The sequence below is a fragment of the Chroococcidiopsis cubana SAG 39.79 genome (assembly GCF_003991895.1).
Classification (GTDB): Bacteria; Cyanobacteriota; Cyanobacteriia; order Cyanobacteriales; family Chroococcidiopsidaceae; genus Chroococcidiopsis; species Chroococcidiopsis thermalis.
On sequence record NZ_RSCK01000024.1, the window covers coordinates 1 to 57,327 of the forward strand.

57 protein-coding genes (1 of these 57 only partly in view) are annotated in these 57,327 nt (G+C 45.8%); 25 read left to right on the forward strand and 32 right to left on the reverse strand.

Annotated features, from left to right (window positions below; all coding sequences use genetic code 11):
- Nucleotides 1–422 precede the first annotated feature (422 nt).
- From psbQ to DSM107010_RS16140, 4 genes are all read left to right on the forward strand, one after another.
- Complete coding sequence (psbQ, locus tag DSM107010_RS16125; protein ID WP_015156927.1) at nt 423–878, forward strand: photosystem II protein PsbQ; 456 nt, start codon at nt 423–425, stop codon at nt 876–878.
- Between the two features lie 112 nt (nt 879–990).
- Nucleotides 991–2,142 carry an NAD(P)/FAD-dependent oxidoreductase gene (locus DSM107010_RS16130; protein WP_106168877.1) on the forward strand — a complete coding sequence of 384 codons (1,152 nt, stop codon included), beginning with the start codon at nt 991–993 and terminating at the stop codon, nt 2,140–2,142.
- Nucleotides 2,143–2,216: 74 nt separating this feature from the next.
- The gene (locus tag DSM107010_RS16135) at nt 2,217–3,062 is read left to right on the forward strand and encodes an alpha/beta fold hydrolase (RefSeq protein WP_106168878.1); all 846 of its coding nucleotides are present in this window, start codon (nt 2,217–2,219) and stop codon (nt 3,060–3,062) included.
- Between the two features lie 62 nt (nt 3,063–3,124).
- A complete protein-coding gene (locus DSM107010_RS16140) occupies nt 3,125–3,607 on the forward strand; it encodes a hypothetical protein (protein WP_015156930.1) in 483 nt (160 codons plus the stop codon).
- An 88-nt stretch (nt 3,608–3,695) separates the two neighbouring features.
- Here the strand turns inward: DSM107010_RS16140 and DSM107010_RS16145 are convergent, their stop codons facing one another.
- The 4 genes from DSM107010_RS16145 to DSM107010_RS16160 all read right to left on the reverse strand — a co-directional run bounded on the left by DSM107010_RS16145 (nt 3,696) and on the right by DSM107010_RS16160 (nt 9,356).
- Nucleotides 3,696–4,028 (reverse strand): DUF3140 domain-containing protein, encoded by a 333-nt coding sequence (locus DSM107010_RS16145; protein ID WP_106168879.1) that lies wholly within the window; start codon nt 4,026–4,028, stop codon nt 3,696–3,698.
- Between the two features lie 9 nt (nt 4,029–4,037).
- Nucleotides 4,038–4,253, reverse strand: coding sequence for a hypervirulence associated TUDOR domain-containing protein (locus DSM107010_RS16150; RefSeq protein WP_015156932.1), 216 nt, complete (start codon nt 4,251–4,253; stop codon nt 4,038–4,040).
- 285 nt (nt 4,254–4,538) lie between these two features.
- A complete protein-coding gene (locus tag DSM107010_RS16155) occupies nt 4,539–8,405 on the reverse strand; it encodes a hydantoinase B/oxoprolinase family protein (RefSeq protein WP_127023364.1) in 3,867 nt (1,288 codons plus the stop codon).
- A gap of 72 nt (nt 8,406–8,477) precedes the next feature.
- Entirely contained in the window at nt 8,478–9,356 is an 879-nt protein-coding gene (locus tag DSM107010_RS16160) for a M28 family peptidase (RefSeq protein WP_106169522.1), read from the reverse strand.
- A 161-nt stretch (nt 9,357–9,517) separates the two neighbouring features.
- Here DSM107010_RS16160 and DSM107010_RS16165 point away from each other — a divergent pair, with 161 nt between their 5' ends.
- Complete coding sequence (locus DSM107010_RS16165; protein ID WP_015156935.1) at nt 9,518–9,790, forward strand: GlsB/YeaQ/YmgE family stress response membrane protein; 273 nt, start codon at nt 9,518–9,520, stop codon at nt 9,788–9,790.
- Nucleotides 9,791–9,981: 191 nt separating this feature from the next.
- Here DSM107010_RS16165 and DSM107010_RS16170 read toward each other — a convergent pair whose 3' ends face one another.
- Nucleotides 9,982–10,224 (reverse strand): RNA recognition motif domain-containing protein, encoded by a 243-nt coding sequence (locus DSM107010_RS16170; RefSeq protein WP_015156936.1) that lies wholly within the window; start codon nt 10,222–10,224, stop codon nt 9,982–9,984.
- A gap of 488 nt (nt 10,225–10,712) precedes the next feature.
- Between DSM107010_RS16170 and DSM107010_RS16175 the strand changes: the two genes are divergently transcribed.
- Complete coding sequence (locus DSM107010_RS16175) at nt 10,713–11,675, forward strand: lysylphosphatidylglycerol synthase domain-containing protein (protein WP_015156937.1); 963 nt, start codon at nt 10,713–10,715, stop codon at nt 11,673–11,675.
- Between the two features lie 137 nt (nt 11,676–11,812).
- Complete coding sequence (locus DSM107010_RS16180) at nt 11,813–12,400, forward strand: rhomboid family intramembrane serine protease (protein WP_015156938.1); 588 nt, start codon at nt 11,813–11,815, stop codon at nt 12,398–12,400.
- Here the strand turns inward: DSM107010_RS16180 and DSM107010_RS16185 are convergent.
- Nucleotides 12,378–12,677 carry a GNAT family N-acetyltransferase gene (locus tag DSM107010_RS16185; RefSeq protein ID WP_106169523.1) on the reverse strand — a complete coding sequence of 100 codons (300 nt, stop codon included), beginning with the start codon at nt 12,675–12,677 and terminating at the stop codon, nt 12,378–12,380. The genes DSM107010_RS16180 and DSM107010_RS16185 overlap by 23 nt on opposite strands.
- A 7-nt stretch (nt 12,678–12,684) precedes the next feature.
- On the reverse strand, nt 12,685–14,631 hold the full coding sequence (locus DSM107010_RS16190; protein WP_241994233.1) for a hypothetical protein: 1,947 nt from the start codon (nt 14,629–14,631) through the stop codon (nt 12,685–12,687).
- Nucleotides 14,632–15,309: 678 nt separating this feature from the next.
- On the opposite strand from DSM107010_RS16190, the gene psaA reads away from it, so the two are divergent.
- The 3 genes from psaA to DSM107010_RS16205 all read left to right on the forward strand — a co-directional run bounded on the left by psaA (nt 15,310) and on the right by DSM107010_RS16205 (nt 20,584).
- On the forward strand, nt 15,310–17,568 hold the full coding sequence (gene psaA, locus DSM107010_RS16195) for a photosystem I core protein PsaA (RefSeq protein WP_015156941.1): 2,259 nt from the start codon (nt 15,310–15,312) through the stop codon (nt 17,566–17,568).
- A gap of 64 nt (nt 17,569–17,632) precedes the next feature.
- Complete coding sequence (psaB, locus tag DSM107010_RS16200) at nt 17,633–19,846, forward strand: photosystem I core protein PsaB (protein ID WP_015156942.1); 2,214 nt, start codon at nt 17,633–17,635, stop codon at nt 19,844–19,846.
- Nucleotides 19,847–20,191: 345 nt separating this feature from the next.
- A complete protein-coding gene (locus tag DSM107010_RS16205; RefSeq protein ID WP_015156943.1) occupies nt 20,192–20,584 on the forward strand; it encodes a hypothetical protein in 393 nt (130 codons plus the stop codon).
- Nucleotides 20,585–20,852: 268 nt separating this feature from the next.
- Here DSM107010_RS16205 and DSM107010_RS16210 read toward each other — a convergent pair whose 3' ends face one another.
- Nucleotides 20,853–21,269: a DUF1499 domain-containing protein gene (locus DSM107010_RS16210; RefSeq protein WP_106168665.1), complete on the reverse strand. Its 417-nt coding sequence runs from the start codon at nt 21,267–21,269 to the stop codon at nt 20,853–20,855.
- A gap of 463 nt (nt 21,270–21,732) precedes the next feature.
- Between DSM107010_RS16210 and DSM107010_RS16215 the strand changes: the two genes are divergently transcribed.
- Complete coding sequence (locus DSM107010_RS16215) at nt 21,733–22,341, forward strand: hypothetical protein (protein WP_127023370.1); 609 nt, start codon at nt 21,733–21,735, stop codon at nt 22,339–22,341.
- A gap of 20 nt (nt 22,342–22,361) precedes the next feature.
- On the opposite strand, the gene DSM107010_RS16220 is transcribed toward DSM107010_RS16215, so the two are convergent.
- Nucleotides 22,362–23,660, reverse strand: a complete 1,299-nt coding sequence (locus DSM107010_RS16220) for a recombinase family protein (RefSeq protein ID WP_127023373.1) — start codon at nt 23,658–23,660, stop codon at nt 22,362–22,364.
- Nucleotides 23,661–23,913: 253 nt separating this feature from the next.
- The gene (locus DSM107010_RS16230) at nt 23,914–24,282 is read right to left on the reverse strand and encodes a VOC family protein (protein ID WP_015156947.1); all 369 of its coding nucleotides are present in this window, start codon (nt 24,280–24,282) and stop codon (nt 23,914–23,916) included.
- Nucleotides 24,283–24,461: 179 nt separating this feature from the next.
- On the opposite strand from DSM107010_RS16230, the gene DSM107010_RS16235 reads away from it, so the two are divergent.
- Complete coding sequence (locus DSM107010_RS16235) at nt 24,462–24,845, forward strand: pentapeptide repeat-containing protein (protein ID WP_041462623.1); 384 nt, start codon at nt 24,462–24,464, stop codon at nt 24,843–24,845.
- An 89-nt stretch (nt 24,846–24,934) separates the two neighbouring features.
- Here DSM107010_RS16235 and DSM107010_RS16240 read toward each other — a convergent pair whose 3' ends face one another.
- On the reverse strand, nt 24,935–26,416 hold the full coding sequence (locus DSM107010_RS16240) for an ankyrin repeat domain-containing protein (protein ID WP_106169939.1): 1,482 nt from the start codon (nt 26,414–26,416) through the stop codon (nt 24,935–24,937).
- 191 nt (nt 26,417–26,607) lie between these two features.
- On the opposite strand from DSM107010_RS16240, the gene DSM107010_RS16245 reads away from it, so the two are divergent.
- Nucleotides 26,608–27,078 (forward strand): DUF4079 domain-containing protein, encoded by a 471-nt coding sequence (locus DSM107010_RS16245; protein WP_015156950.1) that lies wholly within the window; start codon nt 26,608–26,610, stop codon nt 27,076–27,078.
- A 36-nt stretch (nt 27,079–27,114) separates the two neighbouring features.
- Here the strand turns inward: DSM107010_RS16245 and DSM107010_RS16250 are convergent, their stop codons facing one another.
- Nucleotides 27,115–27,777, reverse strand: a complete 663-nt coding sequence (locus DSM107010_RS16250) for a DUF1997 domain-containing protein (RefSeq protein WP_015156951.1) — start codon at nt 27,775–27,777, stop codon at nt 27,115–27,117.
- Between the two features lie 184 nt (nt 27,778–27,961).
- On the opposite strand from DSM107010_RS16250, the gene DSM107010_RS16255 reads away from it, so the two are divergent.
- Nucleotides 27,962–28,624: an NAD(P)H-binding protein gene (locus DSM107010_RS16255; RefSeq protein ID WP_015156952.1), complete on the forward strand. Its 663-nt coding sequence runs from the start codon at nt 27,962–27,964 to the stop codon at nt 28,622–28,624.
- A gap of 57 nt (nt 28,625–28,681) precedes the next feature.
- Nucleotides 28,682–29,425 carry a glycoside hydrolase family 24 protein gene (locus tag DSM107010_RS16260; protein ID WP_181246353.1) on the forward strand — a complete coding sequence of 248 codons (744 nt, stop codon included), beginning with the start codon at nt 28,682–28,684 and terminating at the stop codon, nt 29,423–29,425.
- A gap of 17 nt (nt 29,426–29,442) precedes the next feature.
- Here DSM107010_RS16260 and gloB read toward each other — a convergent pair whose 3' ends face one another.
- Nucleotides 29,443–30,216, reverse strand: a complete 774-nt coding sequence (gene gloB, locus DSM107010_RS16265; protein WP_106167579.1) for a hydroxyacylglutathione hydrolase — start codon at nt 30,214–30,216, stop codon at nt 29,443–29,445.
- Nucleotides 30,217–30,286: 70 nt separating this feature from the next.
- Here gloB and DSM107010_RS16270 point away from each other — a divergent pair, with 70 nt between their 5' ends.
- On the forward strand, nt 30,287–31,159 hold the full coding sequence (locus tag DSM107010_RS16270; RefSeq protein ID WP_106167578.1) for a DUF429 domain-containing protein: 873 nt from the start codon (nt 30,287–30,289) through the stop codon (nt 31,157–31,159).
- Here the strand turns inward: DSM107010_RS16270 and glgP are convergent.
- The 11 genes from glgP to DSM107010_RS16325 form a co-directional block, all read right to left on the reverse strand.
- Nucleotides 31,061–33,751 (reverse strand): alpha-glucan family phosphorylase, encoded by a 2,691-nt coding sequence (gene glgP, locus DSM107010_RS16275; protein ID WP_106167577.1) that lies wholly within the window; start codon nt 33,749–33,751, stop codon nt 31,061–31,063. The genes DSM107010_RS16270 and glgP overlap by 99 nt on opposite strands.
- Nucleotides 33,752–33,893: 142 nt before the next feature.
- A complete protein-coding gene (locus DSM107010_RS16280) occupies nt 33,894–34,364 on the reverse strand; it encodes an ABA4-like family protein (protein WP_106167576.1) in 471 nt (156 codons plus the stop codon).
- A gap of 172 nt (nt 34,365–34,536) precedes the next feature.
- Nucleotides 34,537–35,895: a serine/threonine-protein kinase gene (locus DSM107010_RS16285; RefSeq protein WP_199755572.1), complete on the reverse strand. Its 1,359-nt coding sequence runs from the start codon at nt 35,893–35,895 to the stop codon at nt 34,537–34,539.
- Nucleotides 35,896–36,077: 182 nt separating this feature from the next.
- A complete protein-coding gene (locus DSM107010_RS16290) occupies nt 36,078–36,719 on the reverse strand; it encodes a hypothetical protein (protein ID WP_127023376.1) in 642 nt (213 codons plus the stop codon).
- 289 nt (nt 36,720–37,008) lie between these two features.
- Nucleotides 37,009–37,395, reverse strand: coding sequence for a hypothetical protein (locus DSM107010_RS16295; RefSeq protein ID WP_051033303.1), 387 nt, complete (start codon nt 37,393–37,395; stop codon nt 37,009–37,011).
- Between the two features lie 43 nt (nt 37,396–37,438).
- Nucleotides 37,439–37,657 (reverse strand): hypothetical protein, encoded by a 219-nt coding sequence (locus DSM107010_RS16300; RefSeq protein ID WP_041462624.1) that lies wholly within the window; start codon nt 37,655–37,657, stop codon nt 37,439–37,441.
- Between the two features lie 23 nt (nt 37,658–37,680).
- Nucleotides 37,681–38,067 (reverse strand): hypothetical protein, encoded by a 387-nt coding sequence (locus tag DSM107010_RS16305; RefSeq protein ID WP_127023379.1) that lies wholly within the window; start codon nt 38,065–38,067, stop codon nt 37,681–37,683.
- A gap of 85 nt (nt 38,068–38,152) precedes the next feature.
- Nucleotides 38,153–38,500: a hypothetical protein gene (locus DSM107010_RS16310; protein WP_015156961.1), complete on the reverse strand. Its 348-nt coding sequence runs from the start codon at nt 38,498–38,500 to the stop codon at nt 38,153–38,155.
- 80 nt (nt 38,501–38,580) lie between these two features.
- Nucleotides 38,581–39,009 carry a hypothetical protein gene (locus tag DSM107010_RS16315; RefSeq protein ID WP_015156962.1) on the reverse strand — a complete coding sequence of 143 codons (429 nt, stop codon included), beginning with the start codon at nt 39,007–39,009 and terminating at the stop codon, nt 38,581–38,583.
- Nucleotides 39,010–39,136: 127 nt separating this feature from the next.
- Nucleotides 39,137–39,514: a hypothetical protein gene (locus DSM107010_RS16320; protein WP_015156963.1), complete on the reverse strand. Its 378-nt coding sequence runs from the start codon at nt 39,512–39,514 to the stop codon at nt 39,137–39,139.
- Between the two features lie 280 nt (nt 39,515–39,794).
- Entirely contained in the window at nt 39,795–40,145 is a 351-nt protein-coding gene (locus tag DSM107010_RS16325; RefSeq protein WP_015156964.1) for a hypothetical protein, read from the reverse strand.
- 280 nt (nt 40,146–40,425) lie between these two features.
- On the opposite strand from DSM107010_RS16325, the gene DSM107010_RS16330 reads away from it, so the two are divergent.
- Nucleotides 40,426–41,283, forward strand: coding sequence for a FecR domain-containing protein (locus DSM107010_RS16330; RefSeq protein ID WP_241994235.1), 858 nt, complete (start codon nt 40,426–40,428; stop codon nt 41,281–41,283).
- Nucleotides 41,280–41,564: a hypothetical protein gene (locus tag DSM107010_RS39670; protein ID WP_127023385.1), complete on the forward strand. Its 285-nt coding sequence runs from the start codon at nt 41,280–41,282 to the stop codon at nt 41,562–41,564. The genes DSM107010_RS16330 and DSM107010_RS39670 overlap by 4 nt, the downstream gene beginning before the upstream one ends.
- On the opposite strand, the gene DSM107010_RS37990 is transcribed toward DSM107010_RS39670, so the two are convergent.
- Nucleotides 41,551–41,703: a hypothetical protein gene (locus DSM107010_RS37990; protein WP_181246352.1), complete on the reverse strand. Its 153-nt coding sequence runs from the start codon at nt 41,701–41,703 to the stop codon at nt 41,551–41,553. The genes DSM107010_RS39670 and DSM107010_RS37990 overlap by 14 nt on opposite strands.
- Nucleotides 41,697–41,966, reverse strand: coding sequence for a Mo-dependent nitrogenase C-terminal domain-containing protein (locus DSM107010_RS16340; protein ID WP_015156967.1), 270 nt, complete (start codon nt 41,964–41,966; stop codon nt 41,697–41,699). Before DSM107010_RS16340 ends, DSM107010_RS37990 begins: the two co-directional genes overlap by 7 nt.
- A gap of 133 nt (nt 41,967–42,099) precedes the next feature.
- Between DSM107010_RS16340 and DSM107010_RS16345 the strand changes: the two genes are divergently transcribed.
- Both DSM107010_RS16345 and DSM107010_RS16350 read left to right on the forward strand, forming a co-directional pair.
- Nucleotides 42,100–43,314, forward strand: a complete 1,215-nt coding sequence (locus DSM107010_RS16345) for a sigma-70 family RNA polymerase sigma factor (protein ID WP_127023388.1) — start codon at nt 42,100–42,102, stop codon at nt 43,312–43,314.
- Nucleotides 43,311–44,477, forward strand: coding sequence for a DUF1822 family protein (locus DSM107010_RS16350; RefSeq protein ID WP_106169727.1), 1,167 nt, complete (start codon nt 43,311–43,313; stop codon nt 44,475–44,477). The genes DSM107010_RS16345 and DSM107010_RS16350 overlap by 4 nt, the downstream gene beginning before the upstream one ends.
- Nucleotides 44,478–44,555: 78 nt before the next feature.
- On the opposite strand, the gene DSM107010_RS16355 is transcribed toward DSM107010_RS16350, so the two are convergent.
- Nucleotides 44,556–45,008 carry an EVE domain-containing protein gene (locus tag DSM107010_RS16355; protein WP_015156970.1) on the reverse strand — a complete coding sequence of 151 codons (453 nt, stop codon included), beginning with the start codon at nt 45,006–45,008 and terminating at the stop codon, nt 44,556–44,558.
- A 371-nt stretch (nt 45,009–45,379) separates the two neighbouring features.
- On the opposite strand from DSM107010_RS16355, the gene DSM107010_RS39675 reads away from it, so the two are divergent.
- Both DSM107010_RS39675 and DSM107010_RS16360 read left to right on the forward strand, forming a co-directional pair.
- A complete protein-coding gene (locus tag DSM107010_RS39675) occupies nt 45,380–45,517 on the forward strand; it encodes a hypothetical protein (protein ID WP_015156971.1) in 138 nt (45 codons plus the stop codon).
- Between the two features lie 132 nt (nt 45,518–45,649).
- Nucleotides 45,650–46,099, forward strand: a complete 450-nt coding sequence (locus DSM107010_RS16360; protein ID WP_015156972.1) for a hypothetical protein — start codon at nt 45,650–45,652, stop codon at nt 46,097–46,099.
- 13 nt (nt 46,100–46,112) lie between these two features.
- On the opposite strand, the gene DSM107010_RS16365 is transcribed toward DSM107010_RS16360, so the two are convergent.
- A complete protein-coding gene (locus DSM107010_RS16365) occupies nt 46,113–46,937 on the reverse strand; it encodes a hypothetical protein (protein ID WP_106169729.1) in 825 nt (274 codons plus the stop codon).
- Between the two features lie 141 nt (nt 46,938–47,078).
- On the reverse strand, nt 47,079–47,627 hold the full coding sequence (locus tag DSM107010_RS16370; RefSeq protein ID WP_015156974.1) for a hypothetical protein: 549 nt from the start codon (nt 47,625–47,627) through the stop codon (nt 47,079–47,081).
- 611 nt (nt 47,628–48,238) lie between these two features.
- On the opposite strand from DSM107010_RS16370, the gene DSM107010_RS16375 reads away from it, so the two are divergent.
- Nucleotides 48,239–50,902 carry a carboxypeptidase-like regulatory domain-containing protein gene (locus tag DSM107010_RS16375; protein ID WP_106166916.1) on the forward strand — a complete coding sequence of 888 codons (2,664 nt, stop codon included), beginning with the start codon at nt 48,239–48,241 and terminating at the stop codon, nt 50,900–50,902.
- Here DSM107010_RS16375 and DSM107010_RS16380 read toward each other — a convergent pair.
- The 3 genes from DSM107010_RS16380 to uvrA form a co-directional block, all read right to left on the reverse strand.
- Nucleotides 50,899–51,855 (reverse strand): D-2-hydroxyacid dehydrogenase, encoded by a 957-nt coding sequence (locus tag DSM107010_RS16380; protein WP_106166917.1) that lies wholly within the window; start codon nt 51,853–51,855, stop codon nt 50,899–50,901. The genes DSM107010_RS16375 and DSM107010_RS16380 overlap by 4 nt on opposite strands.
- 46 nt (nt 51,856–51,901) lie before the next feature.
- Nucleotides 51,902–52,747, reverse strand: coding sequence for a carbohydrate ABC transporter permease (locus tag DSM107010_RS16385; RefSeq protein WP_106166924.1), 846 nt, complete (start codon nt 52,745–52,747; stop codon nt 51,902–51,904).
- Between the two features lie 376 nt (nt 52,748–53,123).
- Nucleotides 53,124–56,147, reverse strand: a complete 3,024-nt coding sequence (gene uvrA / locus DSM107010_RS16390; RefSeq protein WP_219888795.1) for an excinuclease ABC subunit UvrA — start codon at nt 56,145–56,147, stop codon at nt 53,124–53,126.
- A 150-nt stretch (nt 56,148–56,297) separates the two neighbouring features.
- Here uvrA and DSM107010_RS16395 point away from each other — a divergent pair, with 150 nt between their 5' ends.
- Together DSM107010_RS16395 and DSM107010_RS16400 are read left to right on the forward strand one after the other, a co-directional pair.
- The gene (locus DSM107010_RS16395; RefSeq protein ID WP_015156979.1) at nt 56,298–57,020 is read left to right on the forward strand and encodes a WecB/TagA/CpsF family glycosyltransferase; all 723 of its coding nucleotides are present in this window, start codon (nt 56,298–56,300) and stop codon (nt 57,018–57,020) included.
- A 20-nt stretch (nt 57,021–57,040) separates the two neighbouring features.
- Nucleotides 57,041–57,327, forward strand: partial view of a glycosyltransferase family 39 protein gene (locus tag DSM107010_RS16400; protein WP_106166918.1) — the 5' end (the start) only. The gene runs 1,267 nt beyond the window's last position; the window shows 287 of its 1,554 coding nt (coding positions 1–287); its start codon is at nt 57,041–57,043; its stop codon lies beyond the right edge, outside the window.

The window sequence follows — 57,327 nt, forward strand, 5'->3', positions numbered from 1 at the left end:
AGAATTGAGAGAGCAACTACAAAGGTTTCTCTAGCTTATCGGCTTCTCCTTATTCCCACAAGCTATCTAGGATTGCTATAATTTCCAATTATTTTTTACCAGTTGACCTCTCCGGTAAATTAAAATTCACGCCCCTCACCTTACTGGCATTGACGACCCTGGAGCCAAGCGCAACTGAATGCCGATACGAGAACTAGCAAAGATGACACGTCAGATGCTTGGCGCTGCATGGTAGGGCTGGGACTACAACTAAATCAATGCCCCTCTAGCTCGGATTTACCGCCTCTCACCTCTTACCTCTCACCCCTCGCCTTCTGCCTTAAATCTAAAATCTTTGAATTCACTCCCATAGCTAGGATTGATTGTTACCATTAGCGATCTAAAATGACACTGATTAGTAGCAGTTACAAGCAATTGATTCTATGTTGCGCCATCGATCGTTCTTATCCCTTATTTTGGTAATTTTGGCAACATTTCTCATCGGCTGTAGTAGTCCCAGCACTGCCACAGTACCCCCGACCTACAGCTCGGCTCAAATTCAGCAGATCCAGCAGTACATTCCCGATATCCAAAGCTTGCGCGATCGCGCCAGCAGAGAAATCCCGTCTTTAGTACAAAGAAAAGATTGGATCGATGTCGGTAATTTCGTCCACGGACCTTTAGGAGAACTGCGATTGACTATGAACTACATGACGCGCAATCTGCTGCCGCAAGATCAATCTAAAGCAAAGCAGATTACGCGAAACTTCTTTAACGACCTAGTAGCGGTCGATCAAGCTGCTCAACAAGGCGATGCGAAAAAAGTCTTGCTCAACGCCAGAGAAGCCATAGCAGACATCGACAACTTTCTTCAGTTGCTTCCTCAAACAGCAGAGTAGGGAGTCGGGAGTCGGGGAAAGGGAGACAAGGAAGACAAGGGGGAATTACAATCTATAATTCCAAATCTAAAACCCAAAATTTCCCTTATCCCTTACTCCTAACCGCTCAAATATGACTCAAGTAGTAATTATCGGGTGCGGTATAGTGGGGGCAGCGATCGCCTACGAACTGAGCCAAGTTCCAGGGTTACAGGTTGCTGTCCTCGATCGCCAATTGCCAGCGCAAGCAGCAACAAAAGCGGCTTTGGGCGTTTTGATGGGTGTCATCAGCCATAAAACTAAGGGTAGGGCGTGGCAGTTGCGACAGGCAAGTATCCAACGCTATGAAACCCTCATTCCAGAATTAGAAGCACTCACAGGGCATCACATCCCCTTTAATCGGCAGGGAATTTTGATGTTGTGCGTGGCAGCAGAACTCGGTTCTTGGGAGAAACTCGTCGCGACTCGCGCCTCTCATGGCTTAGCTTTAGAAATTTGGGATGGGGCAAAAGTCAAGTCTTATTGTCCGCAAATTAACTGCAATCCCTCGACTTGGGCAATTTACTCGCCCCAAGATCGGCAAGTCGATCCGGTGAGTTTAACTTTAGCTCTAGTTGAAGGAGCAAAACGCAACGGTGTCAAATTTTACTTTGGAACACAGATAGAGGAATCTAATTTCAGTTCTAGTTATGCTAAAGGTGGTTTGCCCGACGATCGCCGCATCAGACAAATAACAATTTCTGGAGAGCGATCGCATTTGAATGTTGATTGGCTAGTTGTATCGGCTGGCTTAGGCTCGTTACCATCTCTGTCAACAGAAACTTCACCCCCGCTAAAATTTGACATCGTACCCGTACTAGGTCAAGCTATTCACCTCAAGCTCGATCGCCCTCTGGGTAACACAGATTTTCAACCCGTCATCACGGGTAACGACGTGCATATTGTCCCTCTAAATGGGGGTCAACAAGCCACTGAATATTGGGTAGGAGCGACGGTGGAATTTCCTGCCATTGGACGAGAAATCGAGGCAGCACCAGCCTTGTTAGAGGCAGTCATGCAACAGGCGATCGCTTTTTGTCCCGCTCTAGCTACGGCAAATATTATCAAAACCTGGTCTGGTTTGCGTCCCCGTCCTGAAGGTCGTTCCGCTCCTATAATCGACTACTTGTCAGGATTTAGCAATATTCTCTTAGCGACGGGACACTATCGCAACGGTGTTTTACTCGCACCCGCCACCGCACAAGCGATCCGCAAAATGATATTATCTTCTGATGAAGAGTGGTAATTGGTAATTGGTAGTTGGTAGTTGGTGGTTGCCTATGACCTATTACCCATTACCCATTACCCATTACTCGTATCGTGTCTATTACAGAACATCAAATTAATGTTGGTTCCCTAGAATGGTTCTACCGCGAGGTTGCTCCGATTGGAATGAGCGATCTGCTGCCAGTGGTGCTGTTACATGGTTTACCTTCCCATAGCTACGGTTGGCGACACGTTATGCCTGCTTTGGGGAGTCAGGGAACAAGGGCGATCGCTCCCGATTTGATTGGCTTTGGTTCGTCAGCAAAACCCCAAGGGCGGGATTTTAATTACACTCCCGATGCTTTTGTCAAGGCATTAGATGACTTTATTCAAGCTTTGGAGATCGATCGCTTTTGTTTGGTCGTGCAAGGATTTTTGGGTTCGGTAGGCTTGCAGTATGCCTTACGCCATAGCGATCGCGTCGAAAATATTGCCATTCTCAATACTCCCTTGACTACGGCTGCTAAACTACCTTGGCAGATGCAACAGTGGGGACTACCTTTTGCGGGAGACATGGCGACGCAAGATCCTTTATTGGTGGATCGTACCCTCGAAGGTGGTAGCCGTTACCAGATTTCGGATGCAGATTTAGACATATTTCGCAAGCCTTTTTTGAAAAGTTCAAAAGCGGGGCGATCGCTGATGACGACGGTACGCAATCTGAAAATGTCCCCGTCTATGTCGGAAATTGCCGATGGTTTTCAAAACTGGCAGAAACCACTTTTAATTGTCTGGGGTGTCAACGATCCTTGGCTTCCTGTCGAAATCGCCCAGAAATTTGCCAGCAGCCTACCCCAAGCAGAGATTGTCAAACTTGAAAAAGCGGGGCATTATCCTCAAGAGCATTTTGCCGAAGACATCTTATCAGACCTTTTACCTTTCGTGCGTCGTGCTTCGTAGAGTGCGAGATAGCTTCATTCGATTTATTATGAAGTAATGTAAAGAAAAGCTTCTCCTTTCATATGTCTGACCGATTCATAGGTAAACCCCGTCCTCTTTGGCGTGTCATTTTACTGTCTGTTGCTAGTCTGATGCTGTATTACGGCTGGTATAAATGGATTATCCAAGAAGAATTACGCCGCTACAACGGTTATGGGTGGTCTGGGACGTTGTGCTTAGCACCTTTTGTACTAGGGGTTGTCGTTCCCCAATTGTTACGGATTTACGATCCTGACGTACCAGGTTGGTTCGGCTGGTTTTCACTGCTGGGGGTGGTTTGGATTTATATCGTGCAGTTCAAGCTGTATAAAACTGTGAATGCGCTGTATCGAGAAGCAGGAATGAAAGAACCGCTAACTGTTTGGTGGATATTTGTACCTGGCTTGAATTTAGTTGTCGGTTTGAGACAAATTCATTTTTTGAGTCAATATTGGGCAAGCAAACAAGGAACAATCGTGAAGGATGCTTTGGCTGAAAATATTCCTTTCTTGTCTGCAAATGCTTAAATAATTTTTTAATTGTCGAGCTATATATAGCACTTCTGGATCGATTAACAATAGGGTGTGTTATTGTTAACGCACCCTACCGAATGATTTACTTCTTCAGCGGATCGTGACCCCAGTTTTTTAGGGAATAATACCAGCGCGAATTCTCAATATCGTGCGATGGTTTTTGGGCGCTATGACGGTAGACGTAACTGATGACTTTCTTCATATGAGAAATCTCGTCTTCAGTATATTCATCCTCTTTTTTTTGCAATAACTCAACGATTCGTCTTCCAGATTTATGTCCGGTTGACTCGTCATCATCCTTTCTTTGTCCTACCGCTTGTGACTCCTCAGTTTTCAACCAAGATTCAAGCTCTTTAGGAGTCATATTGACGACTTGATGAAACTCTGCGATCGCAGAATTGACATCTTGACTCATAACTTAATTCTACTCCTCTACTTTGTCCAAAGCATCTGGTTTATGAGCTGCTTCTTTCCCTGTTTTTTCGCTTTTTACCAGATACTCAGGATGATCTTTCGATGCAGCAACGTGGTGTCCTTTAATTTCTGTAGGAGAAGTGAGTTTCTTTTCTACTTCACCAGTGGTTTTTCCTTGAGAGGTTTTCCACTCAACTTTATCGCCTTGCTTAAATTCTTCAGACATGAGTAAAAGATTGTGCCTACTTAAATTTTCTTTACCTATTAATGTTTAATTATCTTGACGATTAAGCAAGCAGCCATCAATCTATTTACAGATTACAAATTCGATGAATTTGACTCTAAATCTTACTTTTGTCAGTGGTTGAGATTTAGATAGCGTGGTAAGTGTATTAAGGGCATTTTTGCGATCGCCTCAAGACTCTCATAGAATTCTCGCTTGCGTGGGTGACATTTGTAGGGGCGCACAGCTGTGCGCCCCTACAGAACGTGTGTTTTCCTCAATTGAAAATCACGATCGCGAAGCACCAAAGCCACCACCACCTGGGGTTTCAATGACAAAAATATCTCCAGGCTGCATCTGCGCGATCGCCGTACTACCTAACTCCTCCACCGTACCATCTTGGCGTTGAATATAATTTCTCCCTACTTTCCCAGGCTTACCACCATGCAAGCCAAAGGGAGGTACAATCCTACGTCCAGAGAGAATGGCAGCAGTCATTGGTTCGCGAAACTGAAGGCGGCGAATGACACCATTACCACCGTGATGTAAGCCTTCACCGCCACTGTGGGGACGAATGCTAAAACTGTCTAACAAGACTGGAAATCGCCATTCTAAGACTTCAGGATCGGTAAGGCGGGAATTTGTCATGTGAGTATGCACCGCATCCGTGCCGTTAAAATCTGCACCCGCACCCGAACCACCGCAGATCGTTTCGTAATATTGATGGCGATCGCTACCAAAAGTAAAATTATTCATCGTACTTTGCGCTGCTGCCATCACACCCAAAGCACCATATAAAGCATCGGTAATCGCTTGAGAAGTCTCGACATTTCCCGCTACCACCGCTGCCGGATAGCGAGGATTCAACATACAACCTTCAGGAATAATAATTTCCAAAGGTTCGAGACAGCCAGCATTAAGCGGAATATCGTCATCTACCAAAGTGCGGAAGACATACAACACCGCAGCTTTGCACACCGCAGCCGGAGCATTAAAATTGCTTTTCAGTTGGGGTGAAGTGCCAGTAAAATCGATTCGAGCGCTACGGGTAGATTTATCGATCGCGATCGCCACTTGAATGACACTGCCATTGTCGAGTTGGTAAGCGAACTCTCCACTGCTGAGTCCTTCTATAACTTTTCGCACCGACTCGGCAGCATTATTTTGGACAAAACCCATGTAGGCTTGGACTGTTTCCAGGCTGTAGTGTTCTACCATTTTGTGGAGTTCTTGCACGCCGCGTTCGTTTGCAGCAATTTGGGCTTTGAGATCGGCAAGATTTTGCATCGGATTGCGAACGGGATACGCACCATCACATAGAAGTTGCATTAACTCCGGTTCGCGAAACTCTCCTTGAGATACCAGCAGAAAATTATCAATTAATACCCCTTCCTGTTCCAAAGTCGTGCTATTAGGTGGCATCGAACCAGGAGTAATCCCGCCAATATCGGCATGGTGTCCCCTGGAAGCAACGTAGAAGATGGGTGTAGGGGCGGGTTCACCTGAAATATTTGTGACGAACGAAGTTTCTTGGTGAACCCGCCCGTATAGGGAATTGGGAAAAACGGGCGTAATTACGGTAATATCGGGCAGGTGAGTCCCACCATTGTAAGGATTATTCGATACATAGACATCACCAGGTTGCAAGCTACTGCCTTTCTGGGCAATCAACGCCGTCACGCTTTCACTCATAGAACCTAAATGAACCGGAATGTGAGGCGCGTTTGCCACCAACTGTCCGCGAGAATCGAAAATGGCGCAGGAAAAATCCAACCTTTCTTTGATATTGACCGAAGAACTTGTATTTTGTAACGTTATACCCATCTGTTCCGCGATCGCCCGAAATAAATTATTGAAAATTTCCAACATAACCGGATCGGGTAGTTGGTAATTGGTAATTGGTAATTGGTAGTTGGTAGTTGCTCCCTTGTCCCAATTTTGAATTTTGAATTTTGAATTTTGAATTTTGTCTCTGACTTCCGACTCTCGCCTTCTCAACACCAAATGATTTCTCTGTGTCACTTCGGCTTGCCAACCAGGTTCGACGATATTCGTCCCCGTGGCTTCCGCAACGATCGCCGGACTGAAAATACAATCTCCTGGTTGTAAGTCTTCTCTTCTATATACAGGTGTGTCGTGCCACGCAGCGGCTGTATACATTTGTACTGTCTTCACTGGTACGGGAGGTGCGTCGGTGCGCCGGGTCACAATTGGTTCTGTAGCCACCTCTGTTTTTAAGATCGCCTCCACAGCTACAGCCTCGACAATTAATCGTCGATCGGCAGCAATAAACCCGTACAGTTGACGGTGCGCTGCCTCAAACTGCTGTCGCATTCCTGCTATATCTTCATATCGGACTACCAAAGGCGAATCTGTCCCCTCGTAACGCAAATGTACTCGCCGCATCACCTCAACCCTATTGGTAACGCGGAGATCCCTATCTGTAAGGTCTAGTTCTGCTTTTGTTTCTAACTCCAACTGAGTTAAAATTTCCTCTAATTCAGCCACCAACCCTACATCTAAAACCCTCTCCACGGCACGTTCCCGCAACGCCCGTTCGTCTGCTAAACCCATACCGTAAGCCGACAGCACCCCAGCATAGGGATGGATCAAAATCTGCTGCATTCCTAAAGCATCGGCAATTAAACAAGCATGTTGTCCGCCTGCGCCGCCAAAACAGCAGAGAGTGTATTCCGACACGTCATAACCGCGCTGAAGAGAGATTTTCTTAATCGCATTCGCCATTTTTTCCACAGCGATCGCTAAAAATCCCGTTGCGACTCGTTCGGGCGATCGCCCATCTCCAATGTCTGCCGCTAGTTGACTAAACTTGCGTTGCACGACTTCTGCATCTAAGGGCAAATCTCCACGCGATCCAAATACCTTGGGAAACAAGTCTGGCTGCAACTTGCCTACCATGATGTTGCAGTCCGTTACCGTCAGCGGTCCTCCTTGACGATAACAAGCGGGTCCTGGGTTTGCCCCAGCTGATTCGGGTCCCACACGATAGCGCGCCCCGTCAAATTGGGCGATCGAACCGCCACCCGCCGCCACGGTATGTATTGCCATCATCGGCGTTCGCAGTCGCACTCCTGCCACTTCTGTTTCTAACGCCCGTTCGTATTCGCCTGCGTAGTGGGCAACATCTGTAGAAGTTCCACCCATATCGAAGCTGATAATCTTATTAAACCCTGCCATCAAACTTGTCTGTACTGCCCCGACAATCCCTCCCGCTGGTCCCGAGAGAATGCTATCTTTCCCCTGAAACCTTTGGGCATCTGCTAACCCACCATTGGATTGCATGAACATTAATTTGGGTGAGTCGGTAATTGGTAATTGGTAATTGGTAATTGGTAATTGGTAGTTGGTAGTTGGTTGATAATTGTTTTTTGCTCCCTCAACTCCCTCAGCCTCCTCAGCCTCCTCAGCTCTCTTTCCTCTGCTCCCTCCCAACTGACTCGCCACCCGATCCACGTATCTACGCAAAATGGGAGATAAATAGGCATCAACTACGGTAGTGTCACCTCGACTAACGAGTTTCATCAAGGGGCTGACTTCGTGGGAGACTGAAATCTGAGTGAAACCGATTTTTCGGGCTACGGCTGCAACTTGTTGTTCGTGGTGAGGATAGCGGTAGCCGTGCATGAAGACGATCGCGCAGGAACGAATTCCGGCATCGTAAGCTGCTTGCAGTTCTAAAGTATAGGCTGGATTAACAGAAATGAGTTCTTCGCCTTGGGCGCTGTAGCGTTCTTCTACTTCAACGACTCGTTCGTACAGCATTTCTGGTAAAACGATTTGCCGTGCAAAGATGTTGGGGCGATTTTGATAGCCGATGCGTAAGGCATCTCGAAAGCCTTTTGTCACGACTAAGACAGTGCGATCGCCTTTACGTTCTAACAGTGCATTTGTCGCGACAGTAGTTCCCATCTTCACCACGCCAATTTTTGCTGCTGGTAAGGGTGCGTTGGCAGGCACGCCCAGTATTTCCCGTATACCTTGGATTGCTGCATCGGTATAGCGTTCTGGATTTTCCGACAGGAGTTTGTGAACGCTCGTTCGTCCGTCAGGATGCTGCGCCACGATATCGGTAAACGTACCACCGCGATCGATCCAAAATTGCCAACGTCCTATCGCGCGATCGGCTACCGTCATCACTCATTCCTCAATGCAAGGGCTATTTGTAAGTTAGCAGTAGCTTGGGTACAGCTGCATGGCGCGATCGCTCTACCGTAATTGATAAATACCTTGAATTAATCCCTGACAAACACCCGTGAGAAAATCTAAATTTAAGGTTTCAATGCGATCGCTCGGTTTGTGATAATGAGGGTTGCGTAACATTGCTGTATCTGTAACCATCATCGCTCGATATCCTCGATCCCAAAAGGGAGCGTGATCGCTTAATCGCGTTTGGGGAACAATCCTACCTCGGTTGGGAACTGGCAGCCACTCGCTAGGAACTCCTACTTGGCGTATATTTCGGCTGAGATGAATTAAGTCAGGAACAATCGATAAATTACCGATTAAAGCAATGAAATCGCCGCGATTGGGATAGAAGCGTTCTAGGGGACTCGGATAGCGTTGCGATCCAGGTGTGGCATCGCTATAACCCAACATTTCAAGGGAAATCATTAGGCGTAGCGGTTGCTGCTGCTGGCGTAATAAATCGGCATATGCAGACGCACCCGAACCTACAGCGATACCGTCTTTTCCGGTAAATCCGTATTCTTCTAAATCAAATGCTACGAGTTGAATGGGATGTTTGGCTGGTTGGGTAGCCAAAGATTTTGCTAATTCTAGTAGTACCGATACACCTGTAGCATTATCGTCTGCCCCAGGCGTACCGGGAACGGTGTCGTAATGCGCGCCAATTAAAATTTGTGGAGATTTTCTCTGACTACTTTGTTGCAAGCCAGGAAGATTGAGAATTAAGTTTTGAAAAGTTTGTCCTCTAATTTGAAATTCATGAATGTCTACCTTGCCCCATTGACTGAGTTCTGCATGAATATATTGGCGGACGAAGAAATGTCCTGCTGTTGATAGGAAAGGATCGCGATCGCGAACTATTTCCGTTAAGTGATTCTGCAAGCGTTGTTTGAGATCCACAGTCTGGTTTAATTTTTTACTTAAATAGTTTTCACCTTCATTGTCGTATAAACCGAATATATCTTGCGATTCTCAAATTTCTTCCGTGCGATAGATCGATTTTTTAGTATATATCAATACCATAAAAGTATTGAAATAAATTATTCAAAGGAGTTTGAGCAGTGAATATTCTAGCTTGGATAGTCTTAGGTTTAATTGCTGGTGCGATCGCCAAAGCTATCTATCCCGGTCGCCAAGGCGGTGGTATCTTAGGTACGATTTTACTAGGTATTATTGGTGCATTTGTAGGTGGTACTTTGGGAACTTTCCTCAGTACGGGAACCTTACAGTTGGCAGCCACAACATTTAGTATTCCTGGTATAGCTCTAGCAGTGCTTGGTGCAATTGTTGCTATATTTATTTGGAATGCAATCAACCGTCGTAGCGCTGTATAAATTGTTAGTAAAAGCGTAGCTAAAGTATAAAATCTAGAATCAATCGGGATAGGAAATTAGCTAAACTATCCCGATTTTTTGATTAAATATTCGATATACAGCTCTGAATCCAAACAGGCAAAAATTTCTCTATAACTTCTTGTTCTAGAACCGATCTTTAAATAAGAGTCATGTCAGATTGTCAGTCAAACTTAATCCGAACTCACTTCTCGAATTTGTAAAGCATTACCCATCCACTCAGCACCGTGAAGCTGAAATTTTGCTATTTCTTCTTGAGGTTTTGCAGTCATTTGAACGAAGGCAAATCCTAACCCTTCACCTGTACTCCAGTGAGTCGGATAAAAAATATGTTTGATAGAACCATAATTGCCAAAGAGGTCTAAAATATCTGTTTGTGCTACTTGGTGCGGTAAGTTATTAACGAACAGGGTCATAAAAACACTCCTCTATCGATTCATGGCAATGCCTGGACTCTAGTATTCCCAAAATTTCATCAAAAATTTGGCTTGACAGATTGGCTTCGTTCGGAGATCCTCCAACACCCTTCAGGACTTACGCAGTCGATCCCCCAAACCCCCTTAAAAAGGGGGGACTTTAAGCCCCCTTTTTAAGGGGGGAACCAGGGGGGATCGAGATCTCAGACTTTCTTGTGCGTAACTCCTGACCCTTTTTAGGCAGCTAAGCAAAATTGGGACGTGAGATGATGTCTAATTTGCGGCTTCTACCTATTGTTGCTGTGACAGTTTTGATTGTTACCGCTTGCGAGTCAGTAGTATTTATTTTTTTTGTATATTTAATAACAATTAACTCAGAATTAATAATTGACAGCACATCTACTACGTTAGATTCATGACTTCTGGCAACGTATTACGGGAAAATAATACAAATTTAGCTTTTTCGTAAAATTTATTAAGATTGCTAAATGAACCTCAAACGCTTATCTCAGTTTGGCTCTCCGATTTTAGGTTTACTCTTATTTGGAGTATCGTTGTGGGCGATCGCAACTCAATTGCGAGAGTTCGACTATCGAGATATTTTTCGCAGCTTGGCAGAAATTCCCAAAAGTTACATAGTCCTTGCACTGATTTGCACTGCGCTGAACTACTTGATGCTGACGGGGTATGATGCTTTAGCAATGCGATACATTCGCCGTTCCATACCTTTTCGGAAAGTGGCACTGACGGCGATTATTAGTCAGGCAATTACCAATACTGCCGGATTAGAACTCTTAACTGGCAGCGCGATTCGCTACCGATTTTATTCGGCTTGGGGGCTATCGACTCTAGAAATTGCGAAAGTGATTACTTTCTGTCACGTTAGCTTTTGGCTGGGTTTTTTTGCGGTAGCTGGCTTGGTGTTGATCGGCGAACCTGTATCTGTCCCCTCTTTACTCCGCATTCCCTCAAACTCTTTATTTCCGCTTGGTACGATATTTTTATTTTTAGTTGCAGGATATTTATTGTGGAATACTTGGAGTCACAAGCCGATGAAACTCGGCAAGTGGGGAATTCCGCGCCTTCCTGGTAAGCTTTCACTATTTCAAACAGCGATCGCGATCCTAGACTGGGCAATTGCAGGCGGCGTTCTTTACGTTTTGCTATTAGCTAACGCTCCCCTATCGTATCCAAGTTTTTTCGGGATCTACATCTTAGGACAGTTGGCAGGAGTTATTAGCAATGTCCCGGGTGGATTAGGCGTGTTTGAAACGGTACTCTTGCTGTCGCTATCAGCGCAAATTCCATCAGCCGAACTATTTGGGGCGTTATTAGCATATCGAGGCATTTACTACTTTTTACCTTTGATTGTGGCGATCGTACTGCTGGGGATTTATGAACTGCGGCAGCGATTCGAGAAAACAGAGTTTTCTCCGCGCAATCGTACCTAAACTTTCTGAACTCATTTTAAAATACAAGCACAGCCACAGATATTGTTGTATTTGCTGCCTGAGTCAGTGCAAATTATGCTTGAGCGAAGAAGTTTTGAGTGTGGGGTAGGCTGCTACCAACTTCGTAACTATGAACTATGAGTAAACAAGAATCTGGAGCGATCGCGCGGGAAATTCAAACCCAAATTTTAGTGTTGGGTGGACTCGCCGCCCTGATGTGGATTACCGAATTTATAGATATCTTCTTTTTTAGAGGTAGATTAGACGCTTTTGGTATTCGTCCCCACAGTTTTATCGGCTTGCGGGGCATTTTCTTAGCTCCTTTTTTACACGGTGGATTGGGGCATTTGATTGCGAATACAATTCCCTTTCTAACTCTAGGCTGGTTAGTGATGTTGCGGGAAACCAGCGATTTTTTTGTCGTTAGCATCATTACCATGTTCGTCAGCGGATTGGGTGTATGGCTGACTGGTTCGCCTTATTCAATTCACGTTGGCGCGAGTGGAGTTATTTTTGGTTATTTTGGGTTTTTACTCCTACGCGGCTATTTTGAACGGAGTTTTGCAGCGATCTTATTTTCTCTTGTTGTGGGTTTCCTTTACGGCGGGATGATTTGGGGAGTTTTACCGATACAATATGGTATTTCCTGGCAAGGGCATTTATTTGGATTTATTGGGGGTGCGATCGCGGCTCGTTTACTAGCTAAACCGAAAAAGAGGTATTGATAGTAGGGGCGCACAGCCGTGCGCCCTCAAGAGATCTAAAATTTTTGCTATCTTTAGACTCTATAGTAAAGGTGTATGCTTCGCCATTTTCCCAAGATATAATGCTGCGTTGATATGGCTCAATTAATTCTTCTTCCTTTGTAGGTGGTTCCCACAACATACCATCATTGAAACCCTGATATTGAGTAGCAGAAAATGTGTGTGGAATATCTTCTAGAGAAACACATCTGAGCCTACATCTTTGTGTTTCAATAATGTAGCTTTGAGAAATTTTCATTCTATTGCTAATTGCGATCGCCAATACTTTCAGGTACACCAACAGACGGAACCAACTCCGCATCACCTGAATTTTTAGTGTCAGGAATTGGCTGTTCGCTTGGTTCTGTAATTTCTGGTAATGCAGGTGTCACATTAGGAGATGGCGTAACTTGAGGACGACGAAAACGATTGAAGTAACCACCAAATTTTTGACCAATTGGATTTTGAGTCTTTGGTGTTTCTGGCGCAATTGGTTTTGGTTCTACTGGTGTTGTTAACTCTGGTGCAGTTTCTTGAGTAGTTGTTTCCTCTTCAAGAGTATTTAACTCGGATGTGGGTGATTCTTCCACTTCAGGCAAAGTGGGTGATGGTGTAGCAGTTGGTGGACGACGAAAACGATTGAAATAACCACCAAAACGTTGAGAGTCGGGAGTCGGTAGGGGCGCACTGCTGTGCGCCCGTACTGGGGAGTCGGGAGTCGCTGGAGTCGGTGCGACTGGTGGCGTAATTTCTACTGCTGGTACTTCTGGGGCAATTTCTGGTAATGGTTCCGTTGCTTCAGGAGTCGTTAATTCTGGTGCAGGTGCTTCTACTTCTGGCGTTGGAGATGGTGCGACAACTGGAGAACGGCGGAAGCGGTTGAAAAATCCTTTCGGTTGTTCTTCCTCTAGTTTTTTTGGTGCTGCTTCGGGTTTCTCTTCTGGTTCTACAGCAGATTCTACTTCCGGCGAAATTTCTGGCTGTGGTTCTACAGCAGGTGGAGTTAACTCCGGTGCAGGAGATTCTTTGACTTCCGGTACAGTTGGGGATGGTGTAGCCGCAGAAGGACGACGGAAGCGATTGAAAAATCCTTTCGGTTCTTCTACCTTGGCTGGAGGTATCGGGGTTGGTTCTTTAGTTTCAGTTTCTGGAGTTTCAATCTTTGTTTCGGCAGGCTTTTCTTTCGTTTCGGTTGGTATTTCTTCTTCTGGTTGCGGTGGAGTAGTCTCTTCTATCGCTGGTGGTAAGGGTGCAGGCGCTGCTTCTACTTCACCCTTATAGTCAGGATCGACAATACCACGGGCGGCGGCGGCGGATAGTTCACCCCTTACCAGTTTTGAGAGAGTGTCTTGGCTATTCGGATCGTAGGAAATGACGCGGACGGTGTTATTAAATACATTTTTGACTGGGTTGCCTTGTTCGTCGAGAAATTCGAGTTGTACCCAGTTCTTGCCCTTGTTAAAACCCGAAAGATAAATCGGTTCCCAGCGATCGATGATAAAACTCTTGCCGTTAATCGTACAACGGATACGCCAGTCGGGAACTTCGTCTTGAGGATCGGCTTGGGCAGCGAGGTGTAGAGGGGCATTGGTAAGGTAAAAGTCGAGTAGGATTGGTTCTGCCCCGTAGCTACCTTTAGGACGACTGTAGGTTAATAATGGCTGGCTAGAGTTGGGGTTGTTGTCGTCGGTTTTGGTAAAAACGTGAAATGTAGTTTGGGCGTATGCACCCTCGTTCTTAAAACTTTCGTGCCAAGGGCGAGAAGCGAAGACGCGCAGGGTGTGAGTCCCTGGGGATAGGTTGGATAGAACAAAAGGTTTTTGCACGTCGTAGACGGCTTCGTAGGGTTGGTTGTCGAGAATAACGTGAAGATGGGGTCCTAAGCCTAAATCTGAATTTTGAAAAATGGGTAGGTCTTGGACTTGAAAGCGGGCTGATACCGTATCGTCTTGCAGCACCTCATCGGGCTGGGGAGACAAGATTTTCACTTGCGGCTGGCGAACTTCCAAGGCTTGACGCAACTGCAGAATAGCTTCCGGCGGGGCGACTTCGGTAATGTTACCTGCAAGTTGGACGGGGCTACGGGCGTTTGGAGGAGTAGCGGCACGTAAAGTATCCGAACTGCCACAACTTACCAAACCTAAGCTCAAACATGCTGCGGCTAGAACTGCGATCGCAGCCTTAGCCATTTTTCGTAGTTTTGCGATCGCCACCACCCCGAATGCTCCTCATACTCGAAATTTACTATCACCCTCAATCTAAATTTTAAGGGTTTGGGGTCGATCGCCTGAAATGATTTACAGATTGTGCCAGATGACCGAGAAGGAGTCAGGAGCCAGAAGTCGTAGGAGCGGGTTCACTAAATCTCTCTGACTCCGACAAGTATTTCGGGTGAACCCGCCCGTACAGGAATTGCTGAGTCAGAAGTCAGAATTTCTTATTGTTTCCTTATCATGGCTAATTTTTAGCGATCCGAGGGTATTAACGGTCACATGTGACTTATACATTCTTTACAACTATAGCTACTCAGAAACTTCTGTCTCAAGATATAACTCCTGGCTCCTGACTCCTGACTTCCGGCTCCTTTCTTCATAAGTGTTGCAAATTATTTAGCTTTGTAAATTATATAAATAACCCCTTGACTTTTTTCACAGTCATGGAAAGTTGGACACCTGAACCTGCTTAATGTTGAGCAATTTTGAATTATTGTTAACAAACGCCTAAGATGAAGACAACCGAGATTTTATAATTCATCAGAAAGCAGTTTCACGATCGGTCTTCTTGTCTACCTGATGGATGTCATAAAGCAGACAAAATGGTTGGCTTCTTCAAAGAAAATCGATTTGTGAATTAAACCACTCCTGTTTCCTTGTCAAGAGAGGAGAGTCTAAATGACGATCAGTCCTCCGGAGCGAGAGGAAAAGAAAGCAAGAGTTGTCGTCGATAACGATCCGGTTCCAACTTCATTTGAGTTGTGGTCAAAACCAGGACACTTCGATCGCACCTTGTCTAGAGGTCCCAAAACCACAACCTGGATTTGGAACCTGCACGCCCTCGCACACGATTTCGATACGCATACCAGCGACCTAGAAGATATTTCCCGTAAAATCTTCGCCGCTCACTTCGGTCACTTAGCGGTGATCTTCATCTGGTTGAGCGGGATGTATTTTCATGGCGCTCGTTTTTCAAACTATGAAGCTTGGCTAGCCGATCCGCTGGGCGTGAAGCCTAGCGCTCAGGTCGTCTGGTCTGTTGTTGGTCAAGACATTTTAAATGCTGATGTCGGTGGTGGCTTCCACGGCATTCAGATTACATCTGGGTTTTTCCAAATTTGGCGTGGTGCTGGCATCACGAACACGTTCCAACTCTATTGCACTGCCATTGGCGGTTTAGTCATGGCGGCGCTAATGCTGTTTGCTGGTTGGTTCCACTACCACAAACGCGCTCCTAAGTTGGAATGGTTCCAGAATGTCGAGTCAATGCTGAACCACCACCTAGCAGGATTGTTAGGTCTAGGTAGCTTGGCATGGGCGGGACACCAGATCCACGTATCTTTGCCAATTAACAAGCTGTTGGATGCTGGGGTAGCGCCAAAGGATATTCCTTTACCGCAAGAATTTATCCTCAACTCCAATTTGATGACTGAGTTGTATCCCAGTTTTGCTCAAGGTTTAACACCCTTCTGGACGTTGAACTGGGGCGCGTATGCTGACTTCCTCACCTTCAAGGGCGGGCTTAATCCCGTGACTGGTGGACTGTGGTTGACAGATCAAGCGCACCATCACTTGGCGATCGCCGTATTGTTCATCATTGCCGGACACATGTACCGGACAAACTGGGGCATCGGTCACAGCTTGAAGGAAATTCTGGAAAATCACAAAGGACCCTTCACCGGAGACGGTCATAGAGGTCTGTTTGAAAACATGACCACTTCCTGGCACGCTCAGTTGGGAACCAACTTAGCCATGCTGGGTTCGCTGACGATTATCGTGGCGCATCACATGTACGCGATGCCTCCGTATCCGTACTTGGCAACCGACTATGCCACCCAGCTGTCCATTTTCACGCACCACATGTGGATTGGCGCTTTCTGTATCGTCGGTGGTGCGGCTCACGCCACCATTTTCATGGTGCGGGATTACGATCCAGCCACGAACATGAACAACGTTCTGGATCGAGTCCTTCGTCACCGCGACGCTATCATTTCTCACCTCAACTGGGTGTGCATGTTCTTGGGCTTCCATAGCTTCGGCTTGTACATCCATAACGACACGATGCAAGCGCTCGGTCGTCCCCAGGATATGTTCTCGGATACGGCGATTCAACTTCAGCCCGTATTCGCGCAGTGGGTGCAAAACCTACACACCTTGGCTCCTGGTTCTACCGCTCCTAACGCCCTCGAACCCGTCAGCTATGCTTTCGGTGGCGGCGTGCTGGCTGTAGGTGGAAAAGTCGCCATGATGCCGATCGCGTTGGGTACGGCGGATTTCATGATCCACCACATCCACGCTTTCCAAATCCACGTTACTGTACTAATCCTGCTTAAGGGCTTCTTGTTTGCCCGTAACTCTCGCTTGATCCCAGACAAGGCTAACTTGGGCTTCCGCTTCCCTTGCGACGGTCCAGGACGCGGCGGTACTTGCCAAGTTTCTGGTTGGGATCACGTATTCTTAGGGTTGTTCTGGATGTTCAACACGATTTCGATCGCTGTCTACCACTTCAGCTGGAAGATGCAATCGGATGTGTGGGGCACGGTAGACCCAGACGGTACGATCAATCACATTACGGCAGGCAACTGGGCGTTGAGCGCCACTACGATCAACGGTTGGTTGCGTGACTTCCAGTGGGCGCAAGCCGCTCAGGTCATTCAGTCCTACGGTTCGGCACTGTCCGCTTACGGACTGCTGTTCTTGGGCGCTCACTTTGTCTGGGCATTTAGCTTAATGTTCTTGTTCAGCGGTCGCGGCTACTGGCAAGAACTGATCGAATCGATCGTTTGGGCGCACAACAAGTTAAAAGTCGCTCCCACCGTACAGCCTCGTGCTTTGAGTATCATTCAAGGTCGAGCTGTGGGGGTAGCTCACTACCTCTTGGGTGCGATCGTCACGATCTGGGCGTTCTTCGAGGCGCGAATACTTTCAGTAGGTTAGCATTCAGTCATCAGCAATTCTTATGGATTGCTGATGGCAATAGGTCAGAGGATTCACGTAACCTATGGCAACAAAATTCCCTAAATTTAGCCAAGACCTAGCCCAGGACCCGACAACACGTCGGATTTGGTACGGCATCGCAACCGCTCACGACTTTGAAAGCCACGACGGGATGACTGAAGAGAATCTCTATCAGAAACTCTTCGCCACTCACTTCGGTCACTTGGCAATCATCTTCCTGTGGGCATCTAGCCTGCTGTTCCACGTCGCTTGGCAAGGCAACTTCGAGCAGTGGATTAAAGACCCACTACACGTCCGTCCCATTGCCCATGCAATTTGGGACCCGCAATTCGGCAAAGCCGCAGTTGATGCTTTCACCCAAGGTGGTGCAAGCTATCCCGTTAACATTGCTTACTCTGGTGTTTACCACTGGTGGTACACCATTGGGATGCGGACAAATAACGACCTCTACATGGGTTCTGTCTTCCTGCTGCTGCTAGCGTCTCTCTTCCTGTTCGCTGGCTGGCTGCACCTGCAACCCAAGTTCCGCCCCAGTCTTTCCTGGTTCAAGAGCGCCGAGCCACGCCTCAACCACCACTTAGCTGGTCTGTTTGGCGTTAGCTCCTTAGCTTGGACTGGACACCTAGTTCACGTTGCGATCCCCGAATCTCGCGGACAGCACGTTGGTTGGAGTAACTTCCTCACCACCCCACCTCATCCAGATGGGCTACAACCCTTCTTCTCTGGTAACTGGGGCGCTTATGCTGCTAACCCTGACACTGCCAATCACGTATTTGGCACGAGTCAAGGCGCAGGAACCGCAATTCTAACTTTCTTAGGTGGTTTCCATCCCCAAACCCAGTCCTTGTGGCTGACGGATATGGCACACCACCACCTGGCGATCGCTGTATTATTCATCGTCGCCGGACACATGTACCGTACCAACTTCGGTATCGGTCACAGCATCAAAGAAATGCTCAACGCCAAGAAATTCTTCGGCGCTAGCACTGAAGGTCAGTTCAACCTGCCTCACCAAGGCTTGTACGACACGATCAACAACTCCCTGCACTTCCAGCTGTCTTTGGCACTGGCTGCACTGGGAACGATTACATCCTTGGTCGCGCAGCACATGTACGCGATGCCTCCCTATGCATTCATCGGGCAGGACTTCACGACACAAGCAGCGCTGTATACCCATCACCAGTACATTGCTTGTGCGTTGATGTTGGGTGCGTTTGCCCACGCTGCAATCTTCTGGGTACGCGACTACGACCCAGAGCAAAACAAAGGCAACGTTCTCGATCGCGTCTTGAAGCACAAAGAAGCGATTATCTCCCACTTGTCTTGGGTGTCTCTCTTCTTGGGCTTCCACACCTTGGGTCTATACGTCCACAACGACGTTGTAGTAGCCTTCGGTACTCCTGAAAAGCAAATCCTGATCGAACCAGTTTTCGCGCAGTTCATTCAGGGCGCTCACGGTAAAGTACTGTACGGCTTCGATACCCTGCTATCGAATCCCGATAGCGTTGCTTCCACCGCTGGCGCTGCATGGCTGCCTAACTGGTTGGATGCAATCAATAACGGCACGAACTCTCTATTCTTGACCATCGGTCCTGGCGACTTCTTGGTACACCACGCTTTTGCCTTGGCGATCCACACAACCGTGTTGGTACTGGTTAAAGGCGCGTTGGATGCCCGTGGTTCCAAACTGATGCCCGATAAGAAAGACTTCGGTTATGCCTTCCCTTGCGACGGTCCTGGTCGTGGCGGTACTTGCGACATCTCCGCTTGGGACTCCTTCTACCTGGCTGCTTTCTGGGTACTAAACACTGCTGGTTGGGTCACGTTCTACTGGCACTGGAAGCACTTAGGTATTTGGCAAGGCAACGTAGCTCAATTTAACGAGTCTTCGACATACTTGATGGGCTGGCTGCGCGATTACCTGTGGCTGTATTCAGCTCAGCTAATCAACGGCTACAACCCCTATGGCATGAACAACCTGTCTGTCTGGGCTTGGATGTTCCTCCTCGGACACTTGATCTGGGCAACTGGTTTCATGTTCCTGATCTCTTGGCGCGGTTACTGGCAAGAATTGATCGAAACTTTGGTCTGGGCGCACGAGCGGACTCCTCTAGCGAACCTGATTCGCTGGAAAGACAAGCCCGTTGCTCTATCCATCGTTCAAGCTCGGATTGTTGGCTTGGGTCACTTCGCTGCTGGATACATCCTCACGTATGCTGCGTTCCTCATTGCCTCCACGGCTGGTAAGTTTGGCTAATGCCTCTACCTAGTTGTGTAGTTAAATGAGAAAATCCCTCACCTACGGGTGGGGGATTTTTAATTTTTGATGATTGGACTTTTAGTAGATGTTTTTGATGTGGTTAAAAGATAAATTTTGGATCGTGGTTGAAGAAATCAAGAAAAGATTTTGTGTCGCGCATCAGCCGTAGGTGAAGCGTAGCGTTAGACGCAAAGGCGCGAAGAGAAGCGCAATACTGAAGAGCGCAAAAGTATTAAGTCTGTAGGAGTGGCTTCAGCAAAAATATTTGTTTCTACACCAGGAACTTAATTAACCCACCCCCACCCAATGATTCACCCATAAGAATCGATATAGGAAAGAAACATGAGTCGCAAGAAGCAAACCCGAAAATCGATTAACGTAGATGGTAATCGTCCCGTCGATCCTAGCGATCTAGAAGTCAAAGAGACGGTAAATATTGACGGTCAACGCCCTATCGCTGCCGATCGCAATGAAGTGCGCGATACCCTGAATGTGGATGGTCAGCGTCCCATTACTGCTAGTAATCTGCAAACTCAAGAGACATTGAATGTAGACGGCAGCCGTCCAGTCGATCCCAGCAATCTAGACATTAAAGAGACAGTAAATATTGACGGTCAACGCCCTATCGCTGCGAATGATTTTAAAGTTGACAAGACGTTGAATGTGGATGGTCAGCGTCCAATCTCTTCAAATGACAAGGCACAACCTGAGATGCCTTCAGACTTTGTAGATTAATTCGCGAGATAGACAAATTAGTAAGGGCGCACAGAGGTACGCCCATAAAAACATATAGCAATTGACAGAGAAGGCGATCGAATTGAAAATTGTGTCACATTTATGTCACATTAGCCTTCTATTCTATCTTTCAGTAGACCAAACAGTCTGCTTCCTCATGCAAAGATTCAAACCCTCCTCAAGCCACAGTAGGAGGGTATTTTTTTGTCAGTGACCAGTGACCAGTGACCAGTGACCAATTATCAGTTTTATTTCTTTTCTTCTTGTACTAAGCGGAATTTTGTGCTTGTAGTTCTTGAAACTGCGCTCGAATCGTCTCGATTCTTTTGCGATTCACGCCCAGATCGGATTTCCCCAATCGAGAAGCCGAACGGACGTGGAAGACTTGTGCGTCGCGATCTAAATAAAACTCGACATCATCGACAAAACCCACGATCGCACTCGTGAATTCAGCATAGATATAGCTGTCAGTTTCCGTCACAATATTTGTTTTCGGTAAACTTGAGATAACTTGTTTGAGTTGGGTCAACGCCACCTCGGGAGCAGATGTATAGTTCAGCGGCTCTACCTTATGGCTAGCATCTGTACTTTGACTAGAGACGCAGTTTGGTGTATTCGGACATGGGGCGAGCTTACCATCGCGCACGCCCAAGTTATTTGGTCTATTTCCTGTAAATATACCCACACTCTTTATCGGCGAGACATCTATCTATGAATTTTAATATTGTATTGCTCATGTTAGTTGCGATCGCGAGCAATTAACATTTTCTCACGATAGTTACGTTGTGACGCGGCTCCAAACTGGAAACGATCGAACTCAGTAAGATCTATCTTGTTACAGTTCTTTGTGACAAAGACGAGCTGTGTAAATTTTTTAATATTTTCTTGGTTTTTCGAGATTTTGTTGTAAAGCGAAGTTTAAATTTTTCAAAAAACTTTAATTAACCTCAAGCACTCGCGCTACGATTAATTTTAGTAAATTAAAGTATATACACCAGTAAGAAAGCCTACAAGGTTCAAGAAAAGATTTTAGAGACAATCTCGTCTAAACTAGAAAAGTTGAGTTAAATTCGGACTGCGATCGCAAACGATCTGGCAAGAATGAAAATGTAAATAAATCATTTTCAGGAAAAGATAAGGAGTTAATAATGAGTGCATCGACAGAGGACGATATCAAATATATAGATGGAGAATCTCCAAACAACGAGTCGATTTCACCTGGAGCAAATGGTTCTCAATATGCTCAGGTAGAAAATTTGAGTAGTGGAAGTTTAGATAAAATTCGAGAGATTCTCTTCGGGACGCAAGTTCGAGAAAATAATAAAAGATTCAACCGGATTGAAGAACGACTGCTGAAAGAATTTACAGAACTGCGGGAAGATACAAGAAAGCGCATGGATGGCTTGGAAGCCTACATCAGACAAGAGATTGAATCTCTCACAGAAGTCGTTAAAAAACAGCAAGTCAGTCGAGATGAAACTTTAAAAGAACTGACCCAAGAACATAAAAACCAAGTTGAAAATCTAGAGAGAAAGCTTTTTGATTTGGACGAGCAAACAAATAAAATTGCCCGAGATTTACGCCAGCAGATTTTAGACCAATCTAAAAATATGAACGAGGATATAGGCAAGAAATATGCGGAAATTCTAGCAACAGTTGAGCGAGAAACTCAGGAAATTCGGAGCGACAAAGCTAATCGAATTACATTATCGGCTTTATTTGCAGAACTAGCAATGCGCCTGAGAAGCGAAACCTAATATTGCAGTGAAGCCTAATATTAAAAAACAAAAACTAAGCGTACCTGCCAAGCCGTATCTTGCCGCAGAATCTGAATTTGGTTGATGAATTCGCGAAAGTAGAAGCGACGCTCCGATTCAGATAAATCGAACCAAAATTGAGGAATGGATACAGCCTGAGCTACGGAACGTAAATTAACTGGTGGTAAAGTCGCAAATTGAGCTTGTAACTGGGAAATTTCCGCGCGCAGTTTGTAGGCGCGTAAATTAGCAGTCTCTTCATCCAAAATACCTGTACTAGTAAGCTGAGAAAGTTGAGCTAGAATCTCTTCCCGATTGGCGATCGCGTTGAGTAAAGACTGCTTTGCTGCATCCAATTGCGGAAAATTCATTTGAGCCACAGCATTAGGTAAATCGCGGCAAATAGCAGCAATTGTTTGTTCTAATACCTGTTCGTAGGCAATAGCACCGCATTTAGGGCGATGAGGACATTGTAAGGCGCGCAAGTAGAGATATTCTCGCTTTTGACGACGAGCAGTAACGCTCACAACCGTCATTGGCGCTTGGCACTCGCTACAATTCGCTAATCCGACGAGGGAACGAGGAGCGCTAGCAGTTCTCGGCGGGAGCTGGCGGTTACGCCGCAACAGGCGATCGATCTGAGCCGCCTCTTCCCGAGAAATAATTGGTGCGTGAGTATTGGCGATCGTCTCACCGTTTTGATAAGCCGTATCGCCTCGATAAACAGGATTCGTCAGCCAACGTCGTCCGGTAGTCACGGAAATCTTTTTGCCGTATTTTTGTGCTAAATGCCGTACTGCTCCGCGCAAAGAACCGAACAGGAGAAAGTTTTCAAAAAAATCTTTCACAACTGGAGCAGTCGTGCGGTCGATCGCGTATTTTTCTTTACCACGCCGATAACCATAGGGAGCTTTACCAGGAGGAGGCAAGGCATTGAGACGAGTGCGAGCGTGTCCTTGACGCAGACGACGGCTGCGCTGCTGTTGTCCTATGGTGTGTAGAAGTTGAATTAAATCTGTCTGTAGCGTTAATTCACTCCCCAAATCGGTTGCTAAAGACGATTCACCGATCGCTACCTTTACACCCAGAGCCTGTAATTGAACCAAGCGATCGCCAATTTCTGCCATACTATCGCCTAGATCGTCCAAGCGACGAATATACAAACAGTTTGGTGGTGCTGTCTGACAGTCACTCAACAACTGCTGCAACTGCGATCGCTGCCCTAAGTCTTGATAAACTCGATCCATACCCTGCCATCGACCGAGATCGGGTGTCGGATCGAGGAGAGGATCGGTATAGCAGTAAGCAAAGATTGTCATTAAGTCGGGACAAGGGGGACAAGGGGGACAAGGGAGACAAGGGGGATTAGGGGGCGAAGGGGGACAAGGAAGACAAGGAAGACAAGGGGGACAAGGGGGACAAGGAAGACAAGGAAGACAAGGGGGACAAGGGGGACAAGGGGGACAAGGAAGACAAGGGGGACAAGGGAGACAAGGAAGACAAGGAAGAATTTCTAGTCACTAGCCACCAGCCACTAGCTACTGATAACAATTACCCATTACCCATTACCCATTACCCTGATAACTGACTCAATTCGATGATATTGCCGTCAGGGTCTTGGGTAAAAAGAGCTGCGCGACCGGAAGCGCTCATTTGAATAGGACAGTTGTGAGCCAAAAGTCTTTGCTTGGCAGCATCTAGATCGGATACAGCAAAAGCAATATGAGGATTGCGACCCAATTTTTCGGGGTTTTGAGTTGTAAAAGGTACGCTGGGTGCAACAATCAGGTGAATTTGATACGTGCCGACTTGATACCAACTACCAGAAAATTTGAGCGATCGCTCGACTTTGGCTAATCCCAAAATTTCCCCGTAGAAGCGATCGGCTTGCTCTAAATTGGAGACTAGTATAGCTGTATGAAGACATTGCTCGATTTGCATAAATTGCTCCACCTTCCCCAACATCAGTATCTAATCTTACTTTTCTCGCTTTTTATATTTGCAAAACTTATACGAGTAAGCACTCTTGCGACTGTAAGTCACGACTACACAGGCTCTAGAGTCCGTTCGCTCAAGCTTGATGCTTACTACCAATCCTACTGTGAGAATCGATGGTGAAGATGAACGTTTCAGAACTAATCGAGCGCTATCAAGCTGGAGAGAGAGATTTTAAAGGCATCGATGCCATCAGTGCTGCTCTGAGCGGCGTAAATTTGAGTGGTGCTAACTTGAAAGAAGCATCTTTGAGCGAAGCCGATTTGAGTGGAGCGAATTTAAGCGCAACAAACCTGCAAGAAGCCTCTTTGAGTATGGCAAATCTCACTCATGCTGACTTAAGCGGTGCTAAATTGAATGGTGCTAATTTATCTGGAGCGAATCTCAAAGGTGCTAACCTGAGTGGAGCAGAATTGAAAATGGCAAATCTTACCCAAGCCAACTTAACCGATGCCAATATGGACGGTGCTAGTCTTTGGGGAGCATATGTAGCTGGAGCGAAACAGTGAGCAGTGAGCAGGGGGGCAGTTATCAGCGATCTGTTATAACTTCTGACTTTTGACTTTTGACTTTTGACTTTTGACTTTTGACTTTTGACTTACGACTTACCCTCAACGGCTTGGAGCGATCGCACCACATTTTTATAACCGTTAAACTCGGCGATCGTCAGTGCTGTATGTCCGCCACGATTTTTTAAATGAACATCTGCCCCTGCATTTAATAATAATTCTACGGCTTCGCTGTAACCTCGATGGGCTGCCCACATTAGAGCTGTGGCTCCGGCTGCATCTTGGCGATTTACATCTGCGCCTTTTTTTAATAGCTGTTGCATCACACCGATCTGGTTGCGGTCTGCTGCTTTCATCAGCGGGGTTTTACCGTCTGCTGTTTGGATATTTGGGTCTGCGCCATAGTTTAACAATACTCTGACTGTCTCAGTGCGACCGAGGCTAGCGGCAAGGTTGAGGGGAGTTTCGTCTGAATTTCTGACATTAGGGTCTGCACCCCGCCGCAGCAATGCTTCAGCAATTTGGCTGTGTCCTTGCAAAGCTGCTACCAGTAGCGGAGTATCGCCAAGTTGATTTTTGACATTGACATCAGCACCGCGATCGAGTAGGGTCTCTACTACATCAGCGTAGCCTTCAACGGTAGCCAAATGTAAGGGGGTCTCTCCATCTTTATCCTTAGCATTAATGTCAGCGCCGTATAGAAGCAAAGCAGAGGCGATCGCTCCCTGTCCGCTAGCTGCTGCGATCGCGACTACCGTACTACCATCTTCCGTCCTTGCCTTCACATCAGCACCGGCTTCCAACAAGGCTTTGACAATCTCTAGGTTTCCTCCGTCTACTGCCAATGTGAGAGCTGTTTCGCCAGCATCATCTTTTGAATTCAGCTCAGCACCTTTAGCTAGCAACAATTGAGTTACGGCAACATCACCTCTTTGCGCAGCTTGCATGAGTGCCGTTCTACCTTCCCAATTTTTGCCATTCACTGCTGCACCATGTGCCAGCAAAATTCTGACTAGCTGAGTGTTAGCTGTTGCTGTTGCTAGAGTTAAAGCTGTTTCGCCTGCTGTGGTTTGGTTTGGATCTGCCCCTGCAACGAGTAAAGCTTGGACGACGCGATCGTGTCCGTGCTGGATAGCTAGGAGCAGTGCTGTATCCTCATCTTTGTCTCTAGTATTGACATCTGCACCTGCTTGTAACAAGATTTGTACGACTTCGAGATCTCCTTTGGCAGCTGCTACCATCAAGGCTGTGCTGTTGTCGTCATTACCAGCATTAACATCTGCTCCCCTCGCAATCAGGAGTTCGATCGCGTCGAGACGGTGGGACGCAGCTGCTAACATCAAAGCCGTAATGCCAAAAAGTTGCCGGTGGATATTGGGATTGGCATTGCGATCGAGCAACACGCGAACGATTTCTCTATATCCAAGTTGAGCGGCAAACATCAAGGCTGTCGTACCCTCTCGATCGCACTCGTTAGGGTCAGCGCCGCGATCGAGTAGCGCTGTTACCTGCCCAACGTCGCCACTTTTTACCGCTCGAATTAAGGAGACACCACGACTATCCATGCTCATAATCATCTCATAAAGCGTGGTGCGTGGTGAGTGAGGAGAATTCGGAATTCATTGTGACTTGCGACTTGTGACTTGAATTACTCCCTCCGCTCCTCTACTCCCGACTCCTCTGTACGGGCGCAAAGCAGTGCGCCCCTACCGACTCCCTACTATAATTTTTATAAAGATTCTTAAAGCCAGGTGAACGCACGATGAATACTCTACTCTCCCCAGAAGTCAAGTTCTGGCTCAATTTTTTCCATCCAGTCTTGATGTGGATCTTACTAGGAGTGTCAATTTATGCGCTCTATTTGGGTATACAGTGGCGACGGGCAAGAACTGCTGAAGGCGAGAAAAAGAAAGAGCTGCTCAAAGGCAGATACAATGTCAAACACTACCAAGTTGGTTCGGTGATTTTGGCGCTGATGGTATTGGGTGCGATTGGTGCAATGGCTGTGACTTACATTAATAACGGCAAGCTATTCGTTGGACCTCACCTTTTAGCGGGATTGGGTATGACAGGAATGATTGCTATTTCTGCTAGCTTGTCCCCTTTCATGCAAAAAGGACAAGATTGGGCGAGATACACCCATATTGTCCTAAATGCCACGATTTTAGCTCTATTTAGTTGGCAAGCCGTAAGTGGAGTACAAATTGTCCAGAGAATTATTACTAAACAGTAATCGCATTTGGTGTTAGAGCGCGATCGCGCTCTAATATTAACTATGACGGCGCTTCGATTTTTTGGGAAAAGTTAAATTGAAGGACGTGTGAAAATCTTCCTGTACTTTGTGAGTTAGACGGCGGGAGACTTGACGCACGATTTGATTCAAGAGGCGATCGCCTGTAGCTTGAATGACAGATTGCGGCAAGCGCTGAATGAACTTGGGAAAATGCAAATAAACCGATAAATCGAGTTCCCACTCGACTCCAGTAACGACACCGCTGTAATGACTGTTAGTACTAGCATCCACTAAATTCATCACTGCCTTGAAGTCTACGTCGTAGCCAGGAGCAACGTAATTTGGAATGGCGATCGTTCTAATTCGATAAGCGCCTGACTCTGGAGGTAGAAGTTCCAAACCGACTTTAGGTTCTACTTCGTAATTGAAGGCACCAAAGCGACCGACTGTCAAGGCATAACCGTTAGCGCCAAGCGGCTCTACTGTCATCGGCTGAGCGCAGCGACAAAACCAACCCTGATGGGCGTTAAGATATTCGGCAACAGTATGCACGTCAGCATACATTTCCATACAGTCGGTAAACTGACCGTGAAAACGAGTTAGTTTCTCGGCTGGTACTTCTACCTCTGGCACGGCTGCTGCATCCCAAACCGTTTCTGAAGCCTCCATGTATTGGTATTCGCGATTGCTTGACAGCATAAAAGCCCTTGTGTCTAATCTGGTCTCTATATTCAGGATGCCCACGATAAGTTAGAGGTTGCTGTTCCCAACTCGATCTTTACTAAAACAAAACGTCAATCTGGCAGAGTTCATCAAATGTTTATCAAATTTAAAATTTAGAGATAGCAGGACAAATAACTGTCGTTTATTTAACATAATCACTATGAAAGCATTTGTAGCAGGCGCAACAGGTGAGACAGGTCGCAGGATCGTCCAGCAACTCGTGGCACGAAATATTCCCGTGCGGGCGCTGGTGCGAAACTTGGACTCGGCTAGAGCAATTCTACCTAATACTGCCGAATTGGTGCAGGGTGACGTGCTACAGCCAAGTAGCTTAGAAGCTGCGATCGCAGATAGTACGGTCGTTTTGTGTGCGACAGGAGCAAAACCGGGCTTCGACCCCACAGCACCTTATAAAGTAGACTACGAAGGCACGAAAAATCTAGTCGATGTTTCTAAAGCCAAAGGCATCGAGCATTTTGTTTTGGTGTCTTCGGTTGGTGCGTCGCAATTCTTCCATCCACTCAACTTGTTTTGGTTAATTTTGGTTTGGAAGAAGCAAGCGGAAGAGTACATTCAAAAAAGTGGTTTGACTTATACAATCGTCCGTCCTGGGGGGTTAAAGAATGAAGATAACGCAGATAAGATCGAGTTATATTCTCCCGATACGCTGTCTTTAAGCGGTAGCATTCCGCGTACCAAGGTAGCCGAAATCTGTGTGGAAGCTTTATTTCAACCAGCAGCGCGGAATAAAATTGTCGAGGCGATCGCCAAACCAGAAGCCCCAGAGAAGAATTTGGCGGATTTGTTTGCAGGCGTTGCTTAAATAGGGGGATAAGGGGGATAAGGGGGACAAGGGGGACAAGGAGGACAAGGGAGAATAATGACCGACAACCAACAACCTTCACGCAGTGTAGTGCCAGCGTCTACAACCAATAATAGTCAACTACCAATTACCCATTACCAATTACCCATTACCACCCCCTTGTTAAGAATCGGCAGAAGGCGCTTAGTTGCCGCTGGTATTGCTGCATTTGTCTTACTTTCCTTTCTGCGGCATTTACCTCAAGAGAAATCGCCTCCCGATCCTACTTTTGAGAGTAATTTTCCTCCTCTGGTGATGCAGGGGGGAGATCCTTACATTCGGGCTTTAATGCGGACGATCTCCGCTAGCGAGGCAAATGGTTCTCGACCCTATTCTCTAATCTATGGTGGTCAGCGCGTTAGCGATTTGAGCCGTCATCCAGAACGCTGTATCACAATTGTCAACGGTCCTAACAAGGGAAATTGCTCTACCGCAGCGGGGCGATATCAAATGATAAATACAACTTGGTATGCTCTTGCGCCTCGATACCACCCTCAGCCTTCTGGCTTTCTGTTTTGGCAGTCTTATAGTTTTGAGGCAAGATATCAGGATAAGGTGGTTTATGCTTGGCTCAACGACTCGCAAGAGTGGGGGACGGATATTGCTGAATTATTGCGCCAAGGAAAGTTAGACCGAGTGTTAAGGCTGCTTTCCGGTACTTGGACGAGTCTCGGTTACGGAATTGAAGATAACGCGATGACCAGTTCTTTGCCACGAATCTACCAAAAAGTCTTGCAACAGGAATTACAAGATCGGGGATAATTGACAACTGATAACTGTTAAAATCTATCTTTCATGCCCCGCAAACGAGCAAATGTTTGCACGGGATCTTGACTTTTAGTAACTGCTTGTAGTTCGGGTTGCTGCCAGCGGAGAAATGGGTTAGTTTGCTTTTCTATTCCCAATAATGATGGTACAGTCGCTCGCTCGCGATCGCGAGCCTCTTGTACCTGGGCAAAGCGCGATCGCAGTTCTGAATTATTTCCATCTACAGTTAAGGCAAATTGCAGATTTTTCAACGTGTATTCGTGAGCGCACCAAACCCGGGTATTATCGGGTAAATTTCGTAATTTGCTCAAAGAGTTTACCATTTGGGTCGGCGTACCCTCAAATAATCGCCCGCATCCTCCAGCAAATAGAGTATCGCCACAGAATAATTCTCCAGGTTCGTTGACGCTGGTAGGAGGAAAATAGTAAGCGATATGGGCACGGGTGTGTCCTGGGACGAAGAAAACTTCGCCAGTGCGATTCCCAAATGAAACGCGATCGCCTTCTTGTAAAAACACCTTTTGTCCTGGTATTCTGCCTTTATCTTCGACTCCACCGTAAACTGTCAGCTGTGGATATTTTTGCATCAGCTTTTGATTTCCACCCACATGATCGTGATGGTGATGGGTGTTGAAAATTGCCACTAATTCTGCACCCAGTTGTTGCAGTTGGCGTAAAACTGGTTCAGCCTCAGCCGGATCGACGACAGCAGCTATATTCTGCTGTGGTTCGTAAAGTAAGAAAATGTAGTTATCAGAGAGTGCGTTGAGACGAATAACCTGCATTTAGTCTGACCGTGTATAGTGCCATTTACAATTTAACGAGTGAGTCTTGGTAAGGCGATCGCTTTAACGGATGAAATTTCTAGGAATAGATTTGGGTTGGAGTTCTGGTGCAAGCGGTTTGTGTTGTTTAGAACTAACAAACGGGCAGTTACAACTATTGGATTTAGATCGTAGAGAATCTATTGCCGATATCCTCGCTTGGATCGATACTTGGGTACAACTAGAGGAACCAGCCATTGTTGCTGTAGACGCGCCGACTCTAATCCCCAACGCCACAGGGATGCGTTTACCTGACAAACTCACTCACAAATATTTTGGTAAATATCATGCTGGTTGCTATCCAGCTAATCTCAGCCTACCTTTTGCTCAAAGGACAGTAGATTTTGGTCTAGCTTTAGAAGCTAGGGGATTTAACCACGCGCCAGAAATTACTCCTCAAATGCCAGGACGCTACCAAATTGAGGTGTTTCCGCATCCTGCGATCGTGCATTTATTCCAGTTAGACCGGATTCTTAAATATAAAAAAGGAAAGCTGGCGGAACGTTACTTAGAATTGCTCAAACTCCGCCGGCATATTGTTGATGTTTTGTCAACTCTAGAACCTGCTCTGGTTTTGAGCCAGGAGAGTTGCCAATCCTCGGAGATCCCCCCAACCCCCCTTAAAAAGGGGGGCAAAATTCCCTCTATAACGAGTCACAAGAGAATACAATCGGTTTTAAATAGCGATCGCCACGCATCACTGACTCTTGCTAGCCTCAAAGCCGTAGAAGACCAGTTAGATAGTCTGATCTGTGCTTATGTAGCGGCGCATTGGTGGTACTGGGGTTTAGAGCGGAACTGGGTATTAGGCGATCGCACCAGCGGGTACATTGTTGTCCCTGCTCCCTTGCCCGTCCAAGCTGCTAACCTTGACGGCGCTAGAGTCCTCCGCCCAGAGAATTAGTCGCGTCTCGTAGGGATTGGACAGATATTTGTGTTTTGGCAATACCCGTAATGACAATCCTTGTAAGCCAGAAGTGGTGTAGTTAATTTCAACCGTATAGATACTCATCCCCTGTGGATCTGTACCTTGAAACTGCATCGTAATTGGTACGCCGTTGACAATTTCCCCACTAGCATCAACGTTACCTTTATACAGTTCTACCTGCACGCTATCAGGGGACAATGTGGCAAGATCGATTCTGGCTTTGACAGCAATATTTTGATTCACTTGAATTTCTGCTGGTTCGGCAATATCGATCTCGACAACTTTAATGTAGTTCCAGTGTTCGGTTAAATCGGCTTTCCAACGAGCCAATTCTTTTGCTGGGACAAATTTATCGGCAGTTAAGGTAGAGTAGCGATCGCTAGCTGGGAAATAACCCCGTAAGGCGTACTCGCCTACCATCCGGGAAGTATTGAAAAACGGACAGTTAATCCGAATTGCATCCTTCATTTTGGCAATCCAGTGGCGGGGCAGATTGTCAGTATCGCGATCGTAGAATAGTCTGGCAACTTCCTGCTCGATTAAATCGTACAAGGCATTTGCTTCGACTTCATCTTGGAAATTGGGATCGTCGTAAATTTCTCCATGTCCGATCGCCCAACCAGTACGGACGTAATCGGCTTCATCCCACCATCCATCTAAGACACTCAAGTTGAGTAGTCCATTCATCGCTGCTTTCATTCCACTCGTACCGGAAGCCTCGCGGGGACGGCGGGGATTGTTGAGCCAAACGTCGCAGCCAGCAACTAACAACCGCGAAATATGCATATCATAATTCGGGACGAAGACAACTTGCTTCTCTAACCCATGTTCGCGAATAAAGCGGTTGATCTCGCGAATCAGTTCTTTGCCTGGAATATCTTTAGGGTGTGCCTTACCTGCAAAGACAAATTGTACTTTGCGGTCTTTATTGGTAAGAATTTTCTCGATCCGCTTAAAGTCGCGCATCCATAAAGTTGCGCGCTTGTAGGTAGCAAAGCGCCGTGCAAAGCCGATGGTTAAAGCATAGGGGTCTAGAACTTCTTGAGCTTCGGCAATTTCAGCAGGAGAAGCACCGCGATCGCGCAAATGCTTGACTAAATGCTCCCGCACGTACACGATCATGTCCAAGCGACAGCGTTCGTGGTTGCGCCACAACTCCTCATCGGGAATTGCATCCATCCGTTCCCATAACTGATTCTCGCTGGGGGCTGAAGACCAATTCGGACCCAAATAGCGATCGTATAATTCCTGGGTTGACTTAGCAACACAACTACGGGCGTGAACCCCGTTAGTGATGGCTGTAATTGGCACTTCTTCTTCTGGAACACCGTGCCACAATCCTTGAAACATCTCGCGTGACACGACACCGTGTAACTGGGCTACCCCGTTAGCAAAAGTCGCCATTTTTAGCGCTAACACTGCCATACTAAAAGGCGCGCTCAGATCCCCAGTATTTTCGCGTCCCAAGCCCAAAAACTCATCGCGTCCCAACCCGAACGCATCGGCATAATGTCCCAGGTAATACAACATTTTGTCTGCGGGGAACAAATCGATTCCTGCGGGAACCGGGGTATGGGTGGTAAATAGGTTACTTGCTGCTACGACTTGTCTGGCTTCAGTAAAACTCAAACCTTCACCCTGCATCAACACGCGGATGCGCTCTAATGCCAAGAATGCCGAGTGTCCTTCGTTCATGTGGTATGCCGTGACGTTATATCCCAACGCCTTTAGCATCCGCACGCCACCAATTCCCAACATAATTTCTTGGTGGATGCGCATATCGAGGTCGCCGCCGTAGAGTTGGTCGGTGATGTTATGGTCGTATGCGCCATTCGGTTCGATATTGGTATCGAGCATGTACAGCGGAACCATCCCCACCTGGACGCGCCAGACTCTTGCATAGACGGTTCTTCCAGGGTAGTCTACTGCAACGCGGATCTCAGAGCCGTCAGGATTGCGCTCTAAGTGCAGTGGCATATTATAAAAGTCATTGATGGGATAGCGTTCTTGTTGCCAACCATCAGCGTTGAGATATTGGGCAAAATAGCCTTGCTGATAGAGTAAGCCCACACCCACCAACGGTAAACCCAAGTCACTCGCAGATTTGAGATGATCTCCTGCTAGTACCCCTAAGCCACCGGAGTAGATGGGCAAACAATCTACTAAACCAAATTCTGCCGAAAAATAAGCGTAACACTCTTTCGCATAGCGCGTAGATTCGTGGAGCGTGTGCTGCGTGGCAAGGCTACCGTCTCCCGTCTTCTGTCCGCGTTGCTTATCATACCAGGTGCGTTCTTGCAAGTAGTCATCTAGCTGACGGGCAGCCCTATCCATTTGCGCCAAGAAGCCTTCATCCTCCTCCACTTCTTGCAACCGCGCTTGACTAATGTTACCCAACATTAATACAGGGTTATGGTGGCTCGATTCCCACAAATCGGGGTCTAAGCGCCGAAATAAATCTTTGCTTTCAACGTTCCAATCCCAATGTAAGTTGTAAGCCAGTCGCCGGAGAGGTTCGAGGCGCGGCGATAGGCGAGGAGAGACATTAAACGTGCGAATTGGTTGCATATAGCAGGGTGTAATTCTTTCTTGCTTCAGTTATCAGTTATCAGTTGTCAGTTATCAGTCTAGCCAACTACCAATTACCCATTACCGATGACTCATTGCTTCAGTTATCAGTTATCAGTCTAGCCAACTACCAACTACCAATTCAGCTAGATGTAGTAACAGTCTCTACCTTACTCTCTTCGGTACGAGTAAAGAACTTTTGACCGATCGCGCTAGTGAGAATGTGGGAGAGTAAGCCTAAAGGACCTGCAAATAAACACAAGGCTAATGAGTGAATCGTCCAAACTCTGGTGCGCTGTCCTTCCCAGTAAATCCAGCGTCCGACAAATAAATCCATGACGAGGTAATGAGTCCATCCCGTCGCCATGACTTTCGGATCGGCAAAGATTTGGGCGAGATCTGCTAGTTTTAATTGGGGATTGGATAAAGCTTGGGCGTTTTCAGCAGTGAGACTATTAACGAAGAAAAAACCGTATAGCACTGCTAAGGCGACAAATGGGAGGTATGATTCCATTATCTTTCGGGTTACGCCCCAATTTGGCAGCAGAATAATTAATACCCAAAAGGGTAAAACGAAGATATTTGCACCATTGAATAGTTGTTCGATTGTCATGACTGTGCTGCAAAGTAGGGGTGAGACAATAGCACTACTACAGCATTACTACAGGGGGCGATCGCTATCTGTCAAGTTACTTATCGATCGCGCGATCGGGCTGAAAGCTCAATAGAGTGCGTTATTTAACGCACCCTACCAATATACATATACTTAAATCTAGTACAAAAATCTAGTGCAAACGACGACGAAAGGCGATCGCCTGTTGTGGATTAGGAATTTTTTCGGCTAAAGCTTCTACTAACATATGAGCCGATATACTAGGATTTTGAGTTAAAGTTTCTCGAATTAGAAAACTCGCAATTGGTCCCACAAAATTAGTTAGTTCTTGATGGCAAAGTTTCACGAATTCAGGATGCAGCGAGGAACGTTGCTCGATTGGAGGTGGAGTGACTTGTGGTGGTTGCGATGAAATACCTGTAGTCTGCGGATAAAAAGAAGCCTGTTGTTGGCTGGGAAATACAGGTTTTTGTGGCGATTGCGGTACAAATTCTGTCCCAGGTGGATTAATAACAGTAGGCTGCGATCGCCCTCCACCCATTGCTGAAAGTACCTCCATTGCCGATTGATAGCGCTCTCGCGGTCTGTCGGCAAGCATTTTATTCAGAATTTGAGTCAAGCCGTGACTGACGGGTTTATAATCTTGCCAGAGCCACTCTAAAGAATAGCGATCGAGCAATTCATGGGGTGCTTTACCAGTTAATAAAACAATTGCAGTCACGCCCAAAGCATAGAGGTCGCTACTAGGAGAACAGTGACCCATCCGAATTTGTTCGTGGGGCGCATAGCCAACTTTACCCACCATAGATTTGTAGTTAATATAGGCTTGCTCGGAGTTACTAGCAGCCATATTACCAGATGCTTCTACTCCCTGTTTCCCAACTCCAAAGTCAATTAATACAGGTAAATTTTTCTCGCCATCAAAAATAATATTATCGGGAGAAATATCGCGGTGAATGATTCCGTGTTGGTGAATATAATCTAATACAGGTAATAAATGCTGAAGCCATTGAACTATTTCTGCTTCAGAAAATGCTTGTCCGGTTTTTAGTAGACGGTCTCGTAAAATATGAGAATAATTCTTGCCGTCAACGTATTCCTGAACTAAAAATAGTCGTTCGTTATCTTCAAAACATGCTAAAAACTTAGGAATTTGATAATGAGAGATTTGATATAATATTCTTGCTTCTCGCTCAAACAAATCGCGAGATTTTTGTAAACAATGTGTCGCAATTGAATCTGGTAAAAATTCTTTTAAAACACAAAACTTATTAAAGCAATGTTGATCGTAGGCTAGGTATGTCCGTCCAAATCCTCCTTGTCCTAAAACTCGATGTAGCAAATAACGATTAGCGATTAACATTCCCGTTGCCGTATTTGCGGTTGGAGTTTTAACTTCAGGCAAGGCAATTTCTTCAATCGGCACTTCTGAGTAGAGCTTAAGTGGCACTAACTCAGTTTGACCGTTGGTTGTGACTTTGGTATAAACGATTTTTAAAAAATTGGCGTTATTATTGTTACCGTCAGCCATAGCGATCCTTTCCTCGGACAAAGTGGAGGGGGAGGTGGGTATAAAGTTATCATCCTATCTACTCTTATTATTAGTTAGGAGCGAAGTAGAATGGTTATGCAAGACCAAATCTAAAATAGGGTAAGCGATACCTACCCTATAACTTAATTATTCACAAATAAATCAGAGGTTTTTGAAAAAGCTTAACGAATGGTAATAATGAGCGTTTGTCTTAATTTACCGTTGCCACTGACTTGCTGTGATATTTGTGTCCCAGGTCCAGAAAGTTTAATCGCCACGTTAGAGGAAACTGGTCGATACTCTCCTACAATTTCAACTTTGTTATCTCCTTTTGTTAAATAAGGCACTAAATTGAAGCTTGTTTGACTTGCTTGTAGTTTTTTCACTTCTACCCCATCTACCATGACTTTTCCGGTTAGACGAGTATTTCCGGCGATCGCAACTGATAAAATGTGAGGCGATCGCAGTGCGGTTGCATTCAAACTGATTCCAGTTGTTTGTTGCTGCGATGATTGAGTCGATGATTGAGTCGATGATTGACTATAAGTACTAGCAACACTATGAGAATACGAGTAGCTTCTTGAATAATTCATAGGTTTAATTGTTTGACTATTTGATGGTAAAGATAAATTATTTTGATAATAATTTAATGGCGAACTTAGTCCTAAAACAGCAATTATGAATCCGATTAACATCTTTAAGTGAGTAGGGAGAAAGTGAGTGGTAATGGGTAATTGGTAATTGGTAATTGAGTGGTGTGTGATGCGTGGTGCGTGGAAGAGATTGTAATTACATTCTTCTGACTCCTGTACGGACGGGTTCATCCGAAATCTTCGTCGGAGTTAGAGATCTTTGGTGAACCCGCCCTTACGACTCCTTCTGATAACTGATAACTGAAAAACCCCTTTGTATAAGCTAAGTGTACAAAAGGGTGAAGGGATTTGTGGAATTAACTTCAAGAAAGTTGAAATATGCTACGAATAGCGAGCGGTTATTGCAGTTATTAAGGCAGTTATTAAGATTGCGTGCGATTTAGCCATCTTATTGATGCATCAAATCAAGCATTAGGTAGGCGTTGCCCACCCTACTGATAACTGATAACTGACAACTGATTTAACGGCGTTCCAAAGCTCCTTCTGGAGTAGGTACATTCACGCGAACATCGACAGGAGTATAAATATTTGGAGTATCTATCCCCATTTCGCGCAATTTGTTGTCGCCTTCACGACCACCTAGTTTATGTTCGCTGCGGCGATTTTGTCTGACGCGATCGCCTTGACCGACTTGAGTAGACGTATGAGTACTATTGTTGTTGTAGCAATTTTCGTCAAACTCGGCGCTAGCTTCGTTGTTTTGCTCGGCTGGCTCTCTAGATACGCCCACTTGCACGTTCACGTCAGTTGCAGTACATACAGCTTGGGCGGGTTTAATTGTTGTCGTACCTAAAGCCAATACAGTAGAAAGGGAAAATAAACCAAGGGACAAAAATTTAAATCTCATAAATCTCACTTTTTCTCCTAGTGTGGAATGTCGATTTGTAGTGTTATTCGCACGTTGTTGATGAAGAACTATAGGTGCGAGAAACGCCACCAGAAGAAACAGTGGTTTGCGATCGCTGGTGGCTATAATTACCCTTGTTACAATCAGTTCGAGTTCTCAGAACTTGAGAATTATCAATTGCACGAGGTTGCTCGATCGCGCAAGCAGCCACAGATAAAGTGGTAACGCTGAGTAAGCCGAGTAACCAGAATTTAAACCGCACTTTTAGCTCCTATTTACCGACGGCTATCTGCAAGTGGTTGTGGAAGAAGTTTGAGTGCGGCTGACTCCACCACCAGAAGAAGTGGTTGTGGAAGAACTTTGGTGACTGTATGTACTACCGCCTCTACAACTGGTTTGCGTCCGCCGGACTTGGGGACTGACACTCCACGGGCTGCGTCTGGTACGGGTATTGTAGATCCGCCGCCAGCGGTTGCTACTTCTCACGGCTGGACGATTGCGTTGAATTGTAACTTGAGAGTTGCCGTTGGTCACGCGGATGTCGTCACCTCGAACGACCGTTGACCCCCCGTTGCTTGACCGAATTTCTACGTTGCCTGCTTTCGCCATTTCCATTGGTAACACCAGAAAAATAGAGGCAACCAAGACTGAAATCGATTTTTTGTTCATCATGAGCAGATACCTGCACTATTAGCTAATTGTTAATGGTTAATGGTTGATGGCGATTAACCATTAACCATTAACAATGAACGATTGTTTAACGACGATTAAATACATCGCGGCGAATTCGAGCATCTTGAGTGTTTTGGTTGACAGAAGTGTTACCGCTACCAAATTGATCGGTCAATTGATCGGAGGTTTGATTGATAACATCTCTCGAACGCTCTGCACCACCACGCCGTCCAAATCTTCTTTCAGATTTATCAATTTCAGCGTTTTGAGTGCTTTGGTTAACAGAAGTGTTGTTATTTCCTTCTTGGATTGTGGTTTGGACTGAATCCTGGTTAATCTCGTCTGCTTTAGCAGGCAGAGCCAGCAATCCAAAACCAGCAGCAGCAATAATTCCGACTAGACCAGCTTTAACAGTAGATTTGATGGTTGTCATAGTTTTTTCCTTCTTTTTGCACTTAGTTGTTAGTTGTTGGGCTGTAGAGACGTTACATGTAACATCTCTACAGCAAATTCTTATCTTCGTCGAATGAATTGGTCGATCTTGTGCTGGATGCGGTTATCGGTTCCGTTCGTCACAGCATCGCTTTGAGCGTTTTGTCTGGTGGTACTGTTCGTGCTGTCACCACGTCGATCTTGGTCGCTGTATTGGTCGATTTGTTGATCTATGCGGTTGTTTTCACCGCTTGCAGAGCCACTGACACGGGAATTTTGAGTTGATGTATGATTTCCCGAACCGTCACTGTGAATGATATTCGTTTGCCGAGTGCTTTGGTTGACGCTGCCACCATCGCTCGCTGTTGCACTGTTAGAAGAACTGCTACGACTGGTGACATCGGCACGCGCGGGAAGGGAATTCAATCCAATTCCAGTAGCAGCAACAAGACCGAGCAAACAAGTTGAGAAAATTCTCTTCACTTCTGGATGTGAAGTGGTGTTTAGCATGTGCGTGACTTCCTTCGACTAAGATCGGTTTCAGATTAGTTCTATAGTTGAGGGTCGTCAAATCCGATCGCATTACAGCTGTGTGTGAGGAGCATGACCCAACCTATTGCAGGATGGGAATTAGGATTTAGCGATCGCGAACCTCAAAGCGGTCGCGACGAATCCGTCCATCTTGAGTGTTTTGGTTGACAGAAGTATTACCATCACCATATTGATCGGTGAGTTGGTCGTTGCCTTGGTTGATGGAGTTGCGATCGGGACGACCTTCTCTACGATCTGGACGACCAAATCTTGTTTCAGTTTCCTCAATTTCGCCCGTTTGGGTATTTTGGTTGACAGAGGTGTTGCTGTAGCCGTCCTGTCCGGTGGTTTGCGTGTTACCTTGGTTAATTTCGTCAGCTTTGACGGGCAGAGCAATTAGACCAAAGCCAGCGGCAGCGATTAATCCAACTAAACCTGTTTTGAGTCCGGCGTTAAGATTGGTTCTGAGATTGTTGTTTGTCATTTTTATTACTTCACTTGCACTTGGTTGTTGTCCTCAGAAGGACGATAGCCTTCATGTCGGAGGTTTTTAGAGATTTGTTCCACAGACGAGCAAGTGTTTTTGGTTACTTGCTGCATCACTATTACAGTTAATCAGAAAAGTTGTGCCTCATTTCGGAAAGAAAGCAAAATTTTTTTGAGACTAGAAAGAAAAAGAAAAGGCGATCGCAGTGTAGGCTTACATTTGACGCGATCGCGCTAGAGCATTGAGAAATTTCTGAAGCTACTAGCGATCGCAGGTACTAGCGAGGATAAACAGTAACGCCGCGATCGACAGAAGTGTTTTTCTTGTCATTGCGATTGGTTTGTTGGTGATTGCCTCGATTATGCTTGTCTTGACGAGAAGACTCGGAGGAATCGTGCAAATAGTCGTAGTCACCGGAGCGATCGAGTTTCGTTTTTATCCCCTTTTTATCAATTTCGGCAGTTTGAGAGGATTGTTGGACCGAAGTGTTGCTATTACCATCCTGTCCGGTAATTTGCGTGTTAATTTGAATAATCTTATCGGCTTGGGCAGGCATACAAAACCATCCGAAACTTGCAGCTAAAATTAAACCGCTGCAACCAGTTTTGAGGATGCGATCGATTTTCATAGTAATTTCTTCCTTTGCACTTAGCTGTCAGTCAGTTATCAGTTATCAGTAAGAGCGTGAAGAAAGGGTGTGGGGTGTGCGAGAAGAGGCAAGAGGCAAGAGGCAAGAGGCGAGTGGGAAATTTTGAATGCGCGAATTTTGAATTGCTTCCTCAGCCTCCTCAGCCTCCTCAACTCCCTCAGCTCTCTTTTTCCCTGCTCCCTTCCAAAAAGACTTTGACCGAGTTGTATAAGTTCCTGAGACAGTAAATTACAGTCAAGTTAAGGAGAAGATAATTTTGATGAAATGGTGGCAACGTTTGCTCGCGCCAGGATTTATCGCAGGTAATCTGGTAGCCATGTTCGGCAGTCTAGCGATCGCGCAGTCAGATTTGTTGACTCAAGCAGAAATTTATAAATTAGTCAATCGAGTTCAATTATGGCTGAAAAACCAACCGCCGCGATCGGCGCAAGTTGCAGACATGGTTCAGCCTCTAGATGCAGTCAAAACCGATCCCCTCGCTAGAGCAGATTTAGTTTTTAATGAAGGTTCGCTGGTGCGGTTAGGGGGAAATGCTATTTTTCGCTTTGTACCTGGTAGCCGTAGTTTTCAGTTGCGTAACGGTACTGCCTTGTTTATTTTTCCACCTGGAGATGAGAGCGGTACTGTTGTGACACCAGAAGCTGTAGTCACAGCGCCGGGAACAGCCGTATGGGTGCAGCATAACTCAGATAAACACATGACATCAATTGGAGTTTTGACCGAAAACCCCCAAGTTCCCGTGACTGTTGCCACTTCTGGGGGTGAAGGCGTAGTGGTTTTAGATGCGGGACAGCGCACGGCTGTGAAACAAGGAGAATTGACAGCTGTAAAAGATATGAGCTTGAGGCGATTTTACAAAGCCTGCAATCTAGCGGCTGACTTAGGCACGGCGGAGGAAACACCGAGCGATAGCCTCCCGCCACAAGCACAAAATACGATTCTGACAGTCCGAAATCAGGCGATCGCCGCTTTAGAAGAGCAATTCCGCGAAGAAACAGAACCCCCACCTGGTTTCGAGCAGATCGTACCGTGTACCGTTAAAGAAGAACCGAAAGGTATTTCAACAGATCCTCAAAATGTTTTTCAGGGTTTTCCATCTGTGCCGAGTAGGAGATGATGGGTCAGATCGCTGTTACATCCCACAATGACATCGCCTTATCCCAAATAGCACAGGTGAAAGAGTCAATCTGTCCGCGATCGCGCTGCGGTTATACAGAGTATCTAACTTCTAAAACGTCAGTACGGGTTAATAGCTCGTCCTGCGCCAACACCGAATGCATCCACAATAGTCCTGGGACAGTGCTAGCAATTATCTTTCGCATCCATAACCCAATCTGTGTCGTCATTTATCATTTCTCATTCGTCATTCGTCATTTGTCATTCGTCATTTGTGGATGATAATTATTCTCCCTTGTCTCCCTTGTCTCCCTTGTCTCCCTTGTCCCCCTTGTCTCCCTTGTCTCCCTTGTCTCCCTTGTCTCCCTTGTCTCCCTTGTCCTCCTTGTCTCTCCGACTCCCGACTCCCGCCGTTTAACAATAAACCGTAACATCTTCACCGCACTCGTCTGCTAGGAAGCACAGGCACTTGAAGCGGAGGTAAACGATCTGTTCGTAGAAAGGATTTAACTTACATAGAGGTGGAATGTGAACCAGCTTGCGTCCAAAGAAGCTAATTGTCCGTTCAAAAGGACACCGTGCGGGAATTAATTGACAAAACAGATGAGCGAATTTGGGATTGTGAATTTCTAGGCTTTCTAACCATTGGCAGATATTACTTTTGAGTGCGATTGGTGCGAACATAGGGATCTCTCCTTTTGTAATACTGAAATTAGGTGGAACTGGTGGGTTTTATTTATATAGGTGGTTAATTACCTTCATTTATTTGATAGGTTTACCTCTGCTGTGTTATGCAACTAACGTGAGCGATTGATTCATGCGTCCCCGTCAAGGCATTATCGAAATCTTTTCGACCTTTCTGCAATTTGACGCAGACCGCTTCCGTGCTTGGGTCAGCGACCCACACTTGCGGCGGAGTATGCAAGCTAGGCTGGCACAATCTCCGCAAATGGAGGCGGCGGAAAACTATTGGGTTCTTTATTGGTATAAGTTGTGGCAAACTCAGCCTGATAGTCTAGCTAAGGCACACCTTACCGCTTACTTGCAGGAAGTGTGCTACTGGACGGCACATAAAACGAGTGCCAGCTTTGCTTCATCCCAATACACCTTGTCTGATTGCTTTCAAATGGCGATCGCCCGTTTTGATAAGGTCTTAAAAGGCTTTAACCCCCAATTGGGTTACGGGTTTAAAAACTATGCCAGTGCGATTTTTAGCAGCGTCCTGAAAGATTTGCTGCGCCAACAGCAGGAAGTCGATATTTCGACAAATTGGTCGCTGCTGCGTCGCTTAAGTCAAAAAAGACTGCTAGAGTCTTTACAAAATGCCGGACTTGGTGTAGACGTTATTAACCGTTACGTCCTTGCTTGGAATTGCTTTAAAACGCTTTACGTTCCGACTCAGCCCACGGGAACCCGCCAACTGCCCAAACCGGAATCTGAGACTTGGGAGGCGATCGCTAAACTTTACAATCAAGAACGCATTACCCAACTCCAGCCATCAGGGACAGAATGTAACGCTCAGACGCTAGAAAAATGGCTTGTTGCCTGTGCCAAAGCCGCACGCTCTTACCTCTATCCCTCACTCGTATCGATCGACGCTCCCAAACCAGGACAAGAATCAGGAGCATTTCTGGACGATTTGGGTAGCTTCGAGCAAGATAATTACCTGAACGAAATGATCGCTGTTGAAGAACAGAAAAAACAGCAATCGCGACAAACTCAGATGCAGGCAGTTTTAGCAGAAGCGATCGCCAAACTGGACTCGCAAGCACAGACAATTATGCAAATGTACTACGGACAGGGACTGACGCAACAGGAAATTGCCAAGGCGATCGATACCAAACAATATACAGTTTCTCGCCGCCTCACCAGAGCCAGAGAAAGCATGTTACTGGCTTTGGCAAAATGGAGTCAAGAGACATTGCATATTACTCTGACATCAGAGGTACTCAATAATATCAACACAGTTTTAGAGGAATGGTTGCAGGTACATTACCGCCGTCCCTCCTCGCTCATGGAGTCTACCTCATGACCTTCGATCCTAGCTCGCTAACTTTAACCGATCCGACACAGGTGTGGCTGGAAGTGTCGGATTTAGTGCGATCGCAGGCATGGCAGCGCAGCCAAGCTTGTTCTCATCCCAGCAGTCGTTGGAACGCCTATCTCAATCAAGTTTGCCTCCAGACTATATTACCCTGGTTGCGGGAAGAACATGCTGGAAAAGCTCTGGCTGTACCGAGTTTCACCGCTTTACCTAGTATCTGGGAATTTGTGAATGGGACGGGCGTAGCTTGGGACAGGCTGCGGATCGTCTTAATTCCAACAGAGACAATTGACTTAAGCGAACTGCGCGTGCCTCAAGAATGGGTAGACATTCCTGACTGGGTTGCTGATTATTACTTTGGCGTACAAGTAGACCCCGATTGCGCATCTATTAGAGTTTGGGGTTATGCTACCCACGAACAACTCAAACAAAATGGTAGCTACGATTCCCAAGACCGCAGCTATTGCCTAGATGAAGCCCATGTAATTCAGAACATGAGCGTATTGTGGGTAAGCAGACAACTCGGTATTACCGAAACGACACGCCGGACAGTTGCAACTTTACCTGTCATTCCCTTAGCACAGGTAGAAAATTTAATTCCCCGCCTGGGAAGCTCAGAAGTTGTGAGTCCGCGCTTGGCAGTACCGTTTCAATTATGGGGCGCGTTAATCTCGCATGGCGGTTGGCGACAAAAACTTTACCATCACCGTTTGGGACATCCCGAACAGTGGTCGGTTTTAGAATGGCTGCAAACAGGAGTATCGGACGCAGCAAGACAGATGGGATGGGGACAAAGCACCTGGCAACCAGCGATCGTGGCGGCTGCAAGAGGGACGACACAATTTTTTCCAGAAGTTTTGCTGACTCGCCACATGATTATTGCCCAGCAGCAGTATGAATTAAGAGCGATGCCTCGTACAGGGGGAGTCTGGCGATTTGAGTTACGTCATGCTATGGGCGATTCCATTCCTGCCGGATTTACACTACGTTTATTAACTGAAGACTTACAAGCATTTGAAGGCAACGAAGACACAGCTAGCAAACCTGTAGAATGTCTATTTGTCGAAGTCTCTCTTGCTCCAGGCGAAGGTTTAGTTTGGGAAATCGAACCCACCCCAATCAATTACGATCGCGAGATTTTGCGATTTTGAGAAATCAGTTATCAGTGGCTGGTGGTTGGTGGCTGGTGGCTAGCTACTTGCAAATGACGAATGACAAATGACAAATACTTACTGAGCCAATGCTAGTATTCTTTGGGCGATCGCCTCGGTAACGGGCATTACTGATAATCGATTACCTTGTTTGACTACGCCTAGTTCTTCTGGGCTAAATTTTTGTTTCAACGTAGGTAAGGAAATAAATCGAGGAAAAACCTTGACAAATTCCACTTTAACTGTATACCAGCGCGGAGAATGAGAGTCCGATTTTGGGTCATAGTAGGGGCTACTAGAGTCAAACTGCGTCGGATCGATAACTTCAGGTGTGACAACTCGCATCAAACCCACAATTCCTGGGGGTGTGGCATTAGAGTGGTAGAAAAAAGCTAAATCTCCTACTTGCATTTGACGCAAATAGTTGCGGGCTTGATAGTTGCGTACCCCATCCCAAATTGTGGTGCGATCGCGATCGAGGTCTGAAATGCTGTAAGTCTGTGGTTCTGATTTCATCAACCAATAATTCATAAATCGTTAGTGATTAGTGACTGGTGGCTAGTAACTAGAAAGGAGTCCAGCCACTAGCCACTAGCTACTGATAACACTCAAGGAGCGTCAATTTCACGAGTAGTAGAACTGTCTCCTAGCCACTAGCCACTAGCCACTGATAACACTCAAGGAGCGTCAATTTCACGAGTAGTAGAACTGTCTCCTAGCCACTAGCCACTAGCTACTGATAACACTCAAGGAGCGTCAATTTCACGAGTAGTAGAACTGTCTCCTAGCCACTAGCCACTAGCCACTAGCCACTGATAACCGCTCGTTTCCAAAATTCATGAATTTACGTAAAATAATATGAAGTATTGATAAAAATAGTAGCATTGGAGATTAACTCGCTCATGGCTGAAGCATCAGATCGGCAACGGCAGATTATGGAACATTTATCTCGCAGTACGGGAGATTTTATTAAACCGTCACTCAACTCAGAAGACCGCAAGAAGCGAATTATGGAGCATATTCGTTTAACCAAAGGTTAAGGCGATCGCAAAGTGTAAGGTGATTTCGGCTCGATATCCTTGACACTCATAACTGGAAAATGCCATATTCCCGGTTGACACTCTCGCGATCGCTGGAGTGAAGTCAATCGATATTCACATATTCTGAGCCGAATGCTACACCGATTAACATTATTTATCACTGGAGCGATCTTGGTAGGCTTTGGTAATTATGCCGCGATCGCTCAAGAAGCACCTCAAGTAGCATTCAGCAATGTTAACCCTGGCATTGTAGAGCCGATGTTGGGGAATATGAAAATATTGCAGTCAACTGCACCAGCGACCCTGAGCGTTAACGTACCATCAGAGCTAGCGGCTCAGATTAGTATTTTATCTCCGAATTTGGTAGAAGGAGCGTCAGACGATCCAGAGGGGACGACGCGGGTAGGTTTTCTGAACTTTGGAGCGAATAGCCTAAGCAGCGATAGTCAAAATAATACTGCCAACTTACCCACAGGTAACACGGATTTAGAAGTGCGAATGCGGGTAGAGCGTCCTGTTGCCTTTACCCCAGGAAATTATAATTATCGCCTGAATCTCAGCGTCACTGTCACGCCACCTTAATGACTAACCTTAATTACTGCAGTACGGTGAAGCTAACGCTAAAGGGAGTGTGGTTTGTCTTGCCCTCACCCCATTTCAACTCGCCAGAGAGTTGATACTCTCCTGGTGCTAACTTAGTTTGCTGGGGAGTTTGAGGAGAAATTAATAGATAGCGTTCTCCTTGGGCGATCGCAGTCGTATCGTTAATTTTACCTGTAGAAATCTCTTGCTTGCCTTGTTTCAACGTCCAATTTCCCGCAACAACGGCAGAAGCTTTGCCTGTATTTTGCACGAGTAATTGCACTTGGTGCGATTTTGGGTTAAACCTGGCACTATTAGCAACGAGATTTGGTAACACATCTCCTTTACGGACGTAGACCGTGACACCAATGCGCGGCACAACAGAAGTAATGAACGTGACTTGATTTGTCTGGTTAGTTTGCGTAACTTTAGTCGCCTGAAGATTTTCTGTAAAAATCATGGTGCGATATTCACCATCCGGTAAGTTAGGTGGAAAACGTACAATGAAACGAATTTTCCGCTTACCAGAGCTAGGAACGACTAACTCTGTAGGAGAGAATTGCAAATAGGGACTCAGATCGTTAGGGCTAGATTTCAAAGCCTGAAACCCTTGTTCTTTGTCGTAAGTAAAGGGAGCAGTGTAAACGCGGGCGCGAAAAGCTTCCGGCGCTTGATTGTAAACAGTCATCGTACCTTGTGCTTGACCCCGTTTAGCTTCTGTCTCCACGACCATAGGAGTAATAGCAATATCTGCGCGGGCAACACTGCCCCACAATAAAAAGCTAGATAGCAAACAACTACCTAGTAACGAACAGCGACCGATGGCAGCAACATTCATCAATGGTTTTATCACAATAACTATAACTATTACCGTTGTTAGTTACGCACGCGCAACTCCATTTAGCAACGAAACTTGGTTTGAAAAAAACCAAGTTCGTCACTTTTCAATTGCTTTTAATTAAGCAAATCAGTCATAGCATTAGTTAGGGGTTGCAGTCAAAGTAACCATATATTGGTAAGTGCCGCTAGGAACGTCAGAAGTAAAGCTTCTCGTACCAGCAACCATACCGACTTGGAGTGGAACATCAACACCAGAAGGAATTGTTATGGGAGTCGTAGACTTGTTCCAAGCACCACTATCAAAAGTACTACCACCGGAATAGGCAGTAGTATAGTTTGCCCCATCGTAAACAATAGATTGCAACTTCTGTGGATTAAAACTAGCAGGGACGCTAACTGCTACTGGAACAGAAGTACTCAGTTGAGCGGGAGAATTGCAATTAATCATTGTTTGACCAGCAGGGAGACCAGGTGTTAAACCAGGAATACCTCCACTAGATTCAACCCAGCCATATTTGGGCATAACCTGACCGAGAGTACCGCCGACAGTCCCAGAAAATACACAGCTTCCTGCAACAGTGCCGTTAAATGGAACATCTTGGGTTGTTGGTGCTGCATTTGCCACGGGGATGAAAGATGCAGTACTCAACACAGCAAGACTACTAGCTAAAGCTAAACGCCAATTCATAAGCTACTCCTTTCAAATTAAATCTTGGTGAATTTTTCAACTAGGACACAGCAAAGTACTGCTTAGAAATAAACTTGCATTAGTCTATGCATTCTAAGTCCAGATAGCTTTTCCTAATAAAAAACTACTTGATGGCTCTAAAAAATCACTTCAGTTAAATTAATCAACCAGAGATTTTTTAACTCATGCCATTCAATTTCAGGTTCAACTATTGCTGTGACTGATTACTAAAATAAGCAAGTATTTCTCAAAACTATCTGAGAGAAATTACGTAAATTTAGCCGCAAAAAACGACAAAAGCAGCGATTTACTTTAATAATTTATTTATTTTCGATTATTTGGTCTGTATTTGCGCATCGAGCGAGAAATATCGTGGATTCTACGGATGTGACGTTAATAATTGTCGAGCTATATTAATCCGCTGTTCGCTCAAAATAACTTTATTTGCATTACCAAAATCGGCTGGTAATGTGTTACTGCTTTTGTACAGCAAATATCTGTATAAGATTTTTTGTAAAATCAAAATTTTACAAAATTTGTTACTTGTTAGCCGATCGCCTGTTGATAATTTAATTCAATTTAACTAACCTGGACGGATTGATTTTCAATATATGAAAACAAAATATCTGCTGACTTTATCGCTCCTCACGGCTGTGCTGGGAACATTTGAGACAGCGATCGCGCAAGTAACAACAAATGAAAGTTCTATAAAAATTTTGCCGGATTTGTTAAATTCTGAACTCATGCATTCTGCTGCACCAGCAACTAGTGCTAACAATTCAAACAGCTTGTTAACGCCTAAGACTGAGTTTAGCGTTTTTCCTGTAGGAATAAATATAGGCGATCGCAATGTCAAATCTGGCGCATTAGTCCGAGGACAAGAAGACGGCAGACAAGCACTTAACTTTGCTAATTGGCGACTGTCTTACGATGATATAATTCAAGTCTTAAAATTTAACGTTACCACTTTAGCAGACGGTCAAATAGAAGTCCGTTCCGCTGGAATTGTGACTCGCCTCAATCCTAAAAAACTGCGTACCGATCCCGAACTAGGCTTGGTATTTTCGATTCAAGATTTACAAACATTATTTGGAATAAAAGCAAAGTTCGACCTGAATGAATATGCAATTATTTTAGAAGTGCCTTGGCTGACTCAGCCTGCAACAAATACATTTGAAGAAACCGAAACGCCTGTTGTCTTAAATGGCTTACAACGCCTCTACCCTGGCAAATTAAATATTGCTGGTATGGAACAAAGAGTCAATGCGACAGGAACGGGAGACACCACACCCACTTACACGGGAGACACACTTGCTGTTGGTAGTGCTTTCGGTGGTTCTTGGTTTGTCCGTACCACTCAATCCCAATTGCAAGACTTCTCCACTTGGAAACTTGCCGAAGCTCAATTTCTGCGTCAAACCGATTTTACCGACTATTTTGTAGGCTCTCAACCGACATTTTGGCAAAGTCAAGAAACGAGAAATTATTGGGGTTTAACCTTAGTTCAAAGACAAGGCTTTTCTCCACCTCAGAGTCTATCTGCTGGGAGTTCCGATCCGCGCCAACGCTTGCAAGCTGCTGTCGTGGGACGCACGATCGCCGGTAAAGCCGAACCAGGAACCTTAGTTAGGTTAGTCCGAGGATTTGGCAGTCGGGCGATCGCAGAAGTTTTAGTCGATTCCTCTGGAATCTATCGCTTTGAAAATATTAAATCCGATCGCGCTTATGACAGCAACTACCGTGTTTTCCTCTATCCCCAAGGACGGCTGACTGCACCACCAGAAATTCGAGAAGCGAGTTTTTCGACCGTACCAGGACAAATTCCCGCAGGTGCTTCGGCTTTCGTCGTGTCAGGCGGATGGCAAAGCGATACGGACGCGCAAATTCCTTCCATGCAGGAGTTGCGCGGCGGAGTTGCTGGACGCTGGGGTTTATCGCCAACGCTAACTGTAGGTTTAGGTGGGGTCTACGACGACTCTTTACAAGGCTTGGCAGAGGTCTTCTGGCGACCTGATAACTTTCCTTTACAAGTAGCAGTCTCGGCGCTGGCAGGTTCTAAATTGGAGGCGATCGCCGATATTCAATTCACTCCCTCGCCTAATTTCAGTGCGTTGCTATCGAGTGACAGATATTCCAGTCGTTTGAATCTCAATTGGCAGTTGTCGCGCAGCTTCAGCTTATATGCCTCAGCTAACAGTCGCGATGCCACATCTGGAGGAGTGCAATTTAGCTTTAGCGGGAAAAATGTCTTCACCTTTGCCCGTGCTGGCTTGGATACCAAAAACCGCCTGCGTTGGTACTTACTCCAAGGTTTGGGCAGATTGGAACTGAACTTACAAGGTAACGAAGTAGGTACGAATTCGGCACTGACGTACAACTTATCTCAAGACAATGGCAACACCGGACACTCATTGCTATTAAATTATGAAACGCGCAGTCAAGGTAGAAGCGATCGCTTACTGACTCTTGGCTGGCAATATCGATCGCCACAACGGGCAAGTGATGGAAACTATTTATGGGAAGCCCAACTAGGTTACGGGATGAATTCTGGAGGTAGCGGTCTATTTGCCTCGCTGGGAACCACCGTCCTACCAGGCGTGATGTTGCGCGGACGCTACCAAGGAGTATCTCTCACCTCTGATGAGTCGAGTTTCAGCATCGAGTTAGTTTCTAGCTTAGGCTTGCAGGCGGGTATTAGCCCAGGCGACAGGCATACCAGCGAGTTCCGTACCCAAGGCGGTTTATTAATTCAACCGTTTTTTGACCGCAACAACAACTCAAAACGCGATCCAAGTGAAGAGATTTACACCGAAAACTGCGATCTGTTACTGATACTAAATAATCAACCACTAACCGCTTGGCGACCGAAAATTCAACACAATCGCATCCTCTTGCGCCTACCACCCAATACCTACCGTTTAGACTTCGATCCGGCGGGATTCCCTCCCGATTGGCAAGCACACCTACAAGCTTTGGCTGTGGTTGTCAGTGCTGGCAGCTACACCCCCGTTTTCGTGCCTCTAGTTCCTGCCTTTAGCCGCACTGGAGTTGTTATTGATATGCAAAACAAACCGATTGCTGGTGCAACGGTAGAAGCTATAGGAAAATCTGGTCAGCGCAAATTTTCCGTGACGAACAGCGCCGGAGTTTACTATCTAGAAGGATTGTCTCAGGGAGAGTATACACTGACAGTAAATGGTCGCTCCCATTTACGGTTGAAATTAGATACATCTACCAAACCGTTTCAAGAACTTAATTTGAAAGCCAAAGTTTAATATCCAGCCGCTCGATCTACGATGTTGCGCAAAGGTTTCCCAGCTTGATAAAGTGCCAAATTTTCTAGAAATAACTCTATTACCCGTTGTTGCATCTGTTGAGATATGCCGCTACAGTGAGGAGTTATAAAGACATTGGGTAGCGATCGCAATTGACTGTCTGCTGGTAGTGGTTCTACAGTAAAAGCATCTAAAGCCGCGCCTGCAATCCAGCCTTTTTGGAGAGCGTGAATGAGAGCATTCTCATCGATAATTCCGCCACGGGCAATATTAATTAAATAAGCACTTGCCTGCATGGATTTTAGGACATTGGCATCGATTAGGTGTTTCGTTTGAGGTGTTAAAGGCGTAGCCAAGACGAGATAATCTACCTCTGGTAAAAGTGTACGCCATTCCTCAGCCCCAACGACTAAATCGAAACCGGGCAGCGATCGCGGATGCAAGCAACTCCCCCAGACGCGCATTCCAAAAGCTTGAGCGCGGGTGGCGATCGCTTGACCAATACCTCCTGCACCGATAATTAAGATAGTTGCGCCCATCAATTCTTGGATTCCCAAAGCTTCTACTTCTGGATATGACAGCCAACGATCTTGCTGTTGGGCTTTAAATGTAGATAAGCATTTGGCGCGATCGAGCATATATGCTAAGACAAATTCAGCAATGGGAATTGCATGAACTCCAGCACTATTTGTCATTATCAGATCGCGAGAGACTAAGGTTGGGATTAATAAATGGTCAATGCCTGCACTTTCAGTATGCAGCCAACGTAGATTGGGTAATTGTGATAATACTTGCTCGAAAAACGTATTATAAGACCATTCATGAAAATACACCTCAGCATCGCTTGGATCTCCATCTAGATTCCCTTGAAGATCGAGCCTGACAATGCGATCGTCGTTCGATAAATGAGGCTCGATCTGTGCTGCTAAATTACTTGGTAAAACAATTTTCATAAAATTCTTATTTCCAAATTCCGAATTCCGAATTCCGAATTCCGAATTACCCTTTCACGCCGCTACCTGCTGCTGTGGGTACGATGTAACGTTGCACGAACAGAAATAAAATTAAAATTGGTGCAATTGAAATTATCGAACCAGATGCAATTAATCGCCAGTCTAAAGAGAAGGTTCCTGCTAACATTGCCACCCCTAAAGGTAAAGTGTAAAGTTCGGGGCGATCGATCACAATCAAAGGCCAAAGAAAGTCACTCCAAGCACCGATGAAAACAAAAATTGCCAACGTGACGAGGGCGGGGCGAATAGCTGGTAGCATGACGTTCCACCAAATACCTAATTCCGAACACCCATCAATTCTGGCTGCTTCTTCTAATTCTTTCGGAACGCCTTGAAAGGCTTGCCGTAGTAGAAATATACCAAAAGCAGAGGCGATCGCCGGAAAAATAATTCCCAAATAGGTATTTTTCATTCCTAACTGTACTGTCAAAATATACAGCGGAATCATCACAATTTGAAACGGAATCATGATGGTAGTGACAATTGCCGTAAAGATAATTTCTCGACCGCGAAATTCTAAGCGGGCGAGGGGATAAGCTGCTAAAGCACAAAATAATAAATTCAATCCCACTGTCAGCAATGCTACGAGCGTGCTGTTAAATAAATACCTGCCAAAAGGATTTGTCTCCCAGACGCGGACAAAATTATTAAATGTTGGCTGACTGGGTAAAAATTGCGGTGGAAACTGAAAAATATTTTCTGTCGGAGATTTCAGCGACGTACTCAGCAGCCACAGCAGAGGAAACAGCATTAAAATTGCGATCGCGCCTAGTAAACCATACGTCCAAATTGTTCGCCAAGTTTGATTTTGTCTTTGTTTACCCTGATTCATACATTCCTCACTGCGATCGAATATCTCATCAATAGCAAAGCAAATTTCTTTCAAAGTAGGAATCAATCGATCGTAAATTAACTTATTTATTTAAAAAAATTTAGATTTATCTGGTAAAGACACTTGATTTATTTGTAATTTCATCTTACTATGTTAATAGTATTTTTTTAACTAAATGCTTGTTAAAAGCAGGTTGGTTGAGGTGCGCGGTACAATTGTATCGCGCATTTGTATTGCGCATTGTTTTGTAAAGAGTTATTTTGCAGAAAATTGTAGATTTTTGCAATCTTAGCAGAGAAATTTTTGAACGCGGATGTAGGCAAAGCCTTCTTACAGAGTATGCAGATTACAAGCGCCACATTTTGACTTTTAACTTTTAACTTTTGACTTCCTTAACAGCCGGATATTGTTGCAACACCTGCTTTAAATATTGTCCCGTGTAAGAACGAGAATTTTTTGCTACTACTTCTGGCGTTCCGACAGCGATAATTTCTCCTCCCTTATCTCCTCCTTCTGGTCCCAAATCTATCAACCAATCGCTACAACGAATCACATCTAAGTTATGTTCGATGACAATAATAGAATTACCTTTGTCTACCAATCTTTGCAGAACATCGAGTAATTTATGCACGTCGTAAAATGATAAACCTGTCGTTGGTTCGTCAATTAAATACAGAGTTTTTCCAGTGGCGCGACGCGATAATTCTGAAGCAAGCTTAACCCGCTGTGCCTCTCCCCCCGATAATGTAGTTGCAGGTTGCCCCAAGTGCATATATCCCAAACCAACATCAAGTAAAGTTTGCAGTTTATTAAATGCTTTGGGAATATTTTGAAAGAAATCTACGCCCTCTTCTACAGTCATATTTAAAACATCGGCGATCGATTTATCTTTATACTTGACTTGGAGAGTTTCGCGGTTGTATCGCGCCCCTTTACAAATTTCACATTGTACGTAAACGTCGGGTAGAAAATTCATTTCAATCACGTTTACGCCTTGTCCGCCACAAGCCTCGCAGCGCCCTCCTTTGACGTTAAAGGAGAATTGCCCTGGTTTATAACCCCTAGCTTTTGCCTCGATAGTTTGGGAAAATACTTCTCGAATCGCATCGAAAACACCCGTGTATGTAGCTGGGTTAGAACGGGGAGTGCGTCCGATGGGAGATTGATCGATCACGATCGCTTTATCAACTGCATTTAAGCCCTTCATTTCTTGCAAATCTTTCGGAAAGGGAACTTTGCGCGTCAGGTGATGTTGTAAAGCTGGGTAGAGTAACTCGTTAATTAAGGTAGATTTGCCCGAACCGGATACTCCCGTAATCGAAACAAGTTTCCCCAAGGGAATTTCGACATCAATATTTTTCAGGTTGTTGCGATGGGCATTTTTGATAACTAACTCTCGTCCGTTTCCTTCCCGACGTTGGGCGGGAGTTTGAATCACTCGCCTTCCCGATAAATATGCCCCAGTTAAAGATTCCGGTGCAGCGAGTAAAGCTGGTAAATTCCCTTGGGCGACGATATTTCCCCCGTGGACTCCCGCCCCTACACCAATATCTACTAAATGATCGGCGGCGCGGATGGTTTCTTCATCGTGTTCGACGACAATTAATGTATTGCCCAAGTCTCGCAGTCTGGTTAAAGTTTGTAGCAAGCGCCCGTTATCCCTTTGGTGCAAGCCGATGCTGGGTTCGTCAAGGACGTAGAGTACTCCTGTCAAACCAGAACCGATTTGAGTGGCGAGGCGAATGCGTTGGGCTTCTCCCCCCGAAAGCGTCATGGCGGGACGGTCTAAGGTGAGGTAATCTAAACCGACATCAAGGAGAAATTGCAATCTGGCTTTGATTTCGCGCAACACCAAATCGGCAATTTGCATTTGGCGATCGCTCAGTGTAATACTACCAATTCTCTGATGGCATTCTCGAATTGAGACGCTGGTAAGATCGAGGATGTGATATTGTCCCAGACGCACGGCTAAGGCTTCCGGTTTCAACCGCTTGCCATGACATACAGGACAAGGTTGCTGGACGACATACTGTTCCAGCTTTTGCTTAATTAATTCAGAACTCGCTTCATCAAACTGGCGCTGGAGGATGGGGATAACCCCAGCGTAACGCCGATAATCTTTACGTTCTTCAATCCAAACGGGTTGGTCGCTACCGTATAAAATTGTCTGCTGCTGTTCTGAAGTTAGCTGGTTCCAGCGGGTTTGAATTTCAAATCCAAAAGCTTTCCCTAAGCTGTAGAGTAAAGACAGGTAATATGAGTTATCCTTTTCCGACCAAGGGGCGATCGCAGCATAGACTGATTGACTCGGATCGGGTACGACTAATTCAGGTGAGAAAGTTTGCATACTCCCCAAGCCGTGACAGTGAGGACAAGCCCCATAGGGAGAGTTGAAAGAAAACAGACGCGGCGATAACTCTTCCATTACCCCGCCGTGTTCGGGACAGGCGAAGTTTTCGGAAAATAATAATTCTTTCTCTCTACCTCTATCCTGGTCTTCTACTTGGTAGGAAGTCGCCCCTTCTGCTACTTTTGCCTGTAAAGTGGGATGAATTAATATATTACCTCCTCGCTCCTCGCTCCTCGCTCCTCGCCCCTCTTCCACATCCAACAAATCGATAACAGCAATCCCTTCCGAACGCCGCAGACAGGTGGTGAGGGAGTCAGTCAATCTCTCTTCCATCCCTGGCTTTTTAATCAAGCGGTCAATCACGACTTCAATATTGTGCGCTTGATTTTTATCCAATTCAATCGAATCGCTGAGTTCCCGCACTTCGCCATTAATGCGGACGCGGACGAATCCTTCCGAAGCCAGACTGGAGAGTAGTTTTTTGTGCGTCCCTTTTTTACCCCGCACGACGGGTGCTAAAATTTGAAATTTAGTTCTATCGGGTAATTCCATGATGCGATCGCACATTTCATCGATTGTCTGAGGCGCAATCGAGCGATCGCAGATCGGGCAATGCGGTTTACCCGCTCGTCCGTATAATAGACGCAGGTAGTCGTAGATTTCCGTTACCGTCCCCACCGTAGAACGAGGATTATGGGAAGTCGATTTTTGATCGATGGAAATTGCCGGACTCAAGCCTTCAATTGCTTCCACATCTGGCTTATCGACTTGCCCTAAAAATTGTCTTGCATAAGCACTGAGAGACTCTACGTAGCGCCGCTGTCCTTCAGCAAAGATAGTATCGAAGGCGAGGGAAGACTTACCGGAACCGGAAACCCCCGTAAACACGATCAGGCGATCGCGGGGTAGTTCTAAGCTAATATTTTTGAGATTATGCTGTCTCGCGCCGCGAATGCGGATGGTATTTTGGCTATTAGGGTTAGAAGTATCTGCATGATGCCCGTTTGCGGATTCAGTGACTTCAATCTTTGCATCGGGACGGTAATTCATGAGGGCAAGGCGAAAGAGTCCGTTGACGATTTTAACGATTTTCCGACTGTTTTTGCTATTCAGTTATCATCTGATTTCGCTTACTAGCCTCTCGTGCGTAAATAAGGTAGCCTTGCTAAAGAGTTTTTCGCGGGGGGTTAGGGTAAGGTTATGAGTGCGGTCATGAAGCCTTTTTCGGTCATGGGGCTACCAGTCCATCTCATCGATGATTATACGGCTTGGTTGCGATCGCGCATCGGGCAGCAACTCGGTACTCATGTCGTAACGCTTAATGCGGAAATGAGTATGCAAGCCGAACAGAACCCTGCTTTAAGCAATGCTATTCAGCAAGCAGAGTTGGTGATTCCCGATGGTGCGGGGGTAGTACTCTACCTAAAATTACTATTTCACCAACAGGTACAGCGATGTCCTGGGATTGAATTGGCAGAGTCTCTATTGCAGAATACAGAGGCGCGGGTATTTTTCTATGGTGGTGCGCCTGGAGTAGCAGCCAAAGCCGCCGAAACGTGGCGACAACAAGTCCCAGATATCAATATTGTTGGCACGCAACACGGATACATTTCCCCAGAAGAGGCGGAATTTCAGCAAACCCTCAGTCAACTCCAACCTCAATTGATTTTGGTAGGTTTGGGAGTGCCACGTCAAGAATTATGGATTGCGCAAAATCGTTATTTGTGTCCTAATGCGACTTGGATTGGTGTTGGTGGTAGCTTTGATATTTGGGCAGGAACGAAATCAAGAGCGCCTGCATGGTTGGCAAATAATAATTTGGAATGGCTTTACCGTCTCTATCAGGAACCCTGGCGCTGGCGGCGGATGCTGGCTTTACCTCAGTTTGCAGGTAAGGCAATTGTTTACCGCTTAACTCATTGATATCGACCTCAAGCAATTCTATGCGCGGTGTATTTCAATTGCAAAAATCTTATTTTAGTCAAAAGGCTATTTTTTCTCTATTTTCGCCTCAAAAGCTGCCATATACAGTTATTGGTTTTGGCATTTTGGTACGGCTAGTTCAATATCTATTTAATCGGTCTTTGTGGAATGACGAAGCCGCACTAGCGTTAAATATTATCAATCGCTCGTATTTAGAATTGCTACAACCTTTAGATTACAACCAAGGCGCACCTATTGGCTTTTTGATGGTGGAAAAGTTAGCGGTGCAGGTGTTTGGAAACAACGA

Coding starts and splice junctions, on each gene's coding strand:
- psbQ (WP_015156927.1), top strand. CDS start 423: ATGTTGCGCCATCGATCGTTCTTATCCCTTATTTTGGTAATTTTGGCA.
- DSM107010_RS16130 (WP_106168877.1), top strand. CDS start 991: ATGACTCAAGTAGTAATTATCGGGTGCGGTATAGTGGGGGCAGCGATC.
- DSM107010_RS16140 (WP_015156930.1), top strand. CDS start 3,125: ATGTCTGACCGATTCATAGGTAAACCCCGTCCTCTTTGGCGTGTCATT.
- DSM107010_RS16145 (WP_106168879.1), bottom strand. CDS start 4,028: ATGAGTCAAGATGTCAATTCTGCGATCGCAGAGTTTCATCAAGTCGTC.
- DSM107010_RS16150 (WP_015156932.1), bottom strand. CDS start 4,253: ATGTCTGAAGAATTTAAGCAAGGCGATAAAGTTGAGTGGAAAACCTCT.
- DSM107010_RS16155 (WP_127023364.1), bottom strand. CDS start 8,405: ATGACGGTAGCCGATCGCGCGATAGGACGTTGGCAATTTTGGATCGAT.
- DSM107010_RS16170 (WP_015156936.1), bottom strand. CDS start 10,224: ATGACCCTGTTCGTTAATAACTTACCGCACCAAGTAGCACAAACAGAT.
- DSM107010_RS16175 (WP_015156937.1), top strand. CDS start 10,713: ATGAACCTCAAACGCTTATCTCAGTTTGGCTCTCCGATTTTAGGTTTA.
- DSM107010_RS16180 (WP_015156938.1), top strand. CDS start 11,813: ATGAGTAAACAAGAATCTGGAGCGATCGCGCGGGAAATTCAAACCCAA.
- DSM107010_RS16185 (WP_106169523.1), bottom strand. CDS start 12,677: ATGAAAATTTCTCAAAGCTACATTATTGAAACACAAAGATGTAGGCTC.
- psaA (WP_015156941.1), top strand. CDS start 15,310: ATGACGATCAGTCCTCCGGAGCGAGAGGAAAAGAAAGCAAGAGTTGTC.
- psaB (WP_015156942.1), top strand. CDS start 17,633: ATGGCAACAAAATTCCCTAAATTTAGCCAAGACCTAGCCCAGGACCCG.
- DSM107010_RS16205 (WP_015156943.1), top strand. CDS start 20,192: ATGAGTCGCAAGAAGCAAACCCGAAAATCGATTAACGTAGATGGTAAT.
- DSM107010_RS16215 (WP_127023370.1), top strand. CDS start 21,733: ATGAGTGCATCGACAGAGGACGATATCAAATATATAGATGGAGAATCT.
- DSM107010_RS16220 (WP_127023373.1), bottom strand. CDS start 23,660: ATGACAATCTTTGCTTACTGCTATACCGATCCTCTCCTCGATCCGACA.
- DSM107010_RS16230 (WP_015156947.1), bottom strand. CDS start 24,282: ATGCAAATCGAGCAATGTCTTCATACAGCTATACTAGTCTCCAATTTA.
- DSM107010_RS16235 (WP_041462623.1), top strand. CDS start 24,462: ATGAACGTTTCAGAACTAATCGAGCGCTATCAAGCTGGAGAGAGAGAT.
- DSM107010_RS16240 (WP_106169939.1), bottom strand. CDS start 26,416: ATGAGCATGGATAGTCGTGGTGTCTCCTTAATTCGAGCGGTAAAAAGT.
- DSM107010_RS16245 (WP_015156950.1), top strand. CDS start 26,608: ATGAATACTCTACTCTCCCCAGAAGTCAAGTTCTGGCTCAATTTTTTC.
- DSM107010_RS16250 (WP_015156951.1), bottom strand. CDS start 27,777: ATGCTGTCAAGCAATCGCGAATACCAATACATGGAGGCTTCAGAAACG.
- DSM107010_RS16255 (WP_015156952.1), top strand. CDS start 27,962: ATGAAAGCATTTGTAGCAGGCGCAACAGGTGAGACAGGTCGCAGGATC.
- DSM107010_RS16260 (WP_181246353.1), top strand. CDS start 28,682: ATGACCGACAACCAACAACCTTCACGCAGTGTAGTGCCAGCGTCTACA.
- gloB (WP_106167579.1), bottom strand. CDS start 30,216: ATGCAGGTTATTCGTCTCAACGCACTCTCTGATAACTACATTTTCTTA.
- DSM107010_RS16270 (WP_106167578.1), top strand. CDS start 30,287: ATGAAATTTCTAGGAATAGATTTGGGTTGGAGTTCTGGTGCAAGCGGT.
- glgP (WP_106167577.1), bottom strand. CDS start 33,751: ATGCAACCAATTCGCACGTTTAATGTCTCTCCTCGCCTATCGCCGCGC.
- DSM107010_RS16280 (WP_106167576.1), bottom strand. CDS start 34,364: ATGACAATCGAACAACTATTCAATGGTGCAAATATCTTCGTTTTACCC.
- DSM107010_RS16285 (WP_199755572.1), bottom strand. CDS start 35,895: ATGGCTGACGGTAACAATAATAACGCCAATTTTTTAAAAATCGTTTAT.
- DSM107010_RS16290 (WP_127023376.1), bottom strand. CDS start 36,719: ATGAACCCGTCCGTACAGGAGTCAGAAGAATGTAATTACAATCTCTTC.
- DSM107010_RS16295 (WP_051033303.1), bottom strand. CDS start 37,395: ATGAGATTTAAATTTTTGTCCCTTGGTTTATTTTCCCTTTCTACTGTA.
- DSM107010_RS16305 (WP_127023379.1), bottom strand. CDS start 38,067: ATGATGAACAAAAAATCGATTTCAGTCTTGGTTGCCTCTATTTTTCTG.
- DSM107010_RS16310 (WP_015156961.1), bottom strand. CDS start 38,500: ATGACAACCATCAAATCTACTGTTAAAGCTGGTCTAGTCGGAATTATT.
- DSM107010_RS16315 (WP_015156962.1), bottom strand. CDS start 39,009: ATGCTAAACACCACTTCACATCCAGAAGTGAAGAGAATTTTCTCAACT.
- DSM107010_RS16320 (WP_015156963.1), bottom strand. CDS start 39,514: ATGACAAACAACAATCTCAGAACCAATCTTAACGCCGGACTCAAAACA.
- DSM107010_RS16325 (WP_015156964.1), bottom strand. CDS start 40,145: ATGAAAATCGATCGCATCCTCAAAACTGGTTGCAGCGGTTTAATTTTA.
- DSM107010_RS16330 (WP_241994235.1), top strand. CDS start 40,426: ATGAAATGGTGGCAACGTTTGCTCGCGCCAGGATTTATCGCAGGTAAT.
- DSM107010_RS39670 (WP_127023385.1), top strand. CDS start 41,280: ATGATGGGTCAGATCGCTGTTACATCCCACAATGACATCGCCTTATCC.
- DSM107010_RS16340 (WP_015156967.1), bottom strand. CDS start 41,966: ATGTTCGCACCAATCGCACTCAAAAGTAATATCTGCCAATGGTTAGAA.
- DSM107010_RS16345 (WP_127023388.1), top strand. CDS start 42,100: ATGCGTCCCCGTCAAGGCATTATCGAAATCTTTTCGACCTTTCTGCAA.
- DSM107010_RS16350 (WP_106169727.1), top strand. CDS start 43,311: ATGACCTTCGATCCTAGCTCGCTAACTTTAACCGATCCGACACAGGTG.
- DSM107010_RS16355 (WP_015156970.1), bottom strand. CDS start 45,008: ATGAATTATTGGTTGATGAAATCAGAACCACAGACTTACAGCATTTCA.
- DSM107010_RS39675 (WP_015156971.1), top strand. CDS start 45,380: ATGGCTGAAGCATCAGATCGGCAACGGCAGATTATGGAACATTTATCT.
- DSM107010_RS16360 (WP_015156972.1), top strand. CDS start 45,650: ATGCTACACCGATTAACATTATTTATCACTGGAGCGATCTTGGTAGGC.
- DSM107010_RS16365 (WP_106169729.1), bottom strand. CDS start 46,937: ATGAATGTTGCTGCCATCGGTCGCTGTTCGTTACTAGGTAGTTGTTTG.
- DSM107010_RS16370 (WP_015156974.1), bottom strand. CDS start 47,627: ATGAATTGGCGTTTAGCTTTAGCTAGTAGTCTTGCTGTGTTGAGTACT.
- DSM107010_RS16375 (WP_106166916.1), top strand. CDS start 48,239: ATGAAAACAAAATATCTGCTGACTTTATCGCTCCTCACGGCTGTGCTG.
- DSM107010_RS16380 (WP_106166917.1), bottom strand. CDS start 51,855: ATGAAAATTGTTTTACCAAGTAATTTAGCAGCACAGATCGAGCCTCAT.
- DSM107010_RS16385 (WP_106166924.1), bottom strand. CDS start 52,747: ATGAATCAGGGTAAACAAAGACAAAATCAAACTTGGCGAACAATTTGG.
- uvrA (WP_219888795.1), bottom strand. CDS start 56,147: ATGAATTACCGTCCCGATGCAAAGATTGAAGTCACTGAATCCGCAAAC.
- DSM107010_RS16395 (WP_015156979.1), top strand. CDS start 56,298: ATGAGTGCGGTCATGAAGCCTTTTTCGGTCATGGGGCTACCAGTCCAT.